The organism is Rhizobium sp. 05N430 (assembly GCF_056396985.1).
Map to the genome: position 1 here is coordinate 1 of NZ_JBFTMO010000015.1, position 57,671 is coordinate 57,671.

A 57,671-nucleotide genomic window follows, 5' to 3' on the forward strand; every position below is an offset into this window, starting at 1 on the left:
ACGACGTCATATGGCGTCATTGCCGCATGAGAGCGGCATGAATTGAGACCCTGCGCCGAGGCGCGGGGCAGAAACGCGTTGGTACTCCGCCCGGAAAATCAAAATGGGCGGATGAGCAGCTAATGCGGCGAGTTTTTCAACGATATCGGACATTTGTAGACACAGCAGAGATCACTATTAGCTAGACTTAAGTGATCACGAATGGAACGTTGCGCTTGTACTTTAACCGGCGCATAACACCCCATCGAGGCCAACCTTTCACGGGAGGCTCCGACTGGAAGTGACCCCGCTTCCGACCCAACGTGAAAGGACGCACCATGTTTGGCTACGTCCGAACGCGCCATCGAAAGCAGCAAAGCCGATCATCTCGCGCAGCAAATCGGCATCAGCGCTCTTCTCAACGAGTGAGCGCAGGTTCATCATGTCATCGGTCATCGATAGTGTCCCTAAGGGTGGTCATAAGCAACCCGACCCTACCGGAAATCACCGATGGCTATGAAATCCAGCTACACCACTCCTTGGGACACGATCCCATCGTCGGAATTTCGCGAGACCAACTCCCTGCTAGTTCCCGGCGCAACTCCTCCTCTTCGACCCTATGATCGAAACCATCAGGCCAGCTCGGAAAGATCATGCAGATCAATCAAGCGCACAATTCCAAGAAAATCATTTTCTTTTGATTGGTATGGACGCAAATAATTTTTAAGCGGAAAAAGATTAGTTGACCCATGTAGGAAAATAATCTATTGATGTGTTCATCGATCTTTTGCTTGCCGAACTTTGTCTACTGCGCGATTGGCACCGCGTTCTAAGCGAACTTCCTCTCAAAAATAGTCGTTATCACCGTCCGCGAAGCGTTGCTTTAGCGGTCCCTACTCTATGCTTTGAAAGGGTTCATCATGACCACAGGCACAGTAAAATGGTTCAATTCCACCAAGGGCTTCGGCTTCATTCAGCCTGACAACGGCGGCGCTGACGCTTTTGTCCACATCTCTGCCGTCGAACGCGCCGGAATGCGCGAACTCGTCGAAGGCCAGAAAATCGGCTTCGAGCTCGAGCGTGACAACAAGTCCGGCAAAATGTCGGCCTGCAATCTGCAGAACGCATAATTCGGTAGCTGCTGTCCCTTTGACCACGGATGTACTGGCATTGCCGGAGGCACGTTATCAATTCAAGGCCAGGCGTTCTGCCTGGCCTTTTTCTTTTTCGCCCGTCCATCGGGCACGTGATCGGAACCATGTGACAGAGAGATTTAGCAAATCCCGCCAGCAGGCGGAAATCGCCTTTGGCAACGTCCAGACGCAATTTCTTGCGAAGCACAAGGCCGTGGAAGAAGTTCAGTCCACTGATAAGGCCCGTGATGCGAAGACATTGAGGCTTCGCGAAGCGCGCTTGGCGAAGGAAATGGACGATCGCGCCGCGCGCGACCTCCGGTGTTCTAGCGAAGCGCGCCAGATCTAAATGATCAACGGGCAACAACCTTATGAGGATGAAATTTGAAGAAGCCTAAAACCACTGACCTTGTTGACCGGCGCACCGCAGCAGCGGATGCTAGAAAAGACCTTGTCAACGCCTACCGTGCCGCACAGGTCGCAGATATGCCCGCCAGGGTCGCCAAACGGGAAGAACGAGCAGCGATTGCTTCTGCCCGGGAAATGCGCCGTCTCCAACGTGAGCGCTTGAAGGTGGAAGAACGTCACCGGCTCGCAACCGAGGAAGTAGACCGGCAGACTGCGGCGGATGCGGCTGCACTTGCTGATGCCGACCGCATAGCGAAGGTCGTCAATGACGAAGCGGAGCGAAAGGCCGAACGCGATCGGCGCTACGCCAATCGGAAGGCAAGACGAGCGTAATTTCGCCGCCATCGATCGATTGGCCCTTCGCCTTGCTCATCTCGATGGCGAGGTGAGACCACTACCACCATAGGAGCATCCATGGTACCGGATAAAAATGAGCTCCAGGCGATCAACACGTCCTGGCAGATCGCGATCCAGGAAATTTTGCGGATGGTCATCCGTGACATGTATCACTCTGGCGGCGAGGCAGCGTTCAAAACACATATCAAACGGATCGAGGAGGCAGCGGTGGATAGCATCCACTCTGACCTCAGGCTGCGCGGCACTGATGAATGGACGGAAGTCTTGGTCAAGGAACGGGCAAGTAACTTCGTCACGACCCTGCTGACGTCGTTCACCTATGATCGCGCCTGAGAAAGCCTATCTGCCGATGGAGCGTGTGGGCCGAATGCTTCACGCCGCCAGCAGCTGGTCACCTTTCAATGTCCCCAGGGTGATTAAACGCGCATACTTAAGTTCGTCAGCTTAAAAAAATGAAATGCGCCTTGCTTAAATAAAGTACGGGCTTTCGCGCCATTGCCGTCCGAGCCGGTGATTGTGCTTTCACTATTAGAGCGTCTGAGCTTGGAGAGCGCGCGTTAGATCGCTTGGATGGTATCACAATGCTGCTGCCGCGAAAGGAGCTGCTTCCTCTAAACGAAGGCACCGATCCCCCGCCTCTCAGTTCATGACAGTCAGCAAATAGATGGGCCAGGGTTTCGGTCTCCATCATGAGCGAAGGGTGGGCGAGGCTCGAAATCAGCCAAGCCAATACGATCGTTCTCGTGCCGCCTGGCCTATGCCGAGACGATTGCTTTTACTTCTATGGTCACGTCCATCGACCGGAACGCGTCCGCCGCGCCCGCGAAGCTCCCTGAAACCGGAACGGCCTGGGCGATGTCGCGGCTCACGGCGACCGGGATCAGGTTGGCGCTGCCCATACTGCGGTTCGTCGGATCGAATGTGATCCAGCCAGCGCCTGGAAGGAAGACCTCTGCCCAGGCGTGCGTCGATCCACAGTCCGTGGAACCGGTGAGGGAGCTGTCCGGATCGAACAGATAGCCTGAGACGATCCGGGCGCCAAAGCCCAGGGTGCGGACAGTTTCCACGAATAACACGGCAAGGTCCCTGCAGGAGCCCCAACGCCGATCAAGGGTGATCAGCGGCGCTTGCGTGCCTTCCTCTTCCCGGCTCTGGTAGGCAATGGCCGATGCGATACCCAGACTGATATCCTTGAGGAGCGACAGTGTATCCGTAGGCCTGCCGGCGACGAAGCCGCGCGCCCATGTCGCGAGGCGGTGCTCGGCATCGTCATAGCGCTGAACGGTTAGCGCTCCAAGGTCTGTCCAATCGCTCTCTGGGTAGAGGAAGGGATAGTTGATCGCCGAAGCCGCGATGTCGAACACGGGCCACGCCGGTGCCTTCAAATCCACGGTCGCCGAGCTGTTCACAACAAGGCTGTCGCTGGGCGTCTGAAATGTCGCTAAAGCGATTATATTGCCGAATACGTCTTGCGACCAGCTTAGCTCAGCCTCGGGGGAAGTGGAAATTTCATGGCTCAGCAGCCTGAGCTCGCGGCCCTCGCGCGGCCTGAGCATAAGGGGGTGCGTCGACAACGATACGGTCTGTCGAAAATTGTAGGTAGTACGGTGACGAATACCAAGCATCGGCATGAAGAGCGAACCCCTGAAAGTTGACGGCAAAACCCCCGCCCTTGACCTGGGGCAACAGCTTGTCTTCTGCACGCCGCGCCAGTTCAATCAACGCATCAGCCCGGCTGCACGAAGCGCATCGTTGATCACCTTGCCAACACCTTGTTCGTCGCGACCTGCGGCATCGCGAGCCGGGCCGGGTTTTGCATAGGCCATTGCCTTGGCGATCACAGCTTCAATGCCTGAGGGCGCGGCTGTGAACTCCGGGCCACGCTGATATGCGTCTTCGGCGATGGCGACATCAGCATCATCGGCAAGACCCCAAGACCTGGCAATACGTGCGGTCGACGAAACACCTGCCTCCAGCATAAACGGCCCGGAATTTCCCAGTGGAGCTTCAGCCGCAAATGACAAAGGAACACCATGAGCCATGCCCGTGATGAGATTGACCTCGATGACCTGCCTGCCGCGTTCATCGAGCCAGACCTTACGACTATGGCCATTGATCGTTTCGATCACATCAGGTGTGCCGGAGACGTGGTGCACGCCGGCCCACTGTTGGACGATCTGCTCTGCGTTGACGGGCTTCACCGTCTGGTCATGTGTTCCGTGCCACACAGAGATACGTGGGTAGTCCCCCAGCTTGATTGCCGCGGTCGTCAAGGCCAATTGCAACTGGCTGACGCTCGGGGCTTTATGGCCTCGCATCCGCTCGAATGCCTGCCCCACACCTGAAGCGATCCCATAAGGGAGCCCGCCGATGATCGCGCCGGCCGCAAACAATTCGGGATAGGCTGCCAGCATGACGTTCGCCATTGCGCCTCCGGCCGACAGTCCGGTGATGGAGACCTTGTCAGGATCCATTCCGTGCGACACAACGACGTGGCCGATCATCTCACGGATTGACAGAGCCTCGCCCGCATCGCGCCGAATATCGCCCGGCTCAAACCAGTTGAAACACAGGTTGGCGTTGTTCGCCCGCTGCTGCTCGGGAAACAGGACCGCAAACCCTTTTTCTTCCGCCAGCTTTGACCAGCCGGAACCGTGGTCATAGGTCGCCGCATTCTGCGTGCATCCGTGCAGGACGACAACGAGCGGCGTTTTGGGAGCAAGGATGGTCGGCAGATAAAGCCAGCATCTGAGCAAGCCGGGGTTCGAACCGAAGTTCTTCAGCTCGGTCAGCTGGCGAGAATTCTTTTGCTGGATCACGTCCGTCTCCTCTGTCCATCATAGGACACTCGTTCGTATATGGGCGCGAATGCTGCGCCGCACAATTTTTTCTGCAAAGGTATCCTGTGGGCAGATCTCAATGAGTTTCCTCGGCGACCCGTGCGATACCGGCTGCCTCACGAAAGGAGATCAACCGCCGACTACTTTCGTCCCACAGGACTAGCTTTACGCATCTGAGGCTTTGCCCCAGCGTGATCCTGCCGATTTCGCCGAGTTCCGGGTGGTTCTGTACGACCTCCGGCAGGCGATAGTAGGGGACCTTGCTTGAGAGATGGTGCACGTGGTGGATGCCGATGTTGCCAGTCAGCCAGCGCAGAGGTTGCGGCAGATCATAGTACGAAGCACCGTGCAGGGCGGCTTTTGGAAACTGCCATTCCGGCTCTTTCGACCAGTGTGTCTCCTCGAATTGATGCTGCACGTAGAATAGCCAGACGCCAATCGAACCGGCAAAAAGGACAATCGGTAGGTGGACGATTAGAAAGGAGACAGGGCCGATCACCCAGATCAGGAGCGCGGCAATCGCGACAACTGCGACATTGGTGGCCATCGTCGACACCCATGGCAGCATGCCATTGCGCATCATGCCCATCGGCAGGCGCTGCTGAAACAGGAAGAGCCAAGCCGGGCCTATGCCAAACATCACCAGTGGATGCCGGTAGAGACGATAGCCGACCCGTCCCCACCGAGACCGTTCATAATATTCCGTCACAGTAAGAGTGGTGATGTCTCCGACGCCCCGCTCATCGAGATTGCCGGCTGACGCGTGATGCGCAGCGTGCGCCCTGCGCCAGTAATCATACGGGGTCAGGGTAAGGACGCCTAAAACACGGCCTGTCCAGTCATCGAAGTGCCGCCGGGCGAAAAAGGAGCCGTGGCCGCAATCGTGCTGGATCATGAATAGCCGTAGCAGAAATCCCGCTGCAGGCATGATCAGGACCAAACCCCACCAGAAGCCGTAATGGACCGCCAACCAGGTCAGCGTCCAGAAGGCGGCGAACGGGATGGCTGTGACCACCAGCTCAAATACGCTCCGGCCCGCATGCGGCGTGCGATATTTTGCAAGGATTTTAAGCCACGCCTTTTCATCCCTGCTCTCAGGAGCGGTGTACATTGGCTTCGTGTTCATTGTGGCTGGCCAGCTCTCTGCAGGGCGGCCGTGCGATAAAAGTGTTCCGCGTGCTGAGAGAGGTTCTCGGCCTCGATCCGGTCACCGGTCTGGGCGGCCTCTCGCGCCAGAAGCATATACTGCTCGTATCGCCTCATCAGGCTCTGCGAATTGGTTGTTGCGGTGGCATCCATGCTGGCGCGTGCCGGTCGGCTGGCCGACGAAGGGGAATTTTGGCTTGGTGATTTCAAAAAAATAATTCAAGCCGTTACAAGGCTTGCTCCATAAACGTAATGATTTCGGGAAACTTCGACCGCTAAGTGCGGGCTACTTTGTCATCGGCATCGCCGCCTCGGCGCGGCATCGCAGTTCGCTCACCATGTATCGCGTTAATGCGGCCGTTTGATGTTGTCTAGGTGTCTAGCCGCGCGCGGCACGCTTCCAGTTTCGTGAGGCGGCTCGACTAAACAGATCGAGACACAAGGCCTAAACTTTCGGTTTCTGAAAGCGTCTCGGTTCAAAGCCCGCCTTGGAAGTCACTATCGCGCAGTCGAAATTGGCGGATTGATACCTACGGCGAAGGTCTCACGCGTCCCAGACTGACTGATTTGGCATCGAGCATGGATATCCTACCAAAATTCCCGCGCCAGTGAACAAATTTTATACCCAGACATTGGTCAGTGAGTGATTGCTGGCGGGCCTGTTATCCTCGCCGCCTGCGTTACTATCGCGTTCGGGATCGGCCCGACTCGCCGGATAGCCGAAGACAACGCCGCATCGGCTTGCCGCCCTCCGATCGACACCTCTGCAGACAGGAGCCCGTTTTCACACATACGATTGTCGTCCCATCCCGGATGATCGGCGATTGGATATAGACATAGCCCTTCCAATGGCACGCCTGCTTTCATCGCCAAGCGCGCCTGTGAAGAAACATAGCTGTACCACGCAGCGCGTCGTTCACCCTCGATGCCCGTTTCTGCGATTATCAAAGGCCTACCATAGCGGGCATAGGTCTCGATCAGGATATTGCTAAACGGCTTATAAAGAGGATGACCGATGTCAATCGGCGGACCGCCATGGATCCACTGATTATTGAAGTAGTAATTAACGCCGATGACATCGAGATAGCGCTCCTGGCCGCCGATCTGCGGCCAGAGGCGGCCTGAGATCAGGTCCCACCCCTGAAATTGTGATTGCCGATGACTTTCGGCAACGCCCCGTTCCCATGGGCGAGATGGGTCAGTGATGACGTTTATCACCGGATCGCAATGGACGAAACGCGCTCGGCCGTCTGCGGCAAGGATCGCTTCCATGGCAGCGATCGCAGCGCGTGCCAGTTGCACCTTCAGCTCGAACCCACGCCCGCTAGCAAAGGGATTGAGGTACCCGGCGTCGCCACCCCCCCATGAGAAGAAAGAAATCTCGTTGACGGGACAATAAAACGGAACTGTGTCGCATTCTTCCCGAACAATTTTGGCACATTCGCCCGCAAAGCGTGCGAAACGGTCAGCGAAGCCCGGTGACCAGATGTCCAGATCGTCGGGCCAGCCATAATGGAGCAGGTCCCAGATCACCTGCGTACCGGTCGTTTGCGCCGCTTGCAACATGGGCCTAATGCTTGACCAGTCGTAGTGACCGGCCCGGTCGATCAGGTGCCAGCGAAAGCCGTCGCGCACCGTACGAATGCCGAACTCCGCCAGTTGACGATAATCCTGGGCGGCATGGCGGTCGTGGCCGATCGCGGCAAGCATGTCGAGCCGGCGGCCGACCTTCTCGTCCTTATGGGGACGAAGCCGGTGGCTCGAGCATTCGAATCCGCCCTGCAGGAAGGATTGAAAAAGGCCGGTTGGCCCCGACGGCACCCTTTCTGCTAGCACGTCGGAAAACAGTTTTCTCCAGTGGGGGACCACAGCTTCCGTGGCATAGCGCTCCTTGACGCTATCCCGCAGTGCAGCGCCGAGCGACCGCCGCAGTGCAGGGTCATCGATCAGCCGGGCGATGTTTTTCGCCACGGCCTCAGGGTCGCTGTAAGAAACAAAAAGACCGGAAATCTCGTCTTCGATCTGCTGCAGCGCGCCGTTGTCGGGCGTTGCGATGACTGGAAGAGAGGCGGCCCCGGCCTCGGCGATCACATGCGGCATACCTTCGCCGCGAGAAAGCCAGACGAAGATGTCGAAGGCAGACAGTAGCTCGGGAACATCCTTCCGGTCGCCGAGAAACTGCAATTTCGCTGCCAGTCCACGCTGCTGAGCCAGCGCCTTAAGGCGGTCAGCATACTCCGGCATGAAGGCGTCCGGGCCGCCGACGATCACAAAGCGGGCCCGGCTGTCGCGCAGGCCGACAAGGGCGGCAGCCTCGATAAAATCCTCGACATTCTTCTTGGGGTCGAGCCGGCCGACCCAGCCGATCAGCATCTGGTTGTCGGTTATCCCAAGCGCCCGCCGGGTCGCCCCACGGAACGACGGGTCGAAACTCGCCAGATCGACCATGGACGGGATCTCGAGCGCATGATGCTCACGCCCCGGCATATGCGATGCCGCGGCGTCGCGAATCGAACGGCAGACGCCGATATATCGGTTCGTCAGGTGTTTTGGTCCGGCCAAGGCCTCCGAGACGAGCCCGCCATGCTCGACAAGCGGGGGGCGCAGGTGCAGCCGTTCCAGGGCCGGATAGATATCGGCGACGTTCTGGCATGACACCACGATATCGTAGCAAGGGATCTTGGCAGCCAGATAGTCGACGGTAGCTTCGAACGACAGTTTGTAGGGTGTCGTATCGACATCGACGCCAAGCGCGGCCAGTTGTTCATGCGTCTGCTCCGGCATGCCCGGCTTGCGGAAGCAGGTGACCACGTCGATGCGAAAGCGCCGCGGGTCGAGATTTCCGGCCAGCAGCCGCACCTCAGTTTCCTCGCCGCCGACCACCAACCAGGCAAATACGAACAGGATGCGGATCGGCGCGGTTTCCTCTGTCATTCGCCTACCTGGAAGACGACCTGCAGGAAATCCGGCCGGTTTTCGATGAGGTCGGTTAAAAAGGCCGGCGCGTCGGTCATCGGAATGACATGGGTGATCATGTGCTCGCGGATCGCGCTACCCTCACGTCGGATAAGATCGACAGTTGCCAGCGCAAGCCGTCGGCGGTTCCACAGCGGTGCTAGTCCACGAGGCACGCGGTTGATCTGGGCACAGCGTATGGTGAGGCCATTGTGGTGAAACTCCTCCCCAAGTCGGAGCGCCTCGGCGCCGCGTTGGTAGAAGGCGAGGTCGATCACCGTGCCCTGCGGTCGCAGGGCCTTTAGCGCGGTATGCAGGCTCGCGGACTGCGCCCGGGTCTGGAATACCAAGTCGGCGCCCCGGCCCATCGCACCGTCATGCCAACGCGCCTTGGCATGCTGCCAGGCCTGATCCTCCGTCATAGCCATCAGTCCCATCGCCTCCGCCTTGCCGCGGCGGAACTCGGAAGGGTCCGTCACGAGCACGTCCGAGGCACCGAGCGCGCGGGCAAACAGCGCCGTTATCAGCCCCACCGTACCGCCGCCGATGACGATGACCGGGCGATCCTTCACGCTGGCGCCGAGGAAGGGCACTTGGCCTCCGAAAGCCTCAGCGTCGGCATGCAATATGCCGTTGGCGCAGATTGGACCCATCTGCGCGACAAGCACGCCGAGCAGTGGATCTATGTCCTTCGGCATCGGCACCAGAAGGTCATTGAACGGGTTGGCGGTGTGCCCGGACTTGTGGGCATAGGTCGTGGCAACCACATCCCCGTCTGAGAAGCCGTGTGCGCGCGATTCCGCTACGCGCGCAACTTCCATATAGCCGAGAAACGGCACCGGGAAGTGAAGGTCCGCCTCGTTCTCGATGAAAGCGCCGCGCTCCCCATCGAAACGCGATCGAAAATAGGGATTGGTGTTTTTGAGAAAGGTCAGTTCGGTCCCTGCTGAGAGGCCGGTGTAGAGAGTGTCGAGGCGAACCTCGCCATTCGCTGGCGGCCCTTCATCATATTCGAAGAAATACGGGCGGCCCGGTGCCTCGACGCCAAGCGAGCAGATTGTCCTGTGCCCCGGCGCCAGTTCGAGCGGCGGCGGTTCTGGGCGTCGCTGGAACTGCAGGGGAGCCGGGTTCGGTCTTTGCGTGCTCGGCGGATGGAGCCTGACGACCTGACCTGATTTTGCCGAGGACACCACGGCAAGTGCAAGCCGATGCGTCGTTAGCGCTTCCGCATAGGGACAACGTATTCGGTTTTCGCCGCCGCGCACTGCGTCGATGAAATCTCGGTCCTCGCGCCACACCGGGTCGCCATCGGCCCCGCGCACCGGACGTCCTCGGCCGACATCCACCATGATCTCACGGTCGGTCAACTCGATCGCCAACTGGTTTGCGAAGATGTGCAGACCAACGCGATGGTTCCATCCGAGCAGGCAGGTGGAGGCAATGTTTGCAACGACACCGGTTTCGAACGTTAGGTTGGCAGTCGTCACCGTTGGCACGTCGAGATCTGGAAAGTCGGTCCGGTCGAGATGCCCGGCACGCCCGTAAACTTCGGTGACTTCGCCCACCAGAAATCGCGCAAGATCGAGAAGATGGGTCGTCTGCTCCACCATCTGTCCGCCCGACTTATCTTCCTTCCACCACCATTTCGGCGGCGGAGTGGAATCCAGCCAGTAGCCGGACAAAAGTTGCGCCGGATTGTCCTTCAACAAGCCGCGCGCTTCGTCGACGATGTCCAGATAGCGCCAATGATAGCCGACGCCGGTAATCAGACCCCGAGCGCTCACCGCCGCCGAAATCTCCTCCGCGATTGCCAAATCGAGCGCCACCGGTTTTTCGACGAAGAACGGAATTCCCCGCTCGACGAGCGCGCGTTCCGGTTCGCCATGGGCAAAGGGCGGGACGCAGACATACACGGCGTCCGGACTGACCGCGTCGAGCATCTCCTTATGATGGGAGAAGGCTTTGGCGCCAAAACGCATCGCGGCCGCATCTGCCCGGCCAAGATCGGGATCCGCAAAGCCGACCAGTTCGACGTCGTCAAAGCCGGCGATGATGTCGAGGTGTCGTTGTGCGATCCCGCCGACGCCGATAAAGGCCAGACGTGTCTTTTGCATTGAGAGATCCTTTTGCGTTGGGCCTGATTTTCCTGCAAAGCGGCCGTAAATCGCGCCGGTTTCTGCCGCCATCCGATCGGCAGAAAAGAGCTGTCGGAAGCGTTCTCCCGCGGCGGCGCCGACGCCAGCCAGCCGAATCGGATCGGCAAGCGCCAAAATGATTGTATCGGCTAGCGACTGGACATCGCCTGGCACTGCAAAAAACGGGTGTTCTTCGCCGAGCGCTTCCAGGGTACCGCCAATACGCGTCGCGACCACAGGCGTACCAAGCGACATCGCTTCCAGCACGACGAGCGGCAGCCCTTCGAACAGTGACGGCAGGACGAAGAGATCGCTGCCTGCAACGAGCTCAGCGACATCTGCACGCTGGCCCAGAAAACGGATATGGGCGGCTACGCCGAGACTTTGGGCAAGCGCCTTGAGGGTCTCCTGTTCCTCGCCCGATCCTGCCAGCAGAAGCATGGTGGAGGGATGCCGCCTCAAGACTTGCGGCAAGGCGCGCAGCAATGTCGCATGATCCTTTTGCGCGGTCAGTCGTGCTACGGTCAGCAGAACAGGCGCATTGTCGGATGCGAGGTTTTGTGTCCGTTCCATCGCTGCTGCGATTGGCTCACGCGCATAGATGCCATTGCGGATCACCGTCAGTCGGTCCGTTGCGATGTGTGCCTCGTAACTGGCTAGCGAAGCGTCGGAGACGACGATGTGATGGGAGATGTTCCGCGACGCAAGGCGATAGTCCTCTTGTTGCCGATGGTTGGTCAGAAGATAGGGCAGGTGTTCGGTGCGGATGACCGGAATGCCCTTTGCCACGCCGACTGCGCTGAGATTAAGTCCTTCCCAGCCTATTCCAGCATGAACATGAAGGAGATCGCTACCGGCCTGAGAGAGCCAGTCTGCGAAATCCTCTTCATCGCGGGCAAGCCGTATCCTAACGCCGAAACGCGCGGCGCGGGGCAGTAGACCATTGCGATCCTCCCCGATCAGCGCAATCGTCACATCCCACTCGTGAGCGCAGCCGCGCGCAAGCGCGAGCATGTGCTCGCCCATTCCCGACGGGTCGAGACTATCCGTCGCCAGAACGATATGTGCTTTTTTAGTCAAGCTGCGAATCCGCCATGACGCTATGTCCCAGCCGCTTCTGTAAGCGCCGGTGCGTCGCAAGGGCCTGTCCAACAACCTGGTCCATGTTGTAGTATTTATAGGTGCCAAGCCTGCCCACGAACGTGACGTCGCTCTGCACCCGCGCAAGGGCTTCGTACTGCCGGTAAAGTGCCTGGTTCTCAAATCTGGGGATCGGATAGTAGGGGTCGCCTTCGGCGCATGCGAACTCGTAGCTGATGCTCGTTTTGGGATGAACCTGACCGGTCAGATGCTTGTATTCGGTAATGCGTGTGTAAGGCACGTCTTCAGAAGGATAGTTGACTACGCCGACGGGCAAAAGTCGTCGTGCGTCATGCGTTTCGTGCCGAAATTCGAGGCTGCGATAGGGCAGGTGCCCGAAGCAGAAATCGTAGTATTCGTCGATCGGACCGGTAAAGATCGTGTGTTTCGCCAAGGCGTCGTTACGCAAGTCGGCGTAGTCCGTATCGAGCAAGACCGTGATGTTCTGGTGGTCAAGCATGCGCTCGAACATCCGCGTATATCCGTCGCGCGGCATCGCTTGAAACATGTCAAGGAAGTAACGGTCGTCGTCGCTGGTGCGGGTCGAAATCCGTGCCGTGACGGAACGGTCGAGTTCGGAAGGGTCAAGACCCCATTGCTTGCGCGTATAGCCCTCGAAGAAGGTCCTGTATAGCTCGCCGCCAACCTGCGACACAACGACGTCTCGCGATGTGCGGATCGGCTCGCAGGGTTCGGCGCGGCTTGCCAGAAACTGCGCAGCCTCTGTCTCGTTCGAGAGGTTGAGGCCGAACAGCCCGTTCAGCGTCGTGCGGTTGATGGGAATGGGCAGCCTCAGATCGCCAACCTGCGCCAGCACTCTATGCTCATAGCCCCGCCAGGCGGTGAACCGGGAAAGATAGGCGAACACGTCCTCGCTATTGGTATGGAAAATATGCGGCCCGTATTTGTGCACGAGTATGCCCGCCTCATCGCGATGATCATAGGCATTTCCGGCGATATGCGGCCGCCGATCGCAGACAAGGACCGAACGGCCGTCGCTGGCGAGACGTTCGGCCATCACCGATCCGGCAAAGCCGGCGCCAACTACCAGGTAGTCGTAGCCCCGACGAACCGAACTGCGGTGAAACGCGAACGATGCGTCTCTCGAAACGGCAGGCGGGTTTCTGTCAGCAACCGCCTGCTCGACGAAATGTGACATCGAGCGAAAGGTGGCATCCCAGGACGAACTGGCAAGTGTGACATCCGCTGCCTTCCTCCATGCGTCACCTGAACGCGAAAGCGTCAGCGCGGCGTCGCAGGCTCGCGCAAACGCGACAGCGCCATCGGCTAGGAAAACGCCCTCGACATCGCCGTAGCTGCGTTCTACGTCTGTAATGCGGGTGCTCACCACCGGCCGTCCAGCCGCAAGATATTCGGGTGTCTTGGTGGGACTAATGAAGCGGGTTGCCTCGTTCAGCGCAAAAGGCATTATGGCCGCCTGCCAACCGGATAGGTAGGCCGGGAGATCCTTATAGGATTTCTGCCCGAGATAATAAATGTTCGCTGCCTTTGGCAGATCTTCGGGCGAAATCTTGACTACCGGACCGATGAAAACGAACGAGTGATCCGGCCGGGCATTTGCCGTCTCGCGGATCAGATCGAGGTCGAGCCGCTCGTCGATCACGCCATAATAGCCGAGCCGGGGATGCGGGATCGCGGCCTGATCTGCCGGGTCCCCCTGTACCTCGCGGGCTCTGCGGAAATGATGCGCGTCGACGCTGGACGGGAAGGCATGGATGTTGTCGTGCCGGTGCTTCTTCGCCTCGTAGAGACTGGCGCCGCCAGTGAAGACGGCATCAGCGCGCGCGATCAGCGCATCTTCCGTTTCCTTCAACCGGGGCGGCGCGAACTTGAAATTGGCCAGTTCGTCCATGCAATCGTAGATCACTGCTTCGGCATCCACATGTCCAGCGAAGCTGAACATCATAGGCGTGTAAAACCAAAGGACCGGGCGGCGTCCGCCGCCTAGCGCAATCAACTCGTCAAGAAGTTCACCGAGCGCCTTTTCCTGCTCAGCCTCGCTCCACCAATGCGGTATCCGCGGCCGGACAGCCTTGACGTTGGTATCCACGAAAGGGTGGATTTCCAGATAGGCGAGATGGTGGTCGGTCGGGATGAATTCTTCGAAGAAGAAGACCTCCCGTTCGCGAGAAAATCTCTGCATCAGATGCTGCGGTCTCTGCAGCACGAAATCCCATCGAAGATGCGAAAAACAAACGAGGGGAGGGTTACGGGAAGCGCAGGGTTCAGGCGTCTGCAATGTGGAATTCAACACGTCCATCAAACACCTCGTTACTTCATAACCCCAACTTCGGTTCCTTGCGAAAGTTCCGTCGGGCGAAATGGGCGTCAGTTTTCGGTGCCTGTGATCAACTGCCTGAGTTTGCGTGCGCTATGCGGCCAGGTCCAGCGAGCGAGCACAACGACGCGAGGACGCAACGTGTCTGCACATCCAAGCAAGTCGAGAATACCCTCGTGAAAGTCCATCGCGGACGCCGTGCGACCAGTTTCCGGGGTCAGGTACTGGAGCCCGCAGCAGAGCTCGCTGTTGGCCAGAACCGGAATGCCTGCCAGCATGTATTCCGTCAGGATTGCCGGCGCTCCGTCGTCTATACCACAGACAACGCCGATCCGTGCCCGGTTCATCAGGCGATTGACCTCGTCGAAGGGAACTCCGGGCGGTCCGACGAACTCGACGTCGATGCCCAGCCGTTGTGCGTGGTTGCGCAATTCCGGGACGAGTTCGCCATAGCCGGATACGCACAATGCGCGCAGCGACCTTGGAAGCCGCGCGAGCGCGTCGAACAGGATATCGTGTCGTTTGTAGTGCTGCGCGGCTGCCACGTAGATTATGTCGTGCGTCTTCGGGATGTTTAATGGGCGGAATGTCACATCGGAGGCGAATTCAGGACCGACCGGCATAACCTCCGTTCGCATTGCTGGATGACGGGCCTTCACCACGTCCGACTGCCATTCGGCGCCGGTCAACACGAGATCGAAATGACGGCTCACCTCCGAGGGCACCCGAAGCGCCGGTGCATCGATAGAATTGTAGATCTTGAAGCTGTCTTGGCAGGCAAGAATGATGTCTTCGCAGACACCAAGGCCCCACACGCAGAGAATGTCCGGTGGCCCAAATGCCGCAATATGCCCGAGCATATCGTTCGATGCGAAAGGGGCTTCCGGTCCGTTCATGCGAAACGCACGGCGCGTAAGAAATCGACTACCTGTCGTCCAGTCTGGAGGCGGCGCATTGCCACGCCAGTGCGTCCAGATTTCACAGCAATCTACAAGACCGTCCTTGAGTGCGGCCAACGGTAACCGTTCGAGATATCCTCCATCGACCGTCACGGCTCCAAGGTCCGAAACCGGCTTGGGGAAGCAGCCTCTCGACCCACTCAGCCATTGGTGGCGATATGCGTTTACGGACGGAATGTCGTCATCACCCAACGCTCCGTCCTGATAGTCGCTAATGATGACGATACGGCGCAGCTTCATAAACATACCTAATTGATGTCGACACGGTAGTCTGTGAGGCGGCACTACCACTTAACTTCCAGAGAAGGATCCAGTTCCGAGACGTCGCTGCTGCGGACGTGTGTGACACTAAAGAGCTGATCGAATTCGTTGTGATCGAATTTTTCTTCAAAAGCTCGAGCTCCACTGACAACGCAAGCTTTCCGTAAATGGGCGGATAAGGCGCGATGGCGGAACCCGCGAGCGTCGCAGTAGTTCATACGAAACAGAAGAATCCGATGAGGATCGTCTTGGTCACCATCTCGATCGTCGTGCTCATGATGGCCGTCATTGCCGCAACCTGCTGCCATCCCCGTTACGAAGCTTCCTATCCGAAGCCGTACGACATCACGGAAAATAGATCGAGTGATCTGACCTGCGGTGCCGCAGAGCCTGCTTATAGCGTTTAACCGAAGACTTGCATGTTCCAAACGGTCTCGGACCTCAAGACGCTGCCCGATGTCGTGTTCGGCGAAACATTTGTCTGGCTTCGACGTTGTATTAATCCAGTGAGCACACAGGGTGAGCCGTGATCGAAGCCAAGCCGTCAGACATTCATGGGGACAAGCCGGCCGCGGCCTCCACACAAGGGATGGTCGATCACAAGGAGCTCGCTGCATTCGCGTTTCAGCGAACGCGGATGCCTATTGTGGTCGCGGATGCCCGTCAGCCCGACTACCCACTTGTTCTTGCAAACGAAGCTTTCCTTCACCTCACCGGCTATGACGCGCAAGATCTCGTGGGACGGAACTGTCGGCTTCTGCAGGGAGAGAACACATCGAGAGAGTCTGTCGCCCAGATACGGGCCATCATCGGCGCTGAGCGCGAGGGCACAGTCGAAATCCTCAACTATAGGAAGGACGGAAGTGCCTTTTGGAACCAGCTTCATCTCAGCCCCATCAGGGACGACGACGGTCGTCTTGCCTATTATTTTGCGTCCCAGATCGACGTCACCGAATATCGGAAGGTCCAGACGCTCGAAGAGGCTGAGCACCGTTTGCTGCTGGAGGTGGACCACAGAACGAAGAACGTGCTGGCCATCGTCGATAGCATCGTGCGCCTGACACGATCCGACAACGCCGCTGCCTATGCCGCGTCCGTTCAGCAGCGGGTTCAGGCGCTTGCCAGAACCCACATGCTGCTCGCCGAGAATGGCTGGCAGGAGGCCTCGCTCCACGACATCATATCGCTGCAGATCAGTGCCTACGGGGCTAAAGCTGTCGAGATCAGCGGTCCGTCGGTCATGATCCCCGCGCCTTCGGTTCAGCCACTCGGACTGGCAATTCATGAGCTTGCCGCAAACGCTGCGGTGCATGGAGCGCTCTCGCATCCTGAGGGAAGCCTGACTGTCACCTGGCGACAGGCGGACAACGGGCTGACGATTGAGTGGCGCGAGCAGGGCATCAAGAACGGCGCTACGCCCCGGAAGGGCTTCGGCACTGTTTTGCTTGGCGCCGTGCTGGAGAAGCAACTTGGTGGCAAAATAAGTCGGGAGTGGCGCGACCAAGACCTTCACGTCAGGGTCGAGCTGCCGTCGCTGAACCGTGTCGGCGCCAGTCTCAGATCCAAACCTTGACACCTGCTGTCGGGACCGACGAAGAGCGAGCTGTTGCAGACGGAGGCGCAGTCTGGTCGGCGGAAAGGTTTGCGAACGCTTTCCCTCCACGGAATCACTTCGTCGATCCGACTCTGCCAGCCATTACGATGGAAGCGAGTGTGGACGTCAGGTAGGCATCTCAGCCGATAACCGTCAGCATCATTCTCACTTTCTGGGCAAGATCATCAATCGCAAAGGGTTTTGTGATCATCTCCATACCAGGGCCGAGAAATTCAGCTCTGGCGGCGGCGGCTGCGGCGTAGCCGGTGATGAATAGAACTTTCAGACCGGGACGGGCGGCGACGGCGATTTCCGCGATTTGGCGCCCGTTCAATCCCGGAAGGCCAACGTCCGAAACCAGCAAATCGATACGTTCAGACCCTTCGATCACGGGCAGGGCTTGGTTGCCGTCAACTGTTTCAATCACGCGGTACCCGAGCTCCTTGAGTACGTCGACGACGAGCATGCGAACGGAGTCATCATCCTCGATAACAAGGACGGTTTCCCCGTCGCCGCGCGGCAGGGAAATTGCGGGTTTCTGTTGGGTGGGCGCCCCTGCTTCGGTTGCCGTTCCTCCCGGAAGGTACAGCTTGATCGTCGTGCCGATGCCGATTTCGCTATAAATGCGGGCATGGCCCCCCGATTGCTGCGCAAAGCCATAAATCATCGACAAACCGAGACCCGTACCCTGTCCGATCGGCTTTGTCGTGAAAAAGGGATCAAATGCCTTATCAATCGTCGCTTGCGACATGCCCGTGCCGGTGTCACTCACGGCGATCACGACGTAATTCCCGGGTTCCAAGGTCTCGCCGTGGGCGAGGTCGGCCTTGGTGAAACCAACATTTGCAGTCTCAATGGTCAACTGACCACCATCCGGCATCGCATCGCGGGCATTGATGACCAGATTGAGGATAGCGCTCTCGAGCTGGTTGGCATCGGTGATCGCGTTCCAGGTCTCGGGTGCCGGAATAATCTGCAGTTTTACCTGCTCCCCAAGGGTCCGACGAAACAACTCCTCCATGGAAACAACGAGTTTCGTTACGTCGACAGGTTGCCGATCAAGGGACTGGCGGCGGGAAAAGGCAAGTAGGCGATGAGTGAGTGATGCAGCGCGATGCGCGGACGATGTCGCTGCATCGATAAACTTGTCGAGATCATCGGTTTTTTTGGCAGCAATCCGTCTCTTGATGATGGATAGAGCGCCGATCACCCCCGTGAGCATGTTATTGAAATCGTGCGCGATACCACCAGTGAGCTGACCAACAGCTTCCATTTTTTGAGCTTGCCGCAATTGGGCTTCCGTTTCCTCAAGGACCGCTTTCTGTTGCTTGTCGAGCGTGACATCGCGACCATATGCGTAGATGCGGTCGTCTTCGCGGGAGGTCATCCAAGAAATCACCCGAGGCGAACCATCGTGATGGGTGAGTCGCACTTCAAGCGCTGTATGGGTGTTCTCTGAGGCCCTCTTTAGGTCGGGCTGCGTCTGGTCACGGTCCTCCGCCCAGACGAAGTCGAGTACTCTTTTGCCGATGACCTCACCCGGTATGTGACCGAGAATGTCACGCCAGGACGGGCTGACATCCCTGAACACCCCATTCGTATCGATTACGACGAGAAGGTCTCGCGAGTTTTTCCAGACGCGGTCCCGCTCACGAATGCTGTCACGCGCTATCTCGGCAAGCTTCTCGTTGGCATGCCGCAGACTTTCCTGCGTTTTCCTGGCATCGGTTATATCAAAGATGACGCCGACGTAGCGCCGGCCGCTGGTCTCGATGTTCTCCACATATTCGCCGCGGCGTGCGAGCCAGCGCTCTTCTCCGTCGTCGGCGCGCGCGACCCGAAACTCGATGTTATGTTCGCTCTGAAGACTATTGGGATCGCTGAGATCAATAATAGGTTTGTCGCCGGGATAAATGAGGTCGTTGAGGGTCTTGACCGGTAATATTTTTGTCGGATGTAGGCCGAACAGTCGACAGAACTGTTCCGAGACGCGGATCGTGCCGTAGCCGACGATATATTCGAAAGTACCGATGCCGCCTGCAGACTGGGCGATGCGAAGTTGCTCGTCGCTGCGCTTCTGTTCGGTGATGTCGACAAGAGTGCCGACGAACTTTACCGGCTCGTCGTCTGCGTTGCGGATCGCCCGTCCGCTGGCACGGACCCAGCGATAACCACCATCGTTGCGCAGCAGCCTATATTCCTTGGAAAAGACCTCCGAGCCGGCCAGAATCCCCGCAACAGCAATTTTCACCCGCTTCAGGTCGTCGGGATGGATGGAGGCGAAGAACCGGTCGGTCGCGACGCCTTCGGCCAGCGCGACTGGGTCTTGGTCGGTTATGGAGGCAAAACGCGCGTCTGCCACAAGGCGCTTTTCGGCAATATCCCATTCCCAGCTGCAAGTCGCGCCAGCTGCTTCCAGAACCAACTGCAGACGTCGTTGTGCCGCGTCCATCTGCGAACGTTCACGGTCGATCACCGGGTTATCGGCACTATTTGTCATGAAGTTCGCCAATGCTAATTCGGGTTTGTGCTACTCGGTATCCGTCATTACACGGTCGATAAAATCGCCAATGAGCTGCTTCAGCTTCTCCATGGACGGCAAGTCCATGATCATCGCGATGTAGCCGCGGATATCACGTTCCCGGACAGAAAAGTTAATGTACAGGAATAGCACGAAACTTCCTTCGCCGCTTCGGTTGTAAACCTCGAAGAGCAGGCTGCTGTCGCCGCGCAGCACATCTGGGAGCGACATTTTCAAGCTATGCTGCAGCATGTTCGCCATGGAGCCGAGACAGCCGTTGAGTATGACGTTGCCGGTCTCGGCGAGCGCCTCGTCTTCCATCTCGAGAAGCTCTGCCTCTTCCATTTCATCACCAACAATGGCGCGCACGAGCGACAGGCCGTTGCTTTGCGGGAAGATCAGCAGCGCCCGGCCAGAGAACGGGCCCTCGAACTGCTGCTGCACGGCTATGAGAGCTTCGCTCTCCCGTTGGCCGATCAGGGACGCGGCGGATTTCCTGGTAACGATCTCGACCGATGGCACCGAAAGGATGACTTCTTTTTCGACCATCTTGCGCAGGCTTGCGGCCGCGCGGCTGACGCCGATATTCACGAGTTCGGTCAGCGCGTCGCGCTCGAGTTCGTTGAGGTCGATCGTATCGTCCGTCATGTGCCGGCTTTCTTGAGCCGAAGAGCGGCCCCTGCAATAAAAGGGCTGAGCGCGTCCTGTGTTACCGGCTTGGCGACGAATGTGGCGTTAAGGGCACGCACGCGAGCGACAATTTCGTCCTGGACGTTCGCGGTAATCACCGCGATCGGCATGTGAGGGTGGGCGGACCGCAGCTCCGATGCCAGCTCAAGGCCATCTTTATCCGGCATATTGAAATCCAGTATCGCCACGTCGATATGCTGGGAGCCCACGAGCGTCAAGGCATCCGCAGCACTGCCGGCTTCGACACGCGTCCAATCGGGCTGCAAGGCGGCAATCGCCTTGCCCGCGACAATGCGAGCCAGTTTGCTATCATCCACGACCAGGACTGTAACAGTCATTTCATTCCCCGACATATCATTGCGAACCTATGCATACTTATGACCTGTAACACGTATGTTTGTGCAGGAGCATTCGCTCGTTGGATAGCCTATCACTGGCCGGATTGCCTGCAACAAGCGTAAATTTCTCGTAGCACACTATCTGATATCAAGGATGATACAGGGGGGCTCATAAGAGTTGGCCGGAAAACCATCAATGCTTGCAAAAGGGAAGTGTGGATCGTTGTCGCGGCGCTCAGGTCTATATGTAGGTCGGGATGGCGATCCATGTAGTCCACCAGTGTCTCGACTTCCTCGACGCCACATTGACCTTCCAATCGAATTGCCTTGTCATCGACGCTTATAGTCATTGTATCAGCTCCTCCAGATCGAGCACGAGCAGGACCCTGCCGTCGCCGAGTAGGGTGGTACCAGCTATCCCCGTCACTCCCTGAAGGAAACCGGATAGCGGCCGCGTCAGGGTTTCGGCCCGTTCTGCAATTGCATCGACCACCACGCCGATTTGGTCTTCCCCGGCCCGAACCACGAGAACCTTCAGGTCCGCGGACGCTGCGCCGGTCTGCGGGATCTGAAGCAGGTCGGCGAGATAAAGCAAGGGGATGGTGCGATCTCGCAGGATGAATGCGCGGCCGGCCCTGATCGGCTGAACGGCCCGCAGCGGTAGTCTCTGGGTCTCAACTATGTCGGAAATGGGGATGCCGTAACGTTCGCCTCCCACTTCGACGACCATCAGTTGGGTCATCGAGAAGCTGATCGGGAGCCTGAGCGTAAAGGATGTTCCCGATCCAAGCGCAGTTTGCATGTCAAGTGTACCGCCGAGCCGGTGGATGGAACGTTGCACAACGTCGAGGCCGACGCCGCGGCCCGAAAGGTCGGATACTGCCGACGCGGTCGAGAAACCTGGCGCGAAGACAAGCTGCAGCGCATCCCTGTCGGGCAGGGAGGCCGCCCTGGTTGCGGTCAACAGGCCCCTGTCCACGGCGGTCTTGCGGATGCGCTCCGGGTCCATACCCCGGCCATCGTCGGTCACTTCGATTTCGACCTGGTCGCCGCGCTGGCGTGCGCGCAGGAGGATGCGCCCTCTCGCCGACTTCGACGATTGCAAGCGTTCGCCGTCGTGTTCGATACCGTGGTCAAGCCCGTTTCGAATGAGGTGGAGCAGCGGTTCGAACAGGTTTTCGACGATTTCCCGGTCGGCTTCGACGGTTTCGCCTTCGATCACCAGATCGAGTGCTTTGCCGAGCTTCGTGGATGTCTCGCGGACCAGCCGCGGAAAACGGCGGAACGTCTGCTCCAGGGGGATCATCCTGGCCTGGGTGACGGCGCTGTAAAGCGAGGCCACAAGCCGTTCGATCTCCTCGTGGCTGGAGCCGATGCGTCTAGCAAGCGCGCCTTCACCATGGTTTTGCGCCTCCTCGGCGAGTGGCACGAGGCCGTTCTTGGCAGTGACCAGCTCGCCGGCAATCTCGATGAGCCTGTCGATTCGCGCCGAATCCACCCGCATAGTCGCCTGGCGATCAGTGAGGCGTTGCGGCGATCTATCAATTGCGGCGGATGTCCGTTGATCGCCCGGCCGGGGCAGTTCTACCAGCTTCACCTGATCGGGGATCAGGCGGAACTCTGGTTCCAGCTTCGACAGCGGCCCACCGCAAACGGCCTCGATCACCAGGCTACAGCGGAAGGGATCGTAGTTTTTCGGCGACGGAGGCGGCTCTGTAAGCGAGAGTGACAGATGTTGAAGGTCCGGCAGGCGCGAGATGGTCGCCAGAGGATCGTCGCCGTTGAAAAAGCATTCAGGGTGCGGTTCGTAGCGAATGGCGATCACGGTGCCTGGGGTGCCAGAGGACGGTAGGCGTTCGGCAAGTGCGAGCGCCCATTCCGGTATTGTCGTCGAGGAACGGATTGCCTCAACGGTTTCGCGCGCGGTCATCTCGCCTTTCAAAAGACCGAAAAGCCGGGAGGCTTGTTTGTCCTGGGCGTCGGACAGATGGCCGGTTTCAACGATCGCGTCGATGCTGTCTTCCACCCATTCGACCACCGACAGAAGTGGATCGACAAGGGTCGCATCCACCGCGATCATGCCGGCGCGCGCGTGGGACAGGAGGTTTTCGGCGTGATGCAGCACGTCCTTCATCGGGCCGAGGTCGAAAAGGCCCACGGAACCCTTGAGCGTATGGATTGCCCGGAAAGCGCTTTCCAGATGTTCTCGATTGCCGGCGTCGGCCTCCAGCGCCATCAGGTCGTCTGAGGCCTGCTGGACGAGCTCGCGCGCCTCGATGGCGAACTGTTCGATCAATTCATCCATCTATATATCTCTCGTCTCGCGATAAACGATGGCATCGGGAAAGCGCACCGTGTCGAAGGACTTCGACATTCTCGACATAGACTCCGTATGGCCAAGGCAAACATAGCCGCGGGGATTCAACATTTCGCGAATGTTTCGTGCTGCGGTCTCGCGGGCCGCTTCGTCAAAATAGATGAGCAGGTTGCGGCAGAATATCACGTCAAAATGACCGAGCGCGGCAAGGCTCTGGCGATCGATGATATTGCCCTTCGCAAAGGTGACGGACTCCCTCAGATCGCCGATCAGCCGGCGCTGCTGATCCCGCTCTGGTTCGAAATAGCGGTCGAGAAGATCCGGGGACAGCTTTGAGAGCGCCCGCTGGCCGAAATAGCCATCGACCGCGCGGCGCAGGATCTCTGTATCTATATCTGACCCGACGATCTCGATATTATAGGCATCCACGAGCGGCCAGTTTTCGAGCAGCCAGATCGCGATGGAATACGGTTCCTCGCCGCTGGAGCAGGGCATGGACCAGATGCGGATCCGGTCGCCCGGACCCTTTGCGCGGATGAGGTCGGGAAGGATCGAATTGCTCAGGCACGAAAGCTGGTGCAATTCGCGATAGAAATACGTCTCGTTAATTGTGAAGCTGTTGATCAGCAGTTCGGATTCACCGAAATCGCTGCGCAGTATCGAAATGTAGTCCCTGACGGATCGCGCCCGCCGCTGGCGCAACAGGTCCGTAATGCGGCGCTCGATATAATAGCGCTTCGTCTCACCAAACACCATGCCGCTGCGCTTGTAGATGAGGGCGCAGATTTCCTCGAGGTCAGCCGCAGACAGAGGCTCCAGCCCGTATTCTTTCGAGGTGATCGGTGGCATGGCCATCAGCAGACCTGATCCATCAGATGTTGCCCGATCTGGTCGAGCCGCTTCACCTCGCTCGCTCCGCCGCGCTGCACCAGCTCGCCCGGCATTCCCCAGACGACGGCGGTCTCTTCGGCCTCGGCAATCGTATAACCGCCGGCTGATCTGAGATCGGCCATAGCCGCCGCGCCGTCATTGCCCATGCCGGTCATAAGGACGCCGATCAAGGATCTTGCCGGAACATGCTTCATGGCCGAGCGCACCATGCGATCGACGCTCGGATGCCAACGGAACTCGGGATTGTTCGGTGCCGCCATGGCGACCAGATTTCCGGCGCGGGAAGAGATGAGGATATCGGCGTCACCCCTGGCGATGTAGATATTGCCCGGATCCAGACGTATCGGCCGGGTGACTTCTGTGACGGTCATCGCACATATCCTGTCGAGACGCTTGGCAAGGGCTCCGGTGAAGGAGGCGGGCATGTGCTGCGCGACCACGACCGGCCATTTAAAGTCGGACGGCAGACGGGTAAGCACCGCGTCCAGCGCCGGCGGGCCACCTGTCGACGTGCCGACCAGCACCAGCCCGTGGGCCGCCGCGTCTTGGGTCACGGGACTAGAGGTGGTGTCGCGAAGCTTGGACGAGGATACCGGTGCAGACGGCACGGACCGGGCGAAACGGACGCGCTCTGCGAGCCGGCGGCTGCGCCGGATGCGCACCGAAGCGGCGATGCGGACCTTTTCGACCAGGCGAGGCGCCAGTTCCTCGATGCCAAGGGAAATGGCGCCGCTCGGTTTTGCGATGAAATCGACAGCACCGATCTCGAGTGCCGCCAAAGTCTCTTCCGCTCCTTCTTCGGTGAGAGAGGAGACCATCACCACCGGGCAGGGGTGCTCTAGCATGATGCGGTCGAGACATTCCAGGCCGTTCATCCGTGGCATGTGGATGTCGAGCGTTACGACGTCAGGGCGAAAGTCCGAGATGATCTTCAGCGCCTCATCGCCATCGCGGGCGAACCCGATTTGGAAATCAGGCTCAGTGCCGAAAATCTGGCCGAGCAGCTTCCGCATAAGGGCGGAATCTTCGACGATGAGGAGACGGATCATAGTCAGGTGCCGCCCGTCTTTTCCCTGGTGCCGGCCTTGCCTTCGGTGATGGCGGCAACCACGTCCCGCTCTGCCTTCGTCAGAAGCTCCTGGGGATCGACCAGCAGTACCATCCGGCCATCGGCCTCGATATGGGCGATGCGGTCGAAGACATCCGTCTGTTGAGAAGCAAACTCGGGAGCTACGGAAACGGCCGCCGCCGGCAGGGCCTTGACCTCCGACACGGTATCGACGACGAAGCCGGCCTGTAGCTTGCCGATCGTCACCACGATGGCGCGCGCGGCGGCTGTCTGCATCGAGGCCGGGCTGTCGAAGCGACTTCGCTGATCGATCAGGGGAACGGCCCTGCCGCGCAGGTTGATGACCCCGATAACGAAGGCAGGCGCTCCTGGTATGCGAGTGACATCGAGTGGCACCCTGATGACTTCGTCCACCGAGGCGATCGGAATGCCGAAGTTTTCCTCGCCCAGCTGAAAGATCAGGACTTGTTCCACTGCATCGTCCGCTTCAGGCGCTGTGTCCATTGGTGCGGCTCCTGTTTTCTGGCCGATGACCCTCGCGACCTCGTCGTGAGCGAAAAGCTTTTCCGGTGACAGGATCGAGATCAGTCGTCTGCCATCCGCAATCCGGCCGATCGCCGCAATCTGGCCATCGCCGCGCCCACGCTGCAGGACTTCCGGCACGGGATCGATGGCCTGCTCGGGCAGGCGATAGATGACGTCCATCGCGTTGACGACAAGACCGAACAGATCACCCTCATGCTGGACAACCACGACTCGTGCATTTTCCGCTGTCGATCGGGTGATTTCCAGGCCCATCAGCGAGGCGAGCGAGACCAGAGGCAGGAGGCTATTGCGCAGGGACATAAGCCCCATCACCGCTCCCTGTCCGTTGGCAAGGACCGCGACGTCGTTCGGCATGATAGCCACTTCTCTCACGTGTTTGAGCGGCAGTCCGTAAAGCTGGCCGGCGACGTGAAACGACAAAATCGGCGCCAAAGTCACGCTTGCCTGGCTGCCTGCATCGGGTGCGATAGAGCCCGTTCGCCCCGCCTGCGCACGCCGCGTGGTCTTGAACGCGGCATCGAGAAGACCGCTCAAGCCCTCGAGCGGTGCTGCGGTGGTTTCTTCCGAAAGCGTGAGCACGTCATCGACGAGCAGGCCAACCGCTCCACCGTGATCATAGACGATGATCTTGCCGTCGTGAGGGGAAGCGCTATCGTCGCCGCTTAGGATCCGCCCCATCGACAGGATAGGTATCGGGCGGCCGCGCAGACTGGCAATGCCACTCAGGGCCGCGGGAGCGTTCGGCACCCGGGTGATGTGGCCGGCCCTGACCACTTCCAGAACCCGATCGGCGTCAATCTCGTGGCGTCTCTGTCCAACCCTGAACGCAAGCCGGCGTCGCAGGTCCGCCTTCGGGGGGGAGCTTTCCATCGTGTCAGCTTCCAGACATCTGGAGTTCGTCGGCCAGCGACGCGATCTCCTCGACGGCCGCTGCCAGGTCTTCTGCCCCGCGGGACTGCTGCCGTGCCGCGGTGGCGGCCTGCTCCGAGGCTGCGCTTGCTTCCTCGGCGACGGAGGCGATCTGCTGAGTGCCGACCTGAACCTGCTTGGCCGCAATGAGAATTGCCTGCGCGGCTTCCAGGATTGTGGCATTGCCGCGCACCGTCGTCTCGATATCGGCTTCTGCTACGGACAGAAGATCGACGGTCAGCTTGCTCTTGGCGATCTCCGCCTCGGAAGCCACCATAATCGCTTCCAGCTCGCGCTGGACCACGAGGATCTGGATCTGGATCGACCGGACAATGTCCTTCACGCCATCGATATTTTCTGCTGCGTCCTGGGCGAGCTTGCGGATATCGGTAGAGACCACGGCAAAACCGCGGCCCGCGTCGCCGGCTCTCGCCGCTTCCACCGAGCCGCTGACGGCCAGCATGTTGGTCTGGACGGCGACAAGCACCATCCGGTCGACGGTGCGTTCGATCTGGAAGCCGATTTCGCCGAGCAAATTAAGGTCTGACAGTGCGTTGCGGGTTTCTGTCAGGGCATCGGAGATGCCGGATGCAAGACCCGTCAGGCCCGTTTTGTTTCTTGCCAGCAACGCCTTGATTTCCTGAGCTCGCTCGCTTGCGTTTTCCGCACTGACCTGGGCCTGTGAGGCGCTTTTCTCGATCTGGACCATCGCGGCGTTGGCCTGCTGCGTGGCGGCCGCTTGGGCCTCAGCGCCGCGGCTTATCTGCTCGACGGCGATCAGGATCTCGCTGGCGGCGCCGGAAAGCTCTTGGACGGTCGCGGAAAGTTCCTCGGCGGCCGAACTCAGTTCTTCCGCCCGTGAGGCCCGGCCCCCTTCATTCATGAGCTCGTCGGCAAGGATGGCTAGCGATTGGGCAGTCTTTTGGCTTTCCTCCAGCGCCGAACTCTGCTGCAGGACGGAGCGTTGCGCCTCACTGGCCGCCGCGGACTGTTGCTCTGCGGCTGCCGCCACCGTTTCGGCACCTTTCTGCGCCTCGCGGGTGGCCATCTCCGCCTCGACAGCGGCGATGAGGATAGTCTGGCTGCTCTGCGACAAGGAGGTCAGCCCCGAGCGGACGGCGTGCAGTTTTTCGGCGACCGCCCGTCCCGATACCGTTTGTTCCCGCGCCTTAGCCGCCGCAGCGTTCATGCGCTCGGTAATACGACGGACCCCGTCGACAATGGTCTCGGCATGCTGGTTGACGTTACGCGAACTGCGTTCGGCGACTTCCGCCAGCAAACGGACTTCGTCGGCAACGACTGCAAATCCCCGACCTTCTCCACCGGCGCGGGCGGCCTCGATCGCGGCATTCAAGGCCAAGAGGTTAGTGCGATCCGAGATATCGGTAACAGCGACCGTGGTCGCGGCAATCTTCTCAGCCTGAGATTGAAGTCTTTCGATGATGGCAACGGATGCGATCTGTCGCGAAGCGTTCGTGTCGATGGCGGTGACCGATGTGTCGATCTGTGCGGCGGCTTCCAGCACTGAAGCCTGCAGCCTTTCGGTCCGCGCCCGTGCAGCCTGGGCTTCGGACCGGGCATCACCGAACCTTGATGAAAGTTGCGTGGTTGCGGAGAGGGATTCATGGGCAGCCCCTGCTGCTTCTTCAGCGCCGGTAGCAATCTGCTCGAGTGCGCGCTGGAGTTGCTCGGCTGCCGCTGCCGCCTCGGCGACACCGGTCGACAATTCTTCCGTTGCAGCACCAATGCGCTCGGCCGCCTTCTGCTGGCGAACGCGGGTGCGATCTTGAGAGCGGCGGGAGGCCGCCGATTTGTCGCCAACGGCGGTTGCCGCCGGAGCGGATGTTACCAGTTTGCTGGAGGCCGGCTTTGCGCCCAGTTGGGAGGTCTTGACCAGTGCCATAGGATTTCCGTTGTCTTTGGGCCTCGGATGCGCGCCCACGACGGAAGGCGCCGAGCAAGCACAAGGCAGCTAACTCACTTGATTTTTATGGCTTAAAGGGCTTGGCAAAGCAATCTCTCTTGCCCTGCTAACGGACCAGCTCGCGGATATGGTTTATGACGTGACTGACGTCACAAGATTTGGCAGAAATGGAATTCCGGCCGGAAGGCCATTGCTGGGAACCTTGAGGAAGCCCGACGCCACCATGATCGCCATTCCGGAAGGGAGCCATGCACGACCTTGGCCAGCCCCAGCCGTTTGAAGAGCCAGGCATGTCGATGCCAGCTAAGATCGCTTCGATATCTGGGCAGTCATTCAGAACCGCCGGTGCTTCATCCGCGGTCGCCGTTTCCAAGCTCTTCCATAAGGTTCATGCGGATTAGGAACTCGTCCTCACTAACCGACACAAGATTTGCGTCAGTGGCCATGCCGAGATCGCACCCAAGATTGAAGTGGGTAATTTGCATTGGAAACGCCAAATCATCCAAACGGTTCGAGGTGGGTAAATACTTTCATAAGGGACGTGGTCGGCTGTAGGCTATAGGCTCACCACTGTGACAGGGGCGGGCCTTATTCGGTCTTGGGGAGCGGGGAATGAAACAGTACAGTTGGACATTAATGACGCCGGGTTCGCCGCCAGTCGTCGGGCTTGGTGATGTTGATGAAATCGAGCATTCCCTTTCTCTGATGACCCTGCCAGGACTTTCCTCGCCCAAGGCGCTGATCGACCACCTCCAGAAAAACGAAGATGCGAACGGTGCGGCAGATTTTCTCCGCGGCTCCGGTACGATCGAAGCGTGGAGCTTTGCCTGGATCCTATCTTCGACTAAGTCCCACCGCCCAAAGCTAAGAAGTGATCTGGCCGTCATCAATACCCGCCGACCTCATCATATGGGAATGTTGGAAGCTGGGGAGGTGTTCGGCGGCTTAGCAAAACATGATGGCGCGAACCCCATTTATTTTCAAAGCCCTAGGAACATACAGAGGGTGAGACTGTTCTCACCCTGATCACTCGACACACAAGTGTACTCAGTCGTGATGACCTCTCGGTCTTTGTCGAGTGATTTCCTGTATCCTCAACTATAGCGTCACCGTAAAAGGTGGCGCTTTTTTGTTGGAACCATCGAATGCAATCGTGGTTGTAAGCAGTGGACGTCGTTAGAATGCCCTCCTGACGCGTCCGCGCGCTGTGACCTCAACCGCAGCAGAACCCTTGCGGTTGCAGCCGTAAGGGTTTTTCCTTTGAGTCGCCCGCCCAAACGGGCCGGGGCTGCTAGCGTTACAGCATCGTTTAGGTTGTCGGGAGTACCATGCGGGCGCTGCGGCACGTTAGCCGATAAATCAAACGCGCGCGCGGGACTACCGGTCGCGCGCAGTGCGTTCATGATGGCGCATGATCGTGTAATAGCCCGATAGCTCCGGTATCATCCCGGCCATTGCATCGAAGCGCGGATCGTCTTCCCGCAATTCGCCCGCATATTTCGCCTGGAGAAACTGGGCGTGCGCCGCCAGTGCGTCCTCCTCGGCACGGTGCAGGATGGTGAAAACGGGAGCGGGAACCGTCTTGCCCTTGACGATGACACGGTCGAGCTCTGCGATCGTATACCGGCCGCTCACCAGGGATGCGGTGGTCTCGCCAAGCAGCAATGCAACGCCATAATTCTTCGAGGCGCCTTCGAGGCGCGAGGCAAGATTGACGCTGTCGCCGAGGCAGGAATAGTCGAAGCGGCGGGTGGAGCCCATGTTGCCGACGACGCATTCGCCAGTGTTGATGCCAACGCCCATCTTGAGGACATGCAGCTGCATGCCGCTGGCTTCGGATTCGGCCTCCAGCTCCAGATTCAACTTGGCAATTTCCTCCTGCATGGCCAGCGACGCGACGACGGCATGCATCGCGTGATCGGGATCGTCGAGCGGCGCGTTCCAGAAGGCCATGATGCAGTCGCCCATATATTTGTCGATCGTGCCGCCATGGTTCATCACCACTTCAGATAGTGGCGTCAGTAGCCGATTGATCAGCGCGGTCAGCTGTTCGGGATCGTCCCTCAGCGTCTCGGCGATGGTCGTGAACCCGCGCACATCGGAGAACAGGATCGAAAGGGTTCGCCGCTCGCCGCCGAGCTTAAGCTGCGAGGGGTCTTCAGAGAGGCGCTTGACGAGGTCGGGCGAGAGATATTGCGAGAAGGCGCGGGTGATCTGCAGCTTGTTGCGCCGCTCCTCGGCGAAGTCGAATGCCGTCTGGCCGAAGACGACGGCGATATAGGCGATTGACGGGCCGAGCGGCGAAACGAAGATATGGCCGAAGCGGATGCCTACGAAACTTGCGGCCGAGAAAAGGCAGACGGCAGTAACGGCCGCCGCCATCGCTAGCCAGCTGGTCGAGCGAAGGACGCTTGCAGCTGCAAGCACGGCGGCCACAAGGATCACTAGGGCGACGAGTGGTAGTCCGGCTTTTTCGATGAAGAAACCGTGGACGATGTTGTCGTAGATCGTCGCCTGGATTTCGACTCCGGCGACCAGCTTGCCGGTGTGCACTGTATAGGGCGTCGCGAATGTATCGGCGCCGCCTTTGTCGATCTCAGGCGCATTTTGTAGGCTGAGGCCGACCAGGACGATGCGATCCTTGAAAAAATCCGGAGGCAGAAAATTCTGCGGGTCAAGCGCCTGATAATAGGACACGGTGGGATAGCTGCGAGACGGTCCGAAGGACTGGATCATCGCATTTTTTGACGTCTTCATTGGCGTCCTGCCAGCTGCAGCAGCCAGCGTTACGGCAAATCCGTCCTTATAGGACGGAATGGTGCGGAAGATGCCGTCGCCGCCGAGATCAATTGAGGCGATCCCGGTTCTTGCGCCGGCAGCGGTAAATTGAGGCAGTGGCGTGGTGCGAATGAGCTGGTCTGCCTGCGGCGCCTGGATCAGCGTCTCGTCGCCGGCCAACACGACATCGGGGCCGACAGCTGCGGTCACCGCGCCGTCGTTATCAGGCGACGAGGGTTCAGCCATGATGATATCAAGCCCGACAGCCTTTGCGCCCGCAGCCCGCAGGGCGGTGATCAGGCGGGCGTGCAGACTGCGTGGCCACGGCCATTGTTCGTTGATCTGCGCCAGTGCCGGCTCGTCGATCGCGACGATCACAGGCGCTTCCTCGGGTGGCAGCGGATCATCGACGGTCGAGAGATAGTCGAAGCTCCTGAGCTCCAGCAGCGACCATGCCGGCAGACGCGAGAGCAGCGAAATCGCCACCAGTGTCACCAGTACGAGGACGGCTAGTCTGACCGGACGGCTGGAGACGGGCCAGCCGGTTGGGCGGGTGGATTGTGTCTTTCTGCCCGGCATCAGAAGCGGATCTTCAGGCTGCCCTTGACCGCGCGGCCCCAGCCTGGAACACCAGGCGCCACCTCGAAATCTTCGTCAAGAAGATTGAAGGCCGAAGCTTCGAGGGCAAAGCGCTTGTCGATCGGCTCCCAAATCAGGTTGGCATCAAGGGTCCAGTAGTCGTCGAGCACCTCGGGGCCGAGGATGCCGCCATCACCTTGACGCTCTCCGGTATAGTTCGCTGCAAGCGTTGCCTTGACGTTGGCCTCATTGACCCAGGTCAGAGCGAGTTGCCCGCTTCTCTCCGGAATGTAAGGCAGCGCCTCGTCAAACCCGATGCTGCCAGCATCCTCGTTCTTCGAATGAGAATAGGCCACGGTTGCTGAGACACCGAATCCATAAAGGAGGGCGACGTTTGCGGTTGCGCTAACGCGATCGACATTTGCTTTGCTGATGGTCAAGCCACCCGGAAGATAGGGGAGAAATGGACCGCCGACCGGGTAGGCCAAATCGAGGTCACGAATTTCCTGATGCTGGTATTCGATGCTAGTGAACAAGCGTTCAGTCCATTGCGCGTCCCACTGAAGCGCGATCGTATCGGTGTATCCGTCGATGCCCGAATAAGGTTGATTGGGTTGAATGCCAACGACGCCGATCGGCGACAAGGTCGGGGAGCCCATATCATAGCTTTGCCGCATGAAAGCAGCGCGCAGCCATTGGCCGTCGAGCGGCGCCCAGGCAATGCCCAGGCGTGGCTCAAGCCGCTTCACATCCGTCGAGCCGCCGTCTATGGCCGTTCCGAAGAGTGCGTATTCCGCCTTTAGGTTTGGTGTGATGTCGTGAAGCAGATCGACGTAGGCTCTGCCGATTCCTATCCGCTCGTCGACCGATGTCCCAAGCAGCGAATCGTCGGCTTTAATATCGACGAACCCGCCCTCTATGCCGTAGCGCCAGGTCAGATCATCGACGCCGTAAAGATGGTTGATTGCTGCGACGTAATTGCGCTGCAGACTGTCTGCGATGCGCGGCGGTGGGGCGATGACTTCCTGCTCTACGTTTTGCTCGGTGCTGGTGTAGAAGAATGCGGCATTGACGACGTTGCGATAGCCGAACGTATGGCTCCAGCCGATACCCGCGGCTGTGGATTTCGTATCGATATCACCGCTCTCGTTATAGCCCGCAGCCGGAAAGTCGATTGCCTGGTCAAGCTTGCTGTCGGAGTGGTTGGCGTAAAGCACGAACCGGTCGTCCGGATTTGGCGTTGCCGTAAGATAGCCGTTGCCGGAAAGGCTGCGGATATCCCCATCAAGGCTGCCGGGGCTAGCGAAAGGGGTTGTCAGGAATGAACCATAGTCACCGCCGTAAGGCGTCTGTTCCCATTTCAGGTTCAGATAGCCGCTGACCGGGAACGGCTCGTTGGCAAAGCCCTGCAGTTCAGCCTCGCCGATCGGCTTGGTTTCACCGGAGGAGTTGATCACGCCGCCGCCGATCGAGCCTTCGAGGAACGGTCGGCGTAGTAGATTGGCCGAGCGCGAGCGGCCGGACAGCATGTGCGGGTCAAGAAGCAGGCCCTGCAAGAGCGCCGAAAAGCTGTTGGAGTTCAGCTTGTAGAGATCGATCTCGTCGTCGAAGATCTCGTTAGTGGCGAAGGGGCGAATATTGCCGCGGATAGACTGGTCAACGTAGCCGCTGCCGGCGAAGGGATCGAAGACCGCGTCGCCGTAATATCGGCCCCAAGCATTCAATCCGCGCAGGCGGAAGGCGTTATTGAGCGTTGAGCCGGCATCCTGATTGGCGCCGAGCGAGCCGTAATGGCCGCCGCGCGCCTTCGACCGCCGCAGGAACTCCTGGGCGTAGTCCAGCGCGCCATCGGAGTCGTAGTCGTCGATGGCAACGGCTGTGCGGAAGGAGGAAATGACCGGGTCGTTCCTGTCCAGTCTGTCGGCATTGTCGAGCGCTTGTTCGGATAGAACACGGTCGCCCTTTTCGTAGTGACCGGCAGCGAGCATGAGCTGCGCCTGGGAATGCGCCGGATTGGCGGTCGAGGAGGCCAGCAGGTCGTCGATCGCCTTGTCCATCGCGCCCATCTGCAGATAGTAGCGGCCGCGGGCCAGGAGGGCGATGTCGAAGGCCGGGTCGGCGGCGAGCGCCAGATCGATTTCGAGCTTTGCTTCCTTCATCCGCGACTGGTCGAGATAAAGGATCGCTAGATTGGCGTGGCCGATAGGATCGTCGCGGTCGAGTTCGATGGCACGTTTCAGCGCCGCTTCGGCTTCGCGCGCTGCACCACGGGCATTCTGCAGCAAGCCGAGGTCGTTCCAGGCCATGGAGGAGCCGGGGGCCACCTTGAGCGCGGCATTCAGATCGCTCAGTGCTCCCTCGAGATCGCCCTGATAATCGGCGCGCATGCGGGCGCGGGCCTGCAGCGCATTCGGATCGTCCGGGTCGATCGAAAGCGACCTGTCGATCGCCTCCTGCATCTGGACGCGATCGTTGATCAGCAGCGCCAGCTGCGCGCGCAGGGCAGGGAGCGTCGAGTCATCGGGATAGCGCGCTTCGGCCGCCTTCATCGTTGCGATCGCAGCCGGAATATCTTCCAGGAAGCCTGCCGTATAGGCTTTCATCACGGCGGCGTAGGGGCCGGTGACATTGGCCGGTGGATGTTCGTTGCGGGATGGATCCTGCAGCGAGCGGGCGTAGTAGCCGCCATAGGCGGCGATGCTGCGGCGGAGCGGATCGAGGCCGCGTTCGGCTCTCACGAACATTTTCGCCGCCTCGCTGTAGCGCTTTTCGGCGCCTGCAATCAGCGCCTCAATGAGATCGGCACGGGCGCGTTGTGTTGCGGACAAGCGTAAGGCACGCGCTCTCGCAAGCGAGTTCAGCGCCTTCTGCCGGCCGTCGAGCGATATCTGTATTTCCGCCAGCGTCAGCCAGTCTTCGGCGTTTCGCGCCTCCTCGGCCTTGTCCTCGATACGGCTGCGTTCGCGGCGCATCGTTTGCACCGGCAGGGGGGAGGCCGGCATGAAGGTGAAGCCGCTGCGCAGCGTCAGGTAGAACAGCATCTGCTCGCGATCGTCAGGCGTGACGATGACGAGCTTGCGTGGCGCTTGGCCAATCGTCGCCACCGCGCCTTCGCCTTCGGCTACCTGCACGCTGCCATAGTCGTTCTTCAGCTCGACCTGGCCCTCGAGCACGATCAGCGAAGTCTGGTCGCCCTTGACCGTCAATGTCCAGTCGGTGCCGCGGATGGCGGCGGCCGCCGCCGGCGTTTCCACCGTCAACCCCGTGCCGCCGCGCTGGGCGCGGGCCCACATGGTTCCGGATTGCAGGTTGAGAACGGTGTCGCCCTGCCGGGCCATCTGCTTTACCTGGAGCGCCGAGTTGCGGCCTAGGCGCACCTGGGTGCGATCTGCGAACAGTATAGCAAGCTGGCCGGTCGCATTGGTGCGCAGCACGTCGCCGCCAAGCAGATCCTGGTGAAGATCGACATCCTGCCAGTTGGAAAGATCGACGAAGCGGACTTCCTCGCCCATCTTCCGGTCGATCACCGATCCGGCAGCCGGCTCAGCACGAGACAGCGGCTCGGCACCGGCCGGCAGCGCAGCAACGGATGCGGCCACCGTCAACACCATCATGGCGGACATGGAATGTGTAAAGCTACCCCTCATAGCAAAGCGTTTGTCCTCGCCGTCGCGAAAAGTCAATAGAAGTTGTACCGCTCATCTTGCTTTGGCGGCTAAGTGTAATATCAGGGAGACACTTGACGGTGGAGATGTTTGGGTGAGCGATCTTGAAGGTGCTACTGAGTTGATGGAAAGTTTTCCTTCGACGAATGTCATAGGATCGGAATATTTTGATCATATCAAGAAGATAAACGATATCTTCTACGACCAGATCAAGATATCTGATCAAAAGGCGGCTTACATCTTCACCTTCATGCTTGCGTTCCTCGTTAGCTCGGGGGATGTCAGGGCCGTCTTTACATGGACGCGCTATGTCGGTGGCGATCCAAAGACACTGCTGTTCTCCGGGCTTCTGGCTGCGGCATCGGTCTTCTCGATTCTATCGGCGATACTCGTCGTGTTGCCTCGTCACGTGAACAAGTCGACTTCGATGTTCTGGGGAAGCTGGGGCAAGCACCGGCAGCTTTTCTGGGAAGCGGCTGCGCGCCACGACCAGCGTTACCTCTTTGCCGAGTATCTCGACAACGCTGATATTCTCTCGGCGATCGCTCGCGGCAAGTACCGCTGCGTGACGCTCGCCTTCCGCGGACTGATGGTGACTGTAGTCGCCTATGTGATGTTGCTTATTGCGGCCTGATAGTCTGCGCGTGACGGTCCCCCAGCGTACTGCTTAAAGCCGGTCTCCTGAAGTGGTCTCGTACCATCCGTTCAATGGTAGGCCAAAAATCGGCCATGGCCGTCGCTATCGAAGGACCATACCGCTCCATCACGCTATGATCGTTGAGGCCGCTCTCGTCCTAGGTTCGACGCAGAGCGATCTCGCTGCCAAAGCAGGCGTATCCTATAGTTCGCTGCGCCTTTTCAAGGAAGCTGGCAAGATCTCGATCGAAGCCCTGGTCAAGATTGCTTTCGTGCTTCGTGCCGAAGTCGAATTCGGCCAGTTGTTCCCCCCGCAGGCGCCCAGAACCATTGATGACGTCATCGACCGGCCACTGAGGAAAAGGGCGCGTAATCGTGAAATTCGAACCTGTCAACAAATGGCTGTGATGATTGATCTGGAGGGGCGGTCGCGCAAGCTCGGTACCTTGGCGTGAAGCGGCACCGAGAGGCGAAGCAATTTCGAATATGCGCCCGACATTATAGCCATGCCGCTGCTGATCGCCAAGGCAGCTTCGATACCAGCACGAATTGCGAACGAGATCATCAACGAGCTTCGAGCAACCGTGGGCCGTTGGCCCGCCTTCGCCTCCGAAGCCGGGCTGCTTTTATCCCGGTTGAAGGAACTAGGCCGCATATTGAACAGCCGATGAGGTTTCTGGAAGCAACCGAGGCTGACCAACCAGACAATAAACGTTCCGGCATCTGGCTCGCGGCATAGAGCCGTGGTTCATTCGTATTTTATTAAATATGTCTGCGAATACTCCTGTCTGAAAGACGATCTATTCGGGTCGCTGCGAGTTCATCTCGTGACCACGGAGCGAAACTGACATGTATCAGCGCACAGTTCTCATCGTTGAAGACGAATTTCTCATCAGGATGATGTTGGCAGACACCCTTAGGGATGAGGGTTACGACGTTGTCGAAGCCGAAAATGTCCTTGAGGCAATCGCGGCTCTCGCTCGGCGCAAGATCGACGCCGTCGTTACGGACATTGATATGCCCGGTGGACTGAGCGGGCTCGATCTGGCCGGGATGATCTCGTTGACCAGCATGCCCGTTCCAGTGATCATCGCTTCCGGAGGTCATTGCCTGCGCCCTGACGAGTTGCCTGGCGGAGCAACCTTCATCGCAAAACCCTATCGGCTGGAAACCATTGTCTCGATGGTTGGCGACATGACGGCAATCCTTGATTGCAGGGTAGGCGGAATGCGAAAACGGGCTTTCTGAAGCGCGTCAGAGTATGAGCATTGGGATTGAGCAAACCGGTGCCAATTGATAATCTATGAAATTATTTAGAACCTGAGCGTGGAATACTCTGCATGCAACCCTGAGACTGCGCACTGGGACAGCACCTGCGAGAATGGATGGATAGCCGCGTTCGGCCGGAGTTTTCAGAGCGAGTTATACCGATCGATGGCGCTATCCCTACGCGGTGGGCCCACTTACATATTCCTGATCGCCGCAATGTAGCTGATGCGATCGCCGTCCACCGCGCTCGTTCAGGGATTAGCAGTTGTGGCGCGTAACATTCAGGATTTTCAGGGAACGGTACTTGTCGGTTCGTGGCGAGCCTAAGGAACTGCCATAAAGATTTGTGAGAGGCGGCGGCAATCACAGTATAGCCCGGCTGGGATGGAGACTCGCATGCCCAATCCCCAGCATCTGCCTAGAGAGAACTGATGAATACACAAGGAGCACCCGCTCCCAACGCATCCGGTGTCACACGATCACTTCGACGGAATCGGAATGGTCTAAATCGGCGCTTGCAAGCAAGTACGCGACCTGCCAATCACGCTGGATAGCTCCTCCAGTTGCTGGCAGCCAGTCGGGTGGAAGTTCGAGGGCTGATGCATAGACGGTTGAACGGCTGGATAACCCCTAACCGCAAATCTCAGCGCGCAGCCATTTTCTCGCCGAAGTCTCTTGTGATCTTTTCCGCTGGAGGATGTCATGAAAGAATACGACCACCGATACGTCGAGCTCACGGCCCACCTCAGATCGGTCGAGGCGTTTTGCGATTTTCTTTCTCAAGGAGGCACGGTCCGCATTGCTGAGCGAGATGGCGGCCCGCTTATTGACGTGACAAATCACGTGGTCGAGAAGCATCGACGCCAAGCTGACGGCCTGCGGCAGACCCGGCGGCACTTGTTCCCCGAAAGAGCGGATGAGGATTTCCGCTCCGAGCTCTACAGCAGCCATTAACTCACGGGTCGGGACGGCTCGAGCCTCGCGGAAGGTAAAGAATGATGCCAGGATGGGTGGGCGCCTTTGCAGTGTTTACAGCAATAGCGCTGATGGTTACACAGCGTCCTGCCGCAGCAGAGAATGTGCTGGAGCGAGCGATCGGTGACGCACAGCCGTGCCGGGCGCTTAAGGTAAACGCATCGAGCTTTGGCATCAGCGTTGAAGTTGGCGTCGACAAGCTAGATTATGTGAAGATCGAGAGACTCGACGTGTCCGTGAACGGTGACCTTGCCGAGGCAAAAGCCCGGGGAACCTTGGCTTGCAAGACATCAGACAATACTTTGGTGCAAGGCGGGTTTTCGGCAACAGCTGATGTCAGCCTGCATTTCGATCTATCCACCTGCAAAACCACGGAAAGCTCGTTCGAGATCATCCGCACCAGTGGCCCGTTCGGCGATATCGTCCAAGGTTTAAAAGATGAAATCGCTCAAGCGCTGCTTCGGGGTCTCCAACGCAACGTGTCCAAACTCTGCCAAAAGTAGTTGTGACGACGATGGCGGTACGGAGCGGGGGGGATCCTCATATCGCACCGCAGATCAAGAACCTCAGGTGAGGCGTGCTAATCCCGCTGGCTCCTTTTGGACGCGTTGCGACAGAGGGCATGGCCGATCCGCAGAGGCATTGCCGAAGCTGCCCTTAAGGCCGCCGTTTCGGAGGGCCGTAAAGGCATAGCGATCAAGGGCGATTTCGCCTGGCTCGGTGGGTACCTGCAACCAGGCGCCAAGCGCAGTTGCGTGGACGATCGAGGCAGACTGGCCCCTCGAGCTTGCTATATAGATAGTGTAAAGTGCGAGATTGGTTAGCCACACGCGTCTCGGACGATGGCTAGTTTTCCAGAAGTTAACCGGGTGGATTCGCTCGAGAGGACAAAGTGCAAGATATTGAGCGGGGAGCGGCCGATTCTGGAAGATCTGCGGCGTGAGCTTCGCTAGCCGCCCAACCAAAAATCGGGAGATTAACGCGTTGAGAGCGATAGTCATCGAATGGGAACCATTGAATGCCGGCGAAATTTATGTCGCGCATTTTCCGGAGCCATTTCCCATGTCCGATGCTGACTATGCAGCGTTCGAGACCTTGTTCAAAAGCTGGCAGCGCCGACACTGGGACGGTATCGGAGAGACTAGAGTGGATGAAAAAGAGGGACCACTGGCGCTTGTCCGTGGTTTGCGGTTCCTTGGCTATAGCGTCGTCAATAGGGGCAGGCTCCCGCCCGGCCTATAAGACCCAGTCGACGTATCGTTCGCGCCTGCCTCCGTCACTTGCCCGTTAAGAAAATACAAACTCACTAAGCCGGAGGCTAGTCGCCGAACTGTCGAGCATGGCCCGAGATACAGTTAGATCGGGTGCGATCTCTCCAGCACCGCCAATTGCGGTGCTGGAGAACAGTTCGAGACGATCTCAGTCTCGGTGTTCAGGCATTTGCTTGAGCTGATCCTTGGTCCAACTGGTGACGGCGTGAACATCGCCGTCCTCGTCTCGCATAAACTCGAGATCCGAAATCGGAACTGCGACCGGCTTGGCGCCAATGCCGAGGAACCCGCCAACATCGATCACTGCGGATCCGCCGGCGCCGCCAGCAGCATGGATGTGATCGATCTTGCCGACCTTATGATCATCGACGCCATAGATCGTGGCACCTTCGAGAACGGCGGGCGTCAACTCGGATGCCGTCAGCCGTACGTGGTTTGTATGGTCCATGATTATTTCCTCCTTAGTGGAGGATAATCAAATCGGTGACCAAATGTTCCGGCATCAGTTGAAGATTGGCGACCAGCGGAGAATTCATTCTTCAAGTATCCCTGAACATAAATTTTTTTCAGAGATGCGACTGCAGCACGGTGTTGATGGGACCCCTCTCGATCAGGCCAAGAGAACGGCAAGCGACAACAACAGTGCGGGGAACATCACGACGCCGCCAATTTTCAGAAACGATAGCGCGCTGACTTCGATGCCCTCCCGGCGCAATGACGTCAGCCAAAGGATTGTCGCAAGGGAACCAGTCACCGAAAGGTTTGGGCCGAGATCCACGCCGATCAGCACCGCGCCAGCGATGCGATCGGAGACCTCCGCGGCCTGGACAGCGCTTCCGGCGAAAAGACCGGCAGGCAGATTGTTGATGAGATTCGAAAGCAGGGCGACACCGGTCCCTGCAACTGCGGTTGCTTGCACTTCGGAATGTGCGCCGAGCGTCCTGAGATGGTCCGCAAGTATGGTAGCGACGCCCGTATGATTGACCGCCTCAACGACGACGAACAATCCGCCGACCAAAGGGATGACGCCCCAACTGACATCGCGTAAGACGTTGATTGGGTTTTGCCGGATAACGGCGAGCACGGCCAGCGTCGTTATCATGCCGGCTATAAACGTAGGCCGCCCCAGGCTGACATGCATCGCTGAGGCCCACAGAAGAATGGCCGCTGTGACGACCAACCCAAATCCGGCAAGCTGTGCAGAGATGCTGAGATGCGGGCGCGCGATCGCGGTGTCCACGGTGTCAGCGACGAGCGTCCGGCGTTGCGACCAATAAAGCGTCAGATAAGTCACGACGATAGAAGCCATAGACGGGAGCATGAACGTACTCATCCAGCGAGACAGCGATGGCATGTCGCCGCCAGCGAAGATCACCAGATTTGCAGGATTGGATATCGGCAAGACGAAACTTGCGGCATTGGCAACAAAGGCACAGATCAGCAGGTAAGGTAACGGATCCCTGACCTTTGCCGCGCGGCATGCGGCGTAGACAGCGGGCGTGAGAACAACAGCCGTCGCGTCGTTGGACAGGAATGCGGTGACGAGAATGCCGACACCATAAACAAGAGCGAAGAGCCGCGTTGGCGATCCTCTTGCATAGGACGTGGCAATGGCTGCAAGCCAGTCAAACAGCCCTTCTTTCCGGGCAAGCTCGGATAGGAGCATCATGCCGATCAGAAACAGATAGACGTCGGTACCCTTTGCCACCCCGGCCCAGACTTCCATAGGGTTGAGGATGCCGGATAGAAGGATGAGCAAAGCTCCGCCAACGGCCCAGATTGCCTCAGGCAGACGAAACGGCCGGACAACAACACCGGCGGCTGTGACGCTCGCGATGGCACAGGTGTAGAAGGATGTGTTCATATCTTTCCCCGTGCTTGGAAGCTATGCGGCTGAGGCGCTGCTCTGACTGCCCGCCGTCTCTGTACGATTTTTGCGTAGCTTGTCGAGCAGCAGATAGATGACGGGTGTCGTATAGAGGGTGAGCAACTGGCTCACAAGGAGACCCCCGACAATTGCGTAGCCGAGCGGCTGCCGCAATTCGGAGCCAGATCCGTGACCGATGGCAAGAGGCAACCCTCCAAGCAATGCGGCCATCGTGGTCATCAGGATCGGACGAAACCGCATCTGTGCTGCCTTGACGATCGCGTCCTCGCTTCCGAGACCTTCTTCCCGCTCTGCCTGGATCGCGAAATCCACTAGCATGATGCCATTCTTCTTGACGATGCCGATCAGCAGGATGACCCCTATCATTGCGACGAGGCCGAAGTCGAAACCTGCCAGTTTGAGTGCAAGCAATGCCCCAAGACCCGCTGATGGCAACGTCGAGAGGATCGTCAACGGATGGATGAGGCTTTCGTACAAGACGCCGAGAATGATGTAGACAACGACGAGCGACGCCAGGATCAGCAAGGGGACGGTTCCGAGCGAATCCTTGAAAGCCTTGGCGCTTCCGGAGAAACTTGTCTGCAGCGAAGCCGGCGGATGCATGTCGGCCACTGCCGTTTCGATTGCCTGCGTCGCTTCGCCAAGCGCGACATTCGGGGCAAGGTTGAACGAGATCGTGACCGCCGGCGACTGACCCTGGTGCGATATGGAGACGGGTGAGACGCCGTCCGTCGACCACTTCGCCACCACGGAAAGCGGAACCAAGGTGCCGTTGCTGGCACGAATGGAAAGCCGGTCCAGCGTTGCAATGTCGCGCTGCAGGTTGGGAAGAACTTCGAGGATCACCCGGAACGTATCCGTTTGCGTCGAGTAGGACGCGACCTGCCGCTGACCGAAGGCATCGTAAAGCGTGTCGTCGATGCCGGAGGGCAAAACCCCGTAAAGCGTTGCTGCGGCGCGATCGATCTTGATCGACAGATTGGGCGCTTCAGCTTGCTGGTCGCTGCCAACATCCCGCAGTTGCGAGACGCCTTGAAGGCGGCTGGTAACCTTCGATGCCCAGGTACCAAGCTCCTCGATATCGGCGTCCTGAAGGGTGAACTGATATTGGGTCTTGGCAGGCCGCGCGCCGATATTGATATCCTGGGCGGACTGCATGAAAAGCTTGATGCCTTGCTGCGCATTCAAAGCCTGGCCGAGCCGTTCGATGACTTGCCTGGCGCTCACGTTCCGGCTCTCCAATGGCTTCAGTGTAATGTTCACGTGGCCCTGATTGAGCGCGTTGCCGCCATTGCCGCCGCCGATGTCCATGAACACGCTGTAGACCGCCGGATCCTTCAGGATGATGGCGCTAACCCGCTCCTGCAGTTTTGACATCTCCGAGAAGGAAATATCCGGAGAGGCTTGCGATAGCCCGCCAATGAAACCTGTATCTTGCTCCGGAAAGAAGCCCTTGGGGATAACAATGAACAGATAGGCTGTTCCTGCGATCGTCGCGATGAAGACGCCAAGCGTCAATATCCTATGGCGGATCACCGGCCTCAGGCTCGCGATATAAAGCGACGTGAGGCGATCGAAGAACGCTTCTCCGAGGCGGTAGAACCGCCCCCGTTGGCGTTCATCGATCGGGCGGATCAGCTTGGAAGCCAGCATCGGGGTCAACGTCAGCGACACGATGGCGGAAATGACGATCGCGACCGTTAAGGTGATCGCAAATTCGCGAAACAGGCGTCCAACGATGCCGCCCATCAATAGGACCGGGATGAGAACAGCGATCAGCGACAGGCTGATCGAGACGATGGTAAAACCGATCTCACGCGCGCCTCTGCGGGCGGCATCACGGGGATCGACGCCGTCTTCGATATGGCGGGTGATGTTTTCCAGCATGACGATCGCATCATCGACGACAAATCCGACAGCCACGACGAGGGCCATGAGAGACAGGTTGTCGAGACTGAAACCGAGCACCCACATCGGCGCCAACGCACCGACGAGCGCAATCGGCAGCGTCAGCACCGGAATGATCGTCGCGCGGAGGTTTCGCAGGAAAAGGAATATCACCACGACGACCAGACCAATCGTCAGCATCAGCGTGAATTGAACATCATTGACTGATGCCCTGATCGTTGTCGTGCGATCAGTGACGAGCTCGAGCTTGATCGACTTGGGCAGTGACGCCTGAAGCGCCGGGAGCTGTTCCTTCACGGCGTTTACGACAGCAATGACGTTTGCGCCCGGCTGACGGAAGACGTCGAGCGCGATACCGCGCTCGCCATTGGTCCAATGCGCCATCTTGTTGTCTTCGGCGCCATCGACCGCCTGACCGATATCGCGGATACGAACGGGACCGCCGCTGCTATACGCGATGACTGCGTCGTTCCACTGTGCGCTGCTACCGATCTGGTCATTCGTGTAGATCGGAAAGGTCCTGGTCGGATCGTCGATGTTTCCTTTGGGCGCGCTGAGACTGAGATTGCCGATCGCCGTTCGCACGTCCTCGAGTGTGATATCCGCCTGCGCCAGCCGCCCGGGATCGACCGCGATCCGGATCGCGGGCTTCTGCTTGCCGCCGATGTTTACGAAAGCGACACCCGATACCTGACCGATCTTGGATGCCACATTGCGTTCGATAAACTCATCCAGTTCAGGCAAGGTTAGAACATCGGAGCTTGCCGACAGTTGCATGATGGGGGCGTCGGCGGGGTTCGCCTTATGCACCGTGGGCAGAGACGTCATGTCCTTCGGAAGCTGACCAGCCGCTTCGCTAATTGCCGTCTGAACGTCGCTTGCGGCCGTCTGGATATCCTGGTCGAGTCCAAACTGCACCGTGATCGAGGTCGTACCGAGCGAACTGTTCGAGGTCATTTCGGATATGCCGCTGACGCGCGACAACGCGTCTTCGATCGGCTGGGCGACGCTGGCAGCCATGGTCTCAGGCGAGGCGCCGGGAAGGTTTGCTGCGATCTGGATCGTCGGGAAGTCGATCTGCGGCAAAGCCGAGACCGGCATAAACGGATAACAGATGGCCCCGAGAAGGACGATGCCGCACATGATCAGCCCGGTCGCGACCGGATGAACGATAAAGAAATCAAAAAATCCTGCTGGTTCTCCGGGCTTACGCTCGCGATCGATCATTATGGCGTTGCCTTGTCTGCGAGCTCACCTGCCGGGGAGCCGGTCCATGGGGTGACCGAAACCAACGCGCCGTCGCCGATGCGTGACTGACCGTCCATGACGACCTGATCGCCGTCACTGATACCTTCTGTAACCAGCGCCATCGCATCGGTGACGAAGGCGGTCTTGACCGCGCGGCGGACCGCTTTTCCGCCGGCGCCGACGACGTAGGCGTAGAGTCCGTCGCGACCGCGGGCGAGCGCCTTGTCAGGAACGATGACACCAGTGCGTTTCTCGACCGTCAGCGTTGTTGCGACGGGCAGACCGGGCCAGAGCACCGCCTTGGCATTGTCGAATGTCGCCTTGAGATGGATGGAGCCGTTCGAGGCATCGACGGAGTTGTCGAGAGTGGTCAGTTTCCCGGTGGCAAGTGTGCGGCTGCCGTCGGTGCTCGTCAGTTTGACCTCTGCTATACCCTGATTCAGAGCGTCCCTGATCTCGCCAAACTTGTCGCCCGGCGCCACGAACGATACCCCGATCGGATCCATCTGCGTGATCGTCACGATGCCAGTCGTGGAGCTCGCGTTTACGACGCTGCCGACATCGACCTGCTTGAATCCGGTGCGTCCTTCAAAGGGGGCGGTGATCGTGGCAAACCCGAGCTGGGTTTCCGCGCTTTTGATAAGCGCGTCGTCATATTGGACGGCCGCCGCATATTGTTGACTCGACGCGGTCTTTTGCTCAAGCGTCGAAGCCGACGCAACGCCCTTCTCGGCGAGTGCCGCATACCGCTGTGCGTCTGTCCGGGCACTGTTTAGCTGCGCCTCGTCCTGGGCCTTTTTCGCCTTTGCAGACGCGAGAGCGGAAATCAATTCGCGATCGTCCAGCTTGAGAAGAACACTGCCTTTTTGCACCATCTGCCCTTCAGCAAAGGAGATGTCGACGACTTGCCCGTCGATCCTGGGCCTGACCGTCACAGACTGCAGGGGTGCAACGGTTCCGATGCCATTGATGACGCGGTCGATCGTTCCCGTCCGCGCAGCGATTGCGGTTACCGGCACTGCGGCGGCATCCGCTGCGATTGTTGAACTGCCTTGAAAGGCCGCGGTGACGACGCATGCCGTGAAGAAGACGGACTTGCCAGGAGAGGCAAGCAATCGAACAATAGGTTTGATCATGCGTGCCACTCCCGGAAATCCGCCAGATAACGCGCGCCGTTGATTTTGGTTCAACGGCGCGCCAGGCGTCGTTTTTGGAAGCTTCAGGGCTTCATCTCGTGCGACATATTGCCGAGCGGTCCGCCATGCGGGGGAGGTCCAGGCGGCGGGCGAAGGGCGTCGGTCTTGCCATCCTGATGAACAACGTAGCTCGCATGCAGGAACCCGTCGTCGAAGCGGCCTTGGACACTGATGGGTTCGCCGACAGCAACGAGCTTGCCGTCATCGCCGGCCGGACCGGTCTCGATCAAGGCCTTGCCGGTTTCGTCTTGAACGATGAACTTGTTACCGTAGATCTCCGTGACCTTGCCTTTGAGCGTCACCACGCCCCAATCGTCCTTGAGGCTGGAGATCGAGGTGGGTGTCAAGGGTGCAAGCTCGATGCCGGGCCGGGTGAATTTCATTGCCGCGGCACCGCCGGCCGCACCGATTGCAAGGACCGCAAAGGCCGCAATTCCAAAAGCCGCCAGATGCGTTGCCGGCCGGCGAGGGCGGCCCCTGCGGACCGGCCGCTCAGGCGAGGTGCCGGGAGCGTCGTTTTCCATGGACATGATGCTGTCTCCAGTTCGTTGTGACTGGAGGATGATAGGCGTGTCCGGATCGACGCAGGCTGAACGTCGCGGTTCAGTTTCAGTTAAGCAAACGCGCCCTAGTTCTCATGAAGACATCAGAGAAACTGGGTTCACGATGCGCATATTGCTGGTCGAAGACGACGGATGATGGGCCGGGCATCGACGCTGGCTTTGACCCCGAGGCGGTCTCACCTGGCGTGCGGCTGGATGAGACTTCCCCGGACACGGTTTCGGCCTTTCGATAGCACGGGAGCTTGTCGGGCTCTTCGGCGGACCGCTTCATCTCAAGCAGAGGGAAGGTGGGGGACTGGCAGCGACCGTTGAATTTCCGGCATCCTCTGGCCTGCTCAAGCCGTCACAGCGTTGTGTTGCCGCAACGTTCTTGGGTGCGAACGGACCGGCGCTCAGGAAGTTCGCCGGACTTGTTCAATTCGAAACAGCGGACGGCCTCCGCGGACTCCGCAAGTATGCCGCCTGGGCACGTTAACTCGGTGTCCGTGGCGACAAGATCGCATTGTTAGTGGAGTTGCTCAACTCTTCTGTCATCCCTCCGGAAGGCCTGCCTTGCGGAAACCGTCGACAAAATGGTCTCCAACAGATGGATCACGCAGCGGTTGGGAACTGAGCCAATGGTTGATCGTGAAATGGGGGTGGGCGATCAAGAACAGCTCTGCCTCGCGACGAGCCTCTTCTAGGTCGTCCAATTGTGCAAGCGAGGCAGCAAGAAATTTACGTGAGTTGGTTCGGTAGGTTTCATCCCGGCGGAGAGTGGCCTTCGCCCCGTCATAATTGCGGGTAGCGTATTGGGCCTGTCCAAGATGACAAAGATACCAGCAGGGTGGATGCGGATTGAGCCGCAGCGCCTTCTCGATCTGTGCCAGTCCGTCGGCGACCCTGCCGTCGAGAACTGACATGTCCGACATCGCAGCCCAGGTATCAGCATGGTTGGGATCCAGCTCCAAGGCCTTGGCGAAGGCCGCCTCTGATTCCTCCCATCGCCGCTCGTAAGCTAAAATGGTCCCCAGAACATAACGGCACCCGGCATCGTTTGGATCGAGGCTGACTGCTCTCTGCGCGAACGTCGTCGCTGTCCGGCGATTGAGATCTTCCGGTTCTCCAAAATGAGTCCAGGCGAGCCACCGATTATAGGCGAGCAGCCCAAGCGCCTCGGCATATGATGGCTCAAGCTCAACAGCACGTTGGAGCAGCATATAGGCCTCGCGCGCGGTATGCGGCGACTCTTCCGTCAAGCGCCGAGCGCGGACACAAAGATCGTACGCCTCAAAGTGCTTCGGCCGATTACGTTGTATCGGCACAGCCAGCCGTCCGACAAGCGCCTCAACAATCTTGGCATTAACTTCGTCCTGTAGCTCGAAGACATCTTCCATCGTTCTGTCAAAGCGATCAGCCCACAGGTGCTGGCCGGCACGGGCATCGAACAGCTGCGCATTGATGCGAACACGGCCCGCTGAGCGTCTCGCGCTCCCTTCCAGGACAAAGCGGACACCGAGGTCCTGGGCCACCACCCGCACGTCGATCTGCTTGCCCTTGTACGCGAACACCGAGCTGCGCGCGATGACGAACAGTCCAGGCCTTCGAGAGAGGTCGGTGATCAGATCCTCTGTCAAGCCGTCGACAAAATAGCCGTCCGCTTCATCCCCGGTTATATTGGTGAAAGGCAACACCGCGATCGAGGGGCCATCGGGCAGCGGGAATATGCTTTGCAACTGATCTGGCCAGTGCCAGACGTGGACCGGGCGGATAAGGTTCTTCAGGTGGCATTGGCCTGCGTCGAAGAACCGCTCGTCGATACTGCCGGCGATCTCGCCATGAACGTCCGCTGAAATGCAAATGCCGCCCGGTACGGCCGCCGTTTGAAGGCGCGCCGCGACATTTACCCCGTCGCCAAGCAGATCTGAACCGTCATGAATGACATCCCCCAGGTTCACGCCTATCCGCAAGAGGAGGCGCCGGTCTCCGAGATCCTCAACAGCAAGGGTGGCTCGTTGAATTTCCAACGCTGCTTTGACCGCATCCATTGCGCTACCGAACTCGATCAGGAATCCGTCGCCCAGAACCTTGAAGATGCGACCTTTGTGGCGCGTCGCAGCAGGCTCGATAATTCCAAAGCGCAGCTCCCTGACGTTCGCCAAGGTTGCGGCTTCATCGGCTTCCATAAGGCCCGAATATCCTACCACGTCAGCAACGACAATGGCAGCAAGGCGGCGTTGAAGAGATTGATCTGTCATATGAGGACAAGCCTAACGACCTGCCTCGTAAGGTACTGTTCACCCGCAGATCAGTCAACAAGCCGAAAAATACGATCGTTTCGCAGACCAGCGAATAGAGATCTGCGCCTTTGGAGGTCTCGGTTCACCAGGCTAGACATCGAGTTATAAAAAAAGCCCATATCTCGTTTCTTGGAGATCGCACAGGTATCACACAGATCATTGGATACCCGTCCCGCCCATTGCCTACCTTCTTCCAGGCGGATTGGTCCTGCTCCATTCCTCGTATTCACTGCGGGCATCGTCGTGCAGTGGATAATAGCGTTGCAGAGATCCGCCCTGCATGAGTTTCATCCGCGAAAATTCTTCCCAGTCGTGATGCGTTTGCGATTCTTCGATAACCTTGCGGGCCATCGCGACGGGAAGCACCACCACGCCGTCATCATCAGCCACGATGATGTCACCTGGAATTACCGTGACACCGCCACAGGCAATCGGAACATTGACAGCGTTAGGGTAGATGCTCGTCTGGACGTGATAATTTGGCGTCCAGCCGCGAAGCCACAGGGAAAGATCTAGCTTTTCGACATTGGGCCTGTCTCTCATGCATCCGTCGATGACGATGCCAGCACCGCCGCGGCCTTTGAAATAGGTCGACATCATGTCGCCGAAGACGCCGGAGCTCATGTCGCCACGTGCATCGACGACGACGACATCGCCTTCCTGGACGTGGTAGAGGACGTGGCGATGCAGCTGCGTTTCAGGATCAGCATACTCTCCTTCGCTAAAGAGATCCGGCCGCTGGGGCATGAACTGGAGCGTCAGTGCCGGTCCGACGATCGACTTGCCTCGCCTCTGTGAAGTGGGACCGACCATGTGCGGATAGCGAAACCCCATATGCCCGAGTGTGCCGGCAATCGTCGCCGCGCCAATCTCCTTTAATGCATCGATCAATTCCTTGGGCGGTCGCGTAATGTCGGGCGTCTGCGTCATGACAAGCTCCAATGTTGAGTGGATTACCAGTTGGTGACGGAACCATCACGGCGCCTGAGGTGAGGGGCTTCCCAGAAGCGGAAGCTTTGTGCCGCAATTGCATCCTCGTTTACCTCAACGCCGAGCCCAGGCAGGGCGTTGACCGGGTAGTCGGTCCCGTCGAGCCTCGGCTGCACGGGAAAGAAGTCAGAGTTATCAAAGCCAAGTTTCGTCTCAGGAGCTCTGGTCTCCAACCAAGCAAAGTTGGCTACAGCAGCCGCAAAATGGATCGTCGCGGCCGTGCATACAGGACCAAGCGGATTGTGCGGCATCAGATCGACATAATGCGCCTCACTCCAACCGGCGACCTTCATAGCTTCGGTAAGGCCGCCGACATTGCAGACGTCGATCCGGTTGAACTGGTGAAGATCTTGCTCGATGAAGGGTAGAAACTGCCATTTGCTGGCGAACTCTTCCCCTATGGCAAATGGAATGTTGGTCATCTTGCGTAAGGATTCATATGCGCTTGGGGTCTCATCCCTGATTGGCTCCTCAAGAAAATCCAGTACGCCACTCCCGAGCTTGCTGCAGAAGCTTGCAGCTTCCGCAACCGATAGCCGGTGATGATAGTCGATGCCGAGGACGACGTTGTCGCCCAGAACCTCGCGGGCCTTGTTCAGCACCGCCGCAGTCGCGCCAATCGACTCTCGTGGTTCGAAGACCTCGCGGTTGCTTTGTCCGGCCGGAAAGAAGCGGATCGCCTGCCAACCCTGTTCGCGCAGCTCGCTCGCACGGTCAATCGCAGCATCGCCCTCCGCCTCATCGCCGGTAGAGGCAAAGGTCGGTATGCGCTCGCGCTGTTTGCCACCCAGAAGGTCGTAGACCGGTACGCCCAGCGCCTTACCCTTGATGTCATGGAGGGCAATATCGATCGCGGAAATCGCTGCCTGCAAAACGCGCCCGCCTTCGAAATACTGGCTGCGATAAAGCTCTTGCCATATCCGCCCTATCTGCATCGGATCGCGGCCGATCAGGAATTCGCGATAATGTTCGATTGCGCCCGCAACTGCTTGCTCTCGTCCGCTTAAGCCGCTCTCGCCCCACCCGAAGATCCCGCAATCTGTTTCGACTTTGACCAGCATCTGATTGCGGATGCCGACCCAGATCGGATATGGCTTGATCGCCGTGATTTTAAGTTTCGTCGTCATCGACGCCTCGTGTTGCGCATGCGCGTCATCTCAATCTGCCTTGAGAGCCATTTCTGTTTCGCCGTCGAACAAGTGGATCCGCTCCTGATCGAACTCCAGCCAGATCGGTTCATCTGGAGCGACGACAACGGCTGGCGGCACGCTGATATTGACGATAGCGCCGGACAGGAAGGCCTGTACGAAAGTGACGTCTCCTGTCGGTTCAACCGTGTAGGCTTTGGCGGGGACAGTTCCTGGGATCGCAGTCTTATGCAGTTTGATGGTCGAATGACGCGCACCGAGCACGACCTTCTTGGATGCCGCTTTGGCGACCTTCCTGGCATTCTCCGGCGAAAGTTCCAGTCGCCAACCTTCCGCGCTGGTCAAGACCGTATTGCCTCCTGCGGTGGATGCTTCCAGCGGAACGAGGCTCATCGCCGGACTGCCGACGAAGCTTGCCACGAACATGTTCACGGGATTGGCAAAGACTTGTGCCGGCGTATCGTATTGCTGCAGATAGCCACCGTTCATCACCGCCATCCGGTCGGCCATCGTGACCGCTTCAAGCTGATCGTGCGTCACGTAGATGATTGTGGCTTTCAGATCTTGGTGAAAACGCTTGATCTCCGAACGCATCTGCACGCGGAGCTTGGCGTCGAGATTGGAGAGCGGCTCGTCCATCAGGAACACGGCCGGATCGCGTACGAGGGCGCGGCCGAGCGCCACGCGCTGCTGTTGGCCGCCCGAAAGCTCCCGCGGCTTGCGCTCCAGCAACTGCGTCATGTCCAGGACGCGTGCAGCTTCCCTGACTTTCCTGTCGATCTCGTCCTTTGGCAGTTTGCGCATCTGCAGCGGGAAGGCCAGGTTTTTATAGACCGACTTCTGAGGATAGAGAGCGTAGTTCTGGAACACCATCGCGATGTCCCTGTCCTTGGGGTCGAGATCATTGACCACCCGGTCGCCGATGACAATATCGCCAGACGTCACAGACGTCAGCCCCGCCACCAAGTTGAGCGTTGTCGTCTTGCCGCAGCCTGACGGGCCGACGAGTGCCACGAACTCGCCGTCGTTAACAGTCAGCGTGACGCTCTTCACAGCATTGAAGCTGCCATAATTCTTGATCAGATCTTTGAGGACCACATGGGCCACGAGCAACTCCCTAATGCTTGACTGCGCCTTCGGTGAGGGCGCGTACGAAGTATCGTTGCAGAAGCAGAAAAAGGACGACGACCGGTACGCTCATGATGAAGCTGGCCGCCATGAGACCGGGAAAGTCGGTGGTGTTCTCCGAGAAGAAACGCTGGATGCCAACGGGTAGGGTCAACTGTTCATTCTTCGACAGGAACGTGTAGGCATAAATGTATTCGTTCCATGCGCCGATAAACGAATAGATCGCTGTAGCGATGATCCCAGGCGTTGAGAGTGGCACGACAATCAGCACGAAGGCCTGGAAACGGGTCGCCCCGTCAATGCGTGCGGCCTGCTCCAGTTGGATCGGAATATTGTCGTAGAAGCCTTTGAGGAGCCAGATTGCGAGCGGCAAGCCAAATGTAAGGTAGGTCAGGACGAGGGACCCATGGGTGTTCACCAGCCCTAATGCGCGCATGAGAATAAACAGCGGCACGAGGAAGATGACTGCCGGGAACATATTGCGAAGCAAGACAGCGAAAAACAGGAAGTTCCGTCCCGGGAAGGTGAAGCGGGAAAACGCGTAAGCAGCCGGTACCGCCACGACAACCGACATTATTGTAGTCGCCGTGGACACGAAGAGGCTATTCCAAAAGAAACGCAGGAAGTCTTGGCCGACGCTGTTTTGGGGATCAAGCAGCTTTTGGTAGCTGGCAAGAGTGGGTTGGTCCGGCCACCATTGGGGCGGGAACTGCATTGCGGCAAAACCAGATTTGATTGATGTCAGCAGCATCCAGACCATCGGCAAAGCTGTGTAGAGCAGCATGAAGAGCAGGAACACCCGGCCGCCCCACCGCCATCCGTCGATGGTTGTGCGGCCGCGTGCCTGCCTGGTCTGCGCGGTCCCGGGAATTGTGCTCATTCGCTTCCTTCCTTTTGCCCATTGGCGCTTAGCGCGCGAACATAGAAGTAGCCGAAAGACATCAGTATCAAGAACAGCAGGACCGAGTAGGCCGATGCCACACCCCACCGCTGGCGTCCGAACGCGAGTTCATAGATATGCGTGATCCAGATGTGCGATGCGTTCGATGGTCCCCCGCCCGTCATGATCCATGGGATGATGAAGGAATTGAAGTTGGCCACCGCCAAGAGCAGGATCGTTACCGTGGAGACATTTCTGACATGCGGGAAGGTGACGTGCCAGAACCGCTGCCAGGCATTGGCGCCGTCAACTTTCGCCGCACGCAGCAGTTGATCGGGCACTGTTTGTAGGCCAGCCATCATCATGATCATGGCAAACGGGAACTCTCTCCAGATGTTGACGACGATAAGCGAGGGCAGCACCGTATCGACACTGTCGATGAAATTCGGTGGCCGGTCGGCAAGGCCTACGCCGACCAATACCGCGCCGATCACACCAAAGTCCGAATGGTAGATCCACTTCCAGATGTAGGATGCGGCGACTGCACTGATAACCCAGGGGATGATCAGGATGGCTCGCAGGATTGCACGGCCGGCGAAGTCACGATGGAGCGCCAAAGCACAGGCGAACCCAAGAACGAAGGAGATGAAAGTTGACCCGAGGGTCCAGATGAGGGTGTTTTTGGTCACAGTCCAAAACACCGAACTTTTAAGGATGGCAGTGTAGTTGTCGAGGCCGACGAAAATCTTGTCTTTGAGCTGTAGGCCGGGCGGCGTGTTAAAGAAAGACAGCTCGATCGTATAGTAGATCGGGTATGCTATCACGATGAGCATCACTGCGATCGACGGCAGAACGTATGCGTAGTCAGCACGATGGTCCCAGATCTTTCGCAACAAACCGGGCCTGTATTGTTCAAGCGGCCGGGAAACGTCTGCCTTTCCAGTCAAGATCGCCACTACGCTAGGCCCTCATCCTTTGAGACAAAGCCGGCTGCGGGAATCTCAGCAGCCGGTTAGATCGTCGGATCTGGGCTAGAGCCCACCGTCCATTATTTCTTTAACTTTCTTGGCGGCATCGTCGGCTGCCTGGTCGACCGTCATCGCACCAGTCAAAGCGTTCTGCAGCATGTCCGGTACGATGATGTTCATGATCTCGGGAGACTGCGGTAGTGCGGGGAACGGAATGCCAAACGGCAGCATCGATGTGGTGACGTCAAGGAATTTGATCTTGTCCAGACGGTCCTTCATCCACTTGGTCTTGAAGCCGTTGAGGTTGCCTGGGTTCGAGCCGACATAGGCCAACTTCAAGGACCATTCAGGGCTGGACCACATGCAGACGATAGCCTTCGCGGCTGGTTCGTCCACCTTGCCTCCTTCCACGTATTCGGGTTTGAGGATATGAATGTTTGAACCGCCAAAGACAACGGCACGCTTGCCGTCGGGGCCGGTCGGAATGAGTCCGTAACGCATATTGTCGATGACCGTCTGCGCCTTCTCCTTATCCGTAGCGGTCGCCTTCTTTTGCAGATCCAGCATGACGTCGTAGTCAGACGGATGAGAAACCATCATACCAAGCTGGCCAGCCAGGAAAAGCGGCTGATTGTCTGCCTGCTGGTTTGTAAGAGCTGAGACAGGTACGGATTTGTCACGAACATACATGTCATAGGAAGCCTGCAATGCGGCCTTGCTTTGAGGGCTGGCAAGTTCAACCTCTTTGTAGGTCGGATCCTTGGATGCCTCGTCAAAGACACCTCCGCCATAGGCCCAAAGCTGCGGCATAAAGCGGTAAGGCGTATTGCCGGCGTTCTTGCGAGCCACGAGGCCGTAGCCCGAGATTCCAAGCTTGTCGTGGATCTGCTTGGAATACTTGACAACATCGTCCCAGGTTGCTGGAGCCTTGTCGGGGTCGAGGCCAGCTCTTTTGAATATGTCGGCATTCCAGATGAAGGCCATCGTTTCGTTATTGGTCGGAATGCCGTAGGGCACACCGTCCCAGCTGACGGCCTTCATGGCGCCAGGCCAGAAATCATCCGTTGAATAACCAACATCCTCTGGCTTCAGAGGCTGAAGATAGCCCTTGGCAGCAAACTCGACGCCTCCCAGGATCTGCAGGCGAACCGCCATCGGAGCGGCATTGCCGAGCAGTGCGGTGCGGAATTTATCGAGCAGGTCGTTGTAAGTCAGCCCCTGTTCCTCGAGCTGAATATTCGGGTAGGTCTTGCGGAAGGTCGCAAAGAAATCCTTGTAATATTGCCGCAGCGAGTCTGGATCGCCTTCGAAGATACCCTGGTACCAGAACGTCAGACGTCCTTTGTAGTCCAGGGGCGTAACCTTGCTGCAATCGGCCGCGGTATCGAAGTCCTGTGTGCCAGCAATAGAACGAACGTAGTCCGGTGACCACTTGCTCAGGTCCACCGACGCGCCAAAAGCGGAAGTAGACAGCATAGACACCAGCATAGCAGTCGAGACGGTGCTGCGCAGGACGGCACCTCCGAGTGAAATCCTCGTCATAGGTATCCTCCAGGTTCTCCCAAGCCGCTCTGCTCAGGGCAGGCGGTCCACGCTCGTGGGACTGACCTCCTCAAGCCAGTGTATCCCATGACGCAGATTATACGTTTTCAGATCAAGGAATGTATGTCAATCGACAAAATCGTACATTGTTTGGCTGAGATTTGCATGATAATTGGGAAAATACAGTATTCATGGGGAACATTTTGACCGAGACGACTGAGTTCAGAGCCATGCCACCCGAAGGCATCGACGCAGATGGCGCATCGAGCGAGGGAGCCACCCTCTACAAACTGATCAGAGATGACATCATCGAGGGTCGGCTTGCAGCAAACGAGCGGCTGGTTGCGACCGATCTCGCCCGACGCCACGGCACATCGACCAATCCGGTTCGCGAGGCCTTGCAGCTGTTGCGTGGCGAAGGTTTCGTTACCTTCGTGCCAAACCGCGGTGCGCGTGTGCGGCCTATCGATCAGGACTTCGTTCGGGATGTCTACGAGATTGGCGTGTTGATCGAGCCGGCACTGACGCGATGGTTCGTCACCATGGCGACCGTGGAAGACATCGCAGAACTCGAGCGCATTCAGGATTTGATCGAGCAGAACAACTTCAGCGACCCATTCAAGCATAGTGAGCTGGATACCGCTTTCCACACGGTGATGTATCAGAAACACTATAACCGTCACGCCGCCGAGCTTTGGTGGAAGCATCGTGAAGTTCTGAGGGCGGTCGGCCGGCGTTTCAACTTCACGCTCGCCCGGCGCGCAGCCATCCTCAGCGAACACCGTGAACTTATTGCGCTCGTGAAGGCCGGAAATGCTGATGCGGCAGCCGAACTCATTGCGCGCCACGTCGAGGGTTCGGGCCGACATCTCCTGGAACATATGAGGGCACGTAGCGCGGCCCGCGCGGGATAGGACAAGCCGGCAAACATCTGCTCAGTTCAAAAGGTAGCCCAGATGAAAATCACAAGCGTACGGCCGTGGCTCATCAAGTCCGATGCGTCTTACTGGGGAGAATTCCTTTTCGTGGAGGTAACGACAGACGAGGGGGTGAGTGGCTGGGGCGAAATAACAACCACGACGAAGCTCGCCAATCGCGCGCTCTGCACAATCCTTCGCCAGATCGGTCAGGCTCTCAGAGGCGAAGATCCCGCCCGTATCGAATATCTGTGGCACAAAATATTCCGCAGCTTCACATACATGGGCAGCAGGGGTGCTGCGGTCGAATGCGTAAGCGCCATCGACATCGCTCTGTGGGATATCCGCGGCAAGGTCCTCGGCAAGCCGATCTACGAGTTACTTGGCGGGCCTGTGCGCGACGAGATCGCCCTCTATACCCATCCCAACCAGGCGAAATTCACCAGCAAAGAGGCTGTCATCCGCGAAATTCGGGATATTGTCGATTCCGGCCACACAGGACTGAAGTTCGATCCGTTCCCTCATCAAGGCCGCGGTGCCGATGGAATCGCGCGTGAACAGCGGGACGGTTATCTCGACGGCAGCATGACCCGCAGGGACGAACGCGAAGCCGCCGAGCTGACGGAACTGATCCGCGAGACAGCAGGCCCGGACGTCGACATTCTCATTGACGCCCACGGCCGGTTCGATGTCCCAACCGCCATCCGTCTTTGCCGCAGCCTTGAAGAAGCAGGCCAGATCGACTGGTTCGAAGAGCCTTGCCCACCCGAGAGTCTAAACGCGCTCAAACAGGTCCGGGAAAAGGTAAATGCTGCAATTTCATGGGGGGAACGTGGTCATACCAAGTGGGACTTCGTTCCCGTGCTCGAAAACAAGCTCGCCGACTACATCATGCCGGATGTCACCTGGACCGGCGGCATTACCGAGCTCAAAAAGATCTCGGCGCTGTGCGAGGCCTATTATATCCCGGTCTCCCCGCATGACGCCGCCGGCCCGATCAACGTGGTTGCGGGCGCGCAGGTGATGATGACCGTCCCGAACTTCTACAAGCTTGAGACGTCGGAATGGAACCTCGGCAAATATGATCACCTTATCGACCGGCCGCTGGATGTCTCGAACGGCAATCTCAGGCTTGCCCAAAAGCCGGGCCTCGGCGTCGAGATGAACCGCGACTACCTTCAAGACCACGAGATTGAATTGGACTGACCGACGTTTTCGGCTGTGTCGGCCGTGCGGCGACAAGCCCTATCGACTAGCGAGGAATCAAATCATGCGAGAGGTAGATGGAGCGGAAGAAGCGCTCAATCGGATAAACTTGAATTCAAAACCGTCCGAACTTCGCATCACGGATATGCGGGTCGCCGAGATCAACGGTGCCCCGTTCACCTCTGCGCTTCTCAAGATCTATACGAACCAGGGAATTGTCGGGTTC

45 protein-coding genes and 2 pseudogenes (1 of these 47 running past the window's edge) are annotated in these 57,671 nt (G+C 58.6%); 16 read left to right on the forward strand and 31 right to left on the reverse strand.

Annotation, left to right across the window (positions count from 1 at the left end):
- Window positions 1-258: 258 nt before the first annotated feature.
- Complete coding sequence (locus AC1DJO_RS23895) at window positions 259-435, reverse strand: hypothetical protein (RefSeq protein ID WP_162698873.1); 177 nt, start codon at window positions 433-435, stop codon at window positions 259-261.
- 464 nt (window positions 436-899) lie between these two features.
- Between AC1DJO_RS23895 and AC1DJO_RS23900 the strand changes: the two genes are divergently transcribed.
- The 5 genes and pseudogenes from AC1DJO_RS23900 to AC1DJO_RS23920 all read left to right on the forward strand — a co-directional run.
- The gene (locus tag AC1DJO_RS23900) at window positions 900-1,109 is read left to right on the forward strand and encodes a cold-shock protein (RefSeq protein WP_037135461.1); all 210 of its coding nucleotides are present in this window, start codon (window positions 900-902) and stop codon (window positions 1,107-1,109) included.
- Window positions 1,110-1,239: 130 nt separating this feature from the next.
- Window positions 1,240-1,465: pseudogene (locus tag AC1DJO_RS23905) on the forward strand (hypothetical protein).
- A gap of 31 nt (window positions 1,466-1,496) precedes the next feature.
- Window positions 1,497-1,853 carry a DUF6481 family protein gene (locus AC1DJO_RS23910; RefSeq protein WP_112386786.1) on the forward strand — a complete coding sequence of 119 codons (357 nt, stop codon included), beginning with the start codon at window positions 1,497-1,499 and terminating at the stop codon, window positions 1,851-1,853.
- An 81-nt stretch (window positions 1,854-1,934) separates the two neighbouring features.
- On the forward strand, window positions 1,935-2,210 hold the full coding sequence (locus AC1DJO_RS23915) for a hypothetical protein (protein WP_112386787.1): 276 nt from the start codon (window positions 1,935-1,937) through the stop codon (window positions 2,208-2,210).
- 144 nt (window positions 2,211-2,354) lie between these two features.
- Window positions 2,355-2,482, forward strand: a pseudogene (locus AC1DJO_RS23920) (Fic family protein); the annotation flags it as partial.
- A gap of 150 nt (window positions 2,483-2,632) precedes the next feature.
- Here AC1DJO_RS23920 and AC1DJO_RS23925 read toward each other — a convergent pair.
- The 8 genes from AC1DJO_RS23925 to AC1DJO_RS23960 form a co-directional block, all read right to left on the reverse strand.
- Complete coding sequence (locus AC1DJO_RS23925) at window positions 2,633-3,508, reverse strand: transglutaminase family protein (protein WP_477973244.1); 876 nt, start codon at window positions 3,506-3,508, stop codon at window positions 2,633-2,635.
- Window positions 3,509-3,595: 87 nt separating this feature from the next.
- The gene (locus AC1DJO_RS23930; protein WP_112446018.1) at window positions 3,596-4,696 is read right to left on the reverse strand and encodes an extracellular catalytic domain type 1 short-chain-length polyhydroxyalkanoate depolymerase; all 1,101 of its coding nucleotides are present in this window, start codon (window positions 4,694-4,696) and stop codon (window positions 3,596-3,598) included.
- 97 nt (window positions 4,697-4,793) lie between these two features.
- The gene (locus AC1DJO_RS23935) at window positions 4,794-5,843 is read right to left on the reverse strand and encodes a fatty acid desaturase (RefSeq protein WP_112386790.1); all 1,050 of its coding nucleotides are present in this window, start codon (window positions 5,841-5,843) and stop codon (window positions 4,794-4,796) included.
- On the reverse strand, window positions 5,840-6,016 hold the full coding sequence (locus AC1DJO_RS23940; protein ID WP_112386791.1) for a DUF4167 domain-containing protein: 177 nt from the start codon (window positions 6,014-6,016) through the stop codon (window positions 5,840-5,842). Before AC1DJO_RS23940 ends, AC1DJO_RS23935 begins: the two co-directional genes overlap by 4 nt.
- Window positions 6,017-6,499: 483 nt before the next feature.
- Complete coding sequence (locus tag AC1DJO_RS23945) at window positions 6,500-8,797, reverse strand: glycosyltransferase family 4 protein (RefSeq protein WP_112386792.1); 2,298 nt, start codon at window positions 8,795-8,797, stop codon at window positions 6,500-6,502.
- Window positions 8,794-12,033, reverse strand: a complete 3,240-nt coding sequence (locus tag AC1DJO_RS23950; RefSeq protein ID WP_442208360.1) for a glycosyltransferase — start codon at window positions 12,031-12,033, stop codon at window positions 8,794-8,796. Before AC1DJO_RS23950 ends, AC1DJO_RS23945 begins: the two co-directional genes overlap by 4 nt.
- Entirely contained in the window at window positions 12,026-14,374 is a 2,349-nt protein-coding gene (glf, locus tag AC1DJO_RS23955) for a UDP-galactopyranose mutase (protein WP_442208322.1), read from the reverse strand. The genes AC1DJO_RS23950 and glf overlap by 8 nt, the downstream gene beginning before the upstream one ends.
- Window positions 14,375-14,442: 68 nt before the next feature.
- Window positions 14,443-15,591, reverse strand: a complete 1,149-nt coding sequence (locus tag AC1DJO_RS23960) for a glycosyltransferase family 4 protein (protein WP_442208321.1) — start codon at window positions 15,589-15,591, stop codon at window positions 14,443-14,445.
- 257 nt (window positions 15,592-15,848) lie between these two features.
- On the opposite strand from AC1DJO_RS23960, the gene AC1DJO_RS23965 reads away from it, so the two are divergent.
- Complete coding sequence (locus AC1DJO_RS23965) at window positions 15,849-16,019, forward strand: hypothetical protein (RefSeq protein WP_162698876.1); 171 nt, start codon at window positions 15,849-15,851, stop codon at window positions 16,017-16,019.
- A gap of 119 nt (window positions 16,020-16,138) precedes the next feature.
- Complete coding sequence (gene lov, locus AC1DJO_RS23970) at window positions 16,139-17,185, forward strand: blue-light-activated histidine kinase (RefSeq protein ID WP_112386796.1); 1,047 nt, start codon at window positions 16,139-16,141, stop codon at window positions 17,183-17,185.
- A gap of 160 nt (window positions 17,186-17,345) precedes the next feature.
- Here lov and AC1DJO_RS23975 read toward each other — a convergent pair whose 3' ends face one another.
- The 8 genes from AC1DJO_RS23975 to AC1DJO_RS24010 all read right to left on the reverse strand — a co-directional run bounded on the left by AC1DJO_RS23975 (window position 17,346) and on the right by AC1DJO_RS24010 (window position 28,390).
- Entirely contained in the window at window positions 17,346-19,706 is a 2,361-nt protein-coding gene (locus tag AC1DJO_RS23975) for a PAS domain-containing protein (protein WP_112386797.1), read from the reverse strand.
- Between the two features lie 30 nt (window positions 19,707-19,736).
- Window positions 19,737-20,375 (reverse strand): chemotaxis protein CheX, encoded by a 639-nt coding sequence (locus tag AC1DJO_RS23980; protein WP_112386798.1) that lies wholly within the window; start codon window positions 20,373-20,375, stop codon window positions 19,737-19,739.
- Window positions 20,372-20,755, reverse strand: coding sequence for a response regulator (locus AC1DJO_RS23985; RefSeq protein WP_112386799.1), 384 nt, complete (start codon window positions 20,753-20,755; stop codon window positions 20,372-20,374). Before AC1DJO_RS23985 ends, AC1DJO_RS23980 begins: the two co-directional genes overlap by 4 nt.
- A gap of 346 nt (window positions 20,756-21,101) precedes the next feature.
- Complete coding sequence (locus tag AC1DJO_RS23990) at window positions 21,102-23,060, reverse strand: chemotaxis protein CheA (RefSeq protein ID WP_112386801.1); 1,959 nt, start codon at window positions 23,058-23,060, stop codon at window positions 21,102-21,104.
- A complete protein-coding gene (locus AC1DJO_RS23995; protein WP_112386802.1) occupies window positions 23,061-23,927 on the reverse strand; it encodes a CheR family methyltransferase in 867 nt (288 codons plus the stop codon). It lies immediately after the preceding gene.
- On the reverse strand, window positions 23,927-25,012 hold the full coding sequence (locus tag AC1DJO_RS24000) for a protein-glutamate methylesterase/protein-glutamine glutaminase (protein ID WP_112386803.1): 1,086 nt from the start codon (window positions 25,010-25,012) through the stop codon (window positions 23,927-23,929). Before AC1DJO_RS24000 ends, AC1DJO_RS23995 begins: the two co-directional genes overlap by 1 nt.
- A 2-nt stretch (window positions 25,013-25,014) precedes the next feature.
- On the reverse strand, window positions 25,015-26,448 hold the full coding sequence (locus tag AC1DJO_RS24005; protein WP_112386804.1) for a chemotaxis protein CheW: 1,434 nt from the start codon (window positions 26,446-26,448) through the stop codon (window positions 25,015-25,017).
- A gap of 4 nt (window positions 26,449-26,452) precedes the next feature.
- The gene (locus AC1DJO_RS24010) at window positions 26,453-28,390 is read right to left on the reverse strand and encodes a methyl-accepting chemotaxis protein (protein ID WP_112386805.1); all 1,938 of its coding nucleotides are present in this window, start codon (window positions 28,388-28,390) and stop codon (window positions 26,453-26,455) included.
- Between the two features lie 633 nt (window positions 28,391-29,023).
- Here AC1DJO_RS24010 and AC1DJO_RS24015 point away from each other — a divergent pair.
- On the forward strand, window positions 29,024-29,437 hold the full coding sequence (locus tag AC1DJO_RS24015; RefSeq protein WP_112386806.1) for a hypothetical protein: 414 nt from the start codon (window positions 29,024-29,026) through the stop codon (window positions 29,435-29,437).
- 351 nt (window positions 29,438-29,788) lie between these two features.
- Here the strand turns inward: AC1DJO_RS24015 and AC1DJO_RS24020 are convergent, their stop codons facing one another.
- A complete protein-coding gene (locus AC1DJO_RS24020) occupies window positions 29,789-31,768 on the reverse strand; it encodes a CHASE2 domain-containing protein (protein ID WP_112386807.1) in 1,980 nt (659 codons plus the stop codon).
- Window positions 31,768-35,415 (reverse strand): FecR domain-containing protein, encoded by a 3,648-nt coding sequence (locus tag AC1DJO_RS24025; RefSeq protein WP_112540851.1) that lies wholly within the window; start codon window positions 35,413-35,415, stop codon window positions 31,768-31,770. The genes AC1DJO_RS24020 and AC1DJO_RS24025 overlap by 1 nt, the downstream gene beginning before the upstream one ends.
- A gap of 112 nt (window positions 35,416-35,527) precedes the next feature.
- On the opposite strand from AC1DJO_RS24025, the gene AC1DJO_RS24030 reads away from it, so the two are divergent.
- From AC1DJO_RS24030 to AC1DJO_RS24050, 5 genes are all read left to right on the forward strand, one after another.
- The gene (locus tag AC1DJO_RS24030) at window positions 35,528-36,067 is read left to right on the forward strand and encodes a Pycsar system effector family protein (RefSeq protein ID WP_112540852.1); all 540 of its coding nucleotides are present in this window, start codon (window positions 35,528-35,530) and stop codon (window positions 36,065-36,067) included.
- Window positions 36,068-36,203: 136 nt separating this feature from the next.
- Window positions 36,204-36,524 (forward strand): hypothetical protein, encoded by a 321-nt coding sequence (locus AC1DJO_RS24035; protein ID WP_442208318.1) that lies wholly within the window; start codon window positions 36,204-36,206, stop codon window positions 36,522-36,524.
- A 394-nt stretch (window positions 36,525-36,918) separates the two neighbouring features.
- Entirely contained in the window at window positions 36,919-37,317 is a 399-nt protein-coding gene (locus tag AC1DJO_RS24040) for a response regulator (protein ID WP_112386810.1), read from the forward strand.
- Window positions 37,318-38,040: 723 nt separating this feature from the next.
- Window positions 38,041-38,292, forward strand: coding sequence for a hypothetical protein (locus AC1DJO_RS24045; RefSeq protein WP_112386811.1), 252 nt, complete (start codon window positions 38,041-38,043; stop codon window positions 38,290-38,292).
- 92 nt (window positions 38,293-38,384) lie between these two features.
- Window positions 38,385-38,816: a hypothetical protein gene (locus AC1DJO_RS24050; protein ID WP_477973265.1), complete on the forward strand. Its 432-nt coding sequence runs from the start codon at window positions 38,385-38,387 to the stop codon at window positions 38,814-38,816.
- A gap of 916 nt (window positions 38,817-39,732) precedes the next feature.
- On the opposite strand, the gene AC1DJO_RS24055 is transcribed toward AC1DJO_RS24050, so the two are convergent.
- The 12 genes from AC1DJO_RS24055 to AC1DJO_RS24110 all read right to left on the reverse strand — a co-directional run bounded on the left by AC1DJO_RS24055 (window position 39,733) and on the right by AC1DJO_RS24110 (window position 55,322).
- On the reverse strand, window positions 39,733-40,032 hold the full coding sequence (locus AC1DJO_RS24055; RefSeq protein ID WP_112386813.1) for a PRC-barrel domain-containing protein: 300 nt from the start codon (window positions 40,030-40,032) through the stop codon (window positions 39,733-39,735).
- Between the two features lie 162 nt (window positions 40,033-40,194).
- Entirely contained in the window at window positions 40,195-41,448 is a 1,254-nt protein-coding gene (locus AC1DJO_RS24060) for an arsenic transporter (protein ID WP_112540854.1), read from the reverse strand.
- A gap of 21 nt (window positions 41,449-41,469) precedes the next feature.
- Window positions 41,470-44,607, reverse strand: coding sequence for an efflux RND transporter permease subunit (locus AC1DJO_RS24065; protein WP_477973250.1), 3,138 nt, complete (start codon window positions 44,605-44,607; stop codon window positions 41,470-41,472).
- The gene (locus tag AC1DJO_RS24070) at window positions 44,607-45,764 is read right to left on the reverse strand and encodes an efflux RND transporter periplasmic adaptor subunit (protein ID WP_112540856.1); all 1,158 of its coding nucleotides are present in this window, start codon (window positions 45,762-45,764) and stop codon (window positions 44,607-44,609) included. Before AC1DJO_RS24070 ends, AC1DJO_RS24065 begins: the two co-directional genes overlap by 1 nt.
- An 83-nt stretch (window positions 45,765-45,847) precedes the next feature.
- A complete protein-coding gene (locus AC1DJO_RS24075) occupies window positions 45,848-46,354 on the reverse strand; it encodes a hypothetical protein (protein ID WP_112540857.1) in 507 nt (168 codons plus the stop codon).
- 563 nt (window positions 46,355-46,917) lie between these two features.
- Window positions 46,918-48,624 carry an adenylate/guanylate cyclase domain-containing protein gene (locus AC1DJO_RS24080; RefSeq protein WP_112540858.1) on the reverse strand — a complete coding sequence of 569 codons (1,707 nt, stop codon included), beginning with the start codon at window positions 48,622-48,624 and terminating at the stop codon, window positions 46,918-46,920.
- Between the two features lie 225 nt (window positions 48,625-48,849).
- Entirely contained in the window at window positions 48,850-49,596 is a 747-nt protein-coding gene (locus AC1DJO_RS24085; RefSeq protein ID WP_112386818.1) for a ribonuclease activity regulator RraA, read from the reverse strand.
- Window positions 49,597-49,619: 23 nt separating this feature from the next.
- Window positions 49,620-50,783, reverse strand: coding sequence for a mandelate racemase/muconate lactonizing enzyme family protein (locus tag AC1DJO_RS24090; RefSeq protein WP_112386819.1), 1,164 nt, complete (start codon window positions 50,781-50,783; stop codon window positions 49,620-49,622).
- Between the two features lie 30 nt (window positions 50,784-50,813).
- Entirely contained in the window at window positions 50,814-51,911 is a 1,098-nt protein-coding gene (locus AC1DJO_RS24095; RefSeq protein ID WP_112540859.1) for an ABC transporter ATP-binding protein, read from the reverse strand.
- Window positions 51,912-51,921: 10 nt separating this feature from the next.
- On the reverse strand, window positions 51,922-52,812 hold the full coding sequence (locus tag AC1DJO_RS24100) for a carbohydrate ABC transporter permease (RefSeq protein WP_112386821.1): 891 nt from the start codon (window positions 52,810-52,812) through the stop codon (window positions 51,922-51,924).
- Window positions 52,809-53,768 (reverse strand): carbohydrate ABC transporter permease, encoded by a 960-nt coding sequence (locus AC1DJO_RS24105; RefSeq protein ID WP_112386822.1) that lies wholly within the window; start codon window positions 53,766-53,768, stop codon window positions 52,809-52,811. The genes AC1DJO_RS24100 and AC1DJO_RS24105 overlap by 4 nt, the downstream gene beginning before the upstream one ends.
- Before the next feature lie 75 nt (window positions 53,769-53,843).
- Window positions 53,844-55,322, reverse strand: a complete 1,479-nt coding sequence (locus AC1DJO_RS24110; RefSeq protein WP_112386823.1) for an ABC transporter substrate-binding protein — start codon at window positions 55,320-55,322, stop codon at window positions 53,844-53,846.
- Between the two features lie 203 nt (window positions 55,323-55,525).
- On the opposite strand from AC1DJO_RS24110, the gene AC1DJO_RS24115 reads away from it, so the two are divergent.
- The 3 genes from AC1DJO_RS24115 to AC1DJO_RS24125 form a co-directional block, all read left to right on the forward strand.
- Window positions 55,526-56,236, forward strand: a complete 711-nt coding sequence (locus tag AC1DJO_RS24115; protein ID WP_112386891.1) for a GntR family transcriptional regulator — start codon at window positions 55,526-55,528, stop codon at window positions 56,234-56,236.
- 42 nt (window positions 56,237-56,278) lie between these two features.
- Window positions 56,279-57,445: a mandelate racemase/muconate lactonizing enzyme family protein gene (locus AC1DJO_RS24120; RefSeq protein WP_112386824.1), complete on the forward strand. Its 1,167-nt coding sequence runs from the start codon at window positions 56,279-56,281 to the stop codon at window positions 57,443-57,445.
- A gap of 64 nt (window positions 57,446-57,509) precedes the next feature.
- Window positions 57,510-57,671, forward strand: partial view of a mandelate racemase/muconate lactonizing enzyme family protein gene (locus AC1DJO_RS24125; protein WP_112446056.1) — the beginning only. It continues 1,200 nt past the right edge of the window; only the first 162 of its 1,362 coding nucleotides appear in the window; it begins with the start codon at window positions 57,510-57,512; its stop codon lies off the right edge, out of view.

What these genes read in the sequence shown, in the direction of transcription:
- AC1DJO_RS24010 (WP_112386805.1), bottom strand. Translation starts at nt 28,390, where the DNA reads ATGGCACTGGTCAAGACCTCCCAACTGGGCGCAAAGCCGGCCTCCAGC.
- AC1DJO_RS24110 (WP_112386823.1), bottom strand. Translation starts at nt 55,322, where the DNA reads ATGACGAGGATTTCACTCGGAGGTGCCGTCCTGCGCAGCACCGTCTCG.
- AC1DJO_RS23940 (WP_112386791.1), bottom strand. Translation starts at nt 6,016, where the DNA reads ATGGATGCCACCGCAACAACCAATTCGCAGAGCCTGATGAGGCGATAC.
- AC1DJO_RS24005 (WP_112386804.1), bottom strand. Translation starts at nt 26,448, where the DNA reads ATGGAAAGCTCCCCCCCGAAGGCGGACCTGCGACGCCGGCTTGCGTTC.
- AC1DJO_RS23960 (WP_442208321.1), bottom strand. Translation starts at nt 15,591, where the DNA reads ATGAAGCTGCGCCGTATCGTCATCATTAGCGACTATCAGGACGGAGCG.
- AC1DJO_RS24040 (WP_112386810.1), top strand. Translation starts at nt 36,919, where the DNA reads ATGTATCAGCGCACAGTTCTCATCGTTGAAGACGAATTTCTCATCAGG.
- AC1DJO_RS24055 (WP_112386813.1), bottom strand. Translation starts at nt 40,032, where the DNA reads ATGGACCATACAAACCACGTACGGCTGACGGCATCCGAGTTGACGCCC.
- AC1DJO_RS23900 (WP_037135461.1), top strand. Translation starts at nt 900, where the DNA reads ATGACCACAGGCACAGTAAAATGGTTCAATTCCACCAAGGGCTTCGGC.
- AC1DJO_RS24020 (WP_112386807.1), bottom strand. Translation starts at nt 31,768, where the DNA reads ATGCCGGGCAGAAAGACACAATCCACCCGCCCAACCGGCTGGCCCGTC.
- AC1DJO_RS23995 (WP_112386802.1), bottom strand. Translation starts at nt 23,927, where the DNA reads ATGGCCATGCCACCGATCACCTCGAAAGAATACGGGCTGGAGCCTCTG.
- AC1DJO_RS23985 (WP_112386799.1), bottom strand. Translation starts at nt 20,755, where the DNA reads ATGACTGTTACAGTCCTGGTCGTGGATGATAGCAAACTGGCTCGCATT.
- AC1DJO_RS23935 (WP_112386790.1), bottom strand. Translation starts at nt 5,843, where the DNA reads ATGAACACGAAGCCAATGTACACCGCTCCTGAGAGCAGGGATGAAAAG.
- AC1DJO_RS23990 (WP_112386801.1), bottom strand. Translation starts at nt 23,060, where the DNA reads ATGGATGAATTGATCGAACAGTTCGCCATCGAGGCGCGCGAGCTCGTC.
- AC1DJO_RS23915 (WP_112386787.1), top strand. Translation starts at nt 1,935, where the DNA reads ATGGTACCGGATAAAAATGAGCTCCAGGCGATCAACACGTCCTGGCAG.
- AC1DJO_RS24100 (WP_112386821.1), bottom strand. Translation starts at nt 52,812, where the DNA reads ATGAGCACAATTCCCGGGACCGCGCAGACCAGGCAGGCACGCGGCCGC.
- AC1DJO_RS23980 (WP_112386798.1), bottom strand. Translation starts at nt 20,375, where the DNA reads ATGACGGACGATACGATCGACCTCAACGAACTCGAGCGCGACGCGCTG.
- AC1DJO_RS23925 (WP_477973244.1), bottom strand. Translation starts at nt 3,508, where the DNA reads ATGCCGATGCTTGGTATTCGTCACCGTACTACCTACAATTTTCGACAG.
- AC1DJO_RS24035 (WP_442208318.1), top strand. Translation starts at nt 36,204, where the DNA reads ATGATCGTTGAGGCCGCTCTCGTCCTAGGTTCGACGCAGAGCGATCTC.
- AC1DJO_RS24015 (WP_112386806.1), top strand. Translation starts at nt 29,024, where the DNA reads ATGAAACAGTACAGTTGGACATTAATGACGCCGGGTTCGCCGCCAGTC.
- AC1DJO_RS23975 (WP_112386797.1), bottom strand. Translation starts at nt 19,706, where the DNA reads ATGACAAATAGTGCCGATAACCCGGTGATCGACCGTGAACGTTCGCAG.
- AC1DJO_RS24075 (WP_112540857.1), bottom strand. Translation starts at nt 46,354, where the DNA reads ATGTCCATGGAAAACGACGCTCCCGGCACCTCGCCTGAGCGGCCGGTC.
- AC1DJO_RS24065 (WP_477973250.1), bottom strand. Translation starts at nt 44,607, where the DNA reads ATGATCGATCGCGAGCGTAAGCCCGGAGAACCAGCAGGATTTTTTGAT.
- AC1DJO_RS24060 (WP_112540854.1), bottom strand. Translation starts at nt 41,448, where the DNA reads ATGAACACATCCTTCTACACCTGTGCCATCGCGAGCGTCACAGCCGCC.
- AC1DJO_RS23895 (WP_162698873.1), bottom strand. Translation starts at nt 435, where the DNA reads ATGACCGATGACATGATGAACCTGCGCTCACTCGTTGAGAAGAGCGCT.
- AC1DJO_RS24070 (WP_112540856.1), bottom strand. Translation starts at nt 45,764, where the DNA reads ATGATCAAACCTATTGTTCGATTGCTTGCCTCTCCTGGCAAGTCCGTC.
- AC1DJO_RS24085 (WP_112386818.1), bottom strand. Translation starts at nt 49,596, where the DNA reads ATGACGCAGACGCCCGACATTACGCGACCGCCCAAGGAATTGATCGAT.
- AC1DJO_RS23945 (WP_112386792.1), bottom strand. Translation starts at nt 8,797, where the DNA reads ATGACAGAGGAAACCGCGCCGATCCGCATCCTGTTCGTATTTGCCTGG.
- AC1DJO_RS24045 (WP_112386811.1), top strand. Translation starts at nt 38,041, where the DNA reads ATGAAAGAATACGACCACCGATACGTCGAGCTCACGGCCCACCTCAGA.
- AC1DJO_RS24080 (WP_112540858.1), bottom strand. Translation starts at nt 48,624, where the DNA reads ATGACAGATCAATCTCTTCAACGCCGCCTTGCTGCCATTGTCGTTGCT.
- AC1DJO_RS24000 (WP_112386803.1), bottom strand. Translation starts at nt 25,012, where the DNA reads ATGATCCGTCTCCTCATCGTCGAAGATTCCGCCCTTATGCGGAAGCTG.
- AC1DJO_RS24025 (WP_112540851.1), bottom strand. Translation starts at nt 35,415, where the DNA reads ATGAGGGGTAGCTTTACACATTCCATGTCCGCCATGATGGTGTTGACG.
- AC1DJO_RS23965 (WP_162698876.1), top strand. Translation starts at nt 15,849, where the DNA reads ATGAGGATCGTCTTGGTCACCATCTCGATCGTCGTGCTCATGATGGCC.
- AC1DJO_RS24050 (WP_477973265.1), top strand. Translation starts at nt 38,385, where the DNA reads ATGGTTACACAGCGTCCTGCCGCAGCAGAGAATGTGCTGGAGCGAGCG.
- AC1DJO_RS24120 (WP_112386824.1), top strand. Translation starts at nt 56,279, where the DNA reads ATGAAAATCACAAGCGTACGGCCGTGGCTCATCAAGTCCGATGCGTCT.
- AC1DJO_RS24090 (WP_112386819.1), bottom strand. Translation starts at nt 50,783, where the DNA reads ATGACGACGAAACTTAAAATCACGGCGATCAAGCCATATCCGATCTGG.
- glf (WP_442208322.1), bottom strand. Translation starts at nt 14,374, where the DNA reads ATGGACGTGTTGAATTCCACATTGCAGACGCCTGAACCCTGCGCTTCC.